Origin of the sequence: Burkholderia sola (assembly GCF_905400185.1) — a bacterium.
GTDB lineage: Bacteria > Pseudomonadota > Gammaproteobacteria > Burkholderiales > Burkholderiaceae > Burkholderia > Burkholderia sola.
The window spans coordinates 1-57,671 of record NZ_FR989676.1 but is presented as its reverse complement, the minus strand read 5'-3'; the positions used below and the strand labels follow the sequence as shown (position 1 = coordinate 57,671).

Annotated in this window: 48 protein-coding genes, 1 tRNA gene and 1 pseudogene (1 of these 50 running past the window's edge); 25 read left to right on the top strand and 25 right to left on the bottom strand. The window is 62.3% G+C overall.

What is annotated here, in order from left to right; genetic code table 11:
- The 3 genes from KR541_RS16760 to KR541_RS16750 form a co-directional block, all read right to left on the bottom strand.
- On the bottom strand, positions 1–284 hold the start of the coding sequence (locus tag KR541_RS16760) for a BPSS1780 family membrane protein (protein WP_175976762.1). It extends 526 nt beyond the left edge of the window; 284 of the gene's 810 nt are visible here — the first part of the coding sequence; it begins with the start codon at positions 282–284; its stop codon lies off the left edge, out of view.
- On the bottom strand, positions 275–1,273 hold the full coding sequence (locus KR541_RS16755; protein WP_050011351.1) for a homoserine kinase: 999 nt from the start codon (positions 1,271–1,273) through the stop codon (positions 275–277). The genes KR541_RS16760 and KR541_RS16755 overlap by 10 nt, the downstream gene beginning before the upstream one ends.
- Positions 1,274–1,372: 99 nt before the next feature.
- Positions 1,373–1,768 carry a hypothetical protein gene (locus KR541_RS16750; RefSeq protein ID WP_027782546.1) on the bottom strand — a complete coding sequence of 132 codons (396 nt, stop codon included), beginning with the start codon at positions 1,766–1,768 and terminating at the stop codon, positions 1,373–1,375.
- 129 nt (positions 1,769–1,897) lie between these two features.
- On the opposite strand from KR541_RS16750, the gene KR541_RS16745 reads away from it, so the two are divergent.
- Both KR541_RS16745 and KR541_RS16740 read left to right on the top strand, forming a co-directional pair.
- The gene (locus KR541_RS16745) at positions 1,898–3,424 is read left to right on the top strand and encodes an AMP nucleosidase (RefSeq protein WP_050011350.1); all 1,527 of its coding nucleotides are present in this window, start codon (positions 1,898–1,900) and stop codon (positions 3,422–3,424) included.
- A 281-nt stretch (positions 3,425–3,705) separates the two neighbouring features.
- Positions 3,706–3,903, top strand: coding sequence for a hypothetical protein (locus KR541_RS16740; RefSeq protein ID WP_124630551.1), 198 nt, complete (start codon positions 3,706–3,708; stop codon positions 3,901–3,903).
- A gap of 383 nt (positions 3,904–4,286) precedes the next feature.
- On the opposite strand, the gene KR541_RS16735 is transcribed toward KR541_RS16740, so the two are convergent.
- The 3 genes from KR541_RS16735 to KR541_RS16725 all read right to left on the bottom strand — a co-directional run bounded on the left by KR541_RS16735 (position 4,287) and on the right by KR541_RS16725 (position 6,502).
- Positions 4,287–5,258 (bottom strand): aldo/keto reductase, encoded by a 972-nt coding sequence (locus tag KR541_RS16735; protein ID WP_050011349.1) that lies wholly within the window; start codon positions 5,256–5,258, stop codon positions 4,287–4,289.
- Positions 5,259–5,284: 26 nt separating this feature from the next.
- Positions 5,285–6,088: an SDR family NAD(P)-dependent oxidoreductase gene (locus KR541_RS16730; RefSeq protein WP_124630550.1), complete on the bottom strand. Its 804-nt coding sequence runs from the start codon at positions 6,086–6,088 to the stop codon at positions 5,285–5,287.
- Positions 6,089–6,151: 63 nt separating this feature from the next.
- Positions 6,152–6,502 (bottom strand): cupin domain-containing protein, encoded by a 351-nt coding sequence (locus KR541_RS16725; protein ID WP_239468960.1) that lies wholly within the window; start codon positions 6,500–6,502, stop codon positions 6,152–6,154.
- Between the two features lie 271 nt (positions 6,503–6,773).
- Here KR541_RS16725 and KR541_RS16720 point away from each other — a divergent pair, with 271 nt between their 5' ends.
- Positions 6,774–7,706 carry a LysR family transcriptional regulator gene (locus tag KR541_RS16720; protein ID WP_050011346.1) on the top strand — a complete coding sequence of 311 codons (933 nt, stop codon included), beginning with the start codon at positions 6,774–6,776 and terminating at the stop codon, positions 7,704–7,706.
- Positions 7,707–7,966: 260 nt separating this feature from the next.
- Here the strand turns inward: KR541_RS16720 and KR541_RS16715 are convergent, their stop codons facing one another.
- From KR541_RS16715 to KR541_RS16700, 4 genes are all read right to left on the bottom strand, one after another.
- Positions 7,967–8,530, bottom strand: coding sequence for a tautomerase family protein (locus tag KR541_RS16715; RefSeq protein WP_089489136.1), 564 nt, complete (start codon positions 8,528–8,530; stop codon positions 7,967–7,969).
- A 149-nt stretch (positions 8,531–8,679) separates the two neighbouring features.
- Positions 8,680–9,672: a GlxA family transcriptional regulator gene (locus KR541_RS16710; protein WP_050011344.1), complete on the bottom strand. Its 993-nt coding sequence runs from the start codon at positions 9,670–9,672 to the stop codon at positions 8,680–8,682.
- A gap of 170 nt (positions 9,673–9,842) precedes the next feature.
- The gene (locus KR541_RS16705; protein WP_124593241.1) at positions 9,843–10,142 is read right to left on the bottom strand and encodes a hypothetical protein; all 300 of its coding nucleotides are present in this window, start codon (positions 10,140–10,142) and stop codon (positions 9,843–9,845) included.
- Between the two features lie 400 nt (positions 10,143–10,542).
- A complete protein-coding gene (locus KR541_RS16700; protein ID WP_050011342.1) occupies positions 10,543–11,301 on the bottom strand; it encodes an LOG family protein in 759 nt (252 codons plus the stop codon).
- Between the two features lies 1 nt (position 11,302).
- Here KR541_RS16700 and polA point away from each other — a divergent pair, with 1 nt between their 5' ends.
- From polA to KR541_RS16685, 3 genes are all read left to right on the top strand, one after another.
- Complete coding sequence (gene polA / locus KR541_RS16695) at positions 11,303–14,056, top strand: DNA polymerase I (protein ID WP_050011341.1); 2,754 nt, start codon at positions 11,303–11,305, stop codon at positions 14,054–14,056.
- A gap of 278 nt (positions 14,057–14,334) precedes the next feature.
- A complete protein-coding gene (locus KR541_RS16690; RefSeq protein ID WP_050011340.1) occupies positions 14,335–15,669 on the top strand; it encodes an NAD(P)/FAD-dependent oxidoreductase in 1,335 nt (444 codons plus the stop codon).
- A 301-nt stretch (positions 15,670–15,970) separates the two neighbouring features.
- The gene (locus KR541_RS16685) at positions 15,971–16,846 is read left to right on the top strand and encodes a dienelactone hydrolase family protein (RefSeq protein ID WP_050011339.1); all 876 of its coding nucleotides are present in this window, start codon (positions 15,971–15,973) and stop codon (positions 16,844–16,846) included.
- A gap of 54 nt (positions 16,847–16,900) precedes the next feature.
- Here the strand turns inward: KR541_RS16685 and KR541_RS16680 are convergent, their stop codons facing one another.
- Together KR541_RS16680 and KR541_RS16675 are read right to left on the bottom strand one after the other, a co-directional pair.
- On the bottom strand, positions 16,901–17,770 hold the full coding sequence (locus KR541_RS16680; RefSeq protein WP_050011338.1) for a sulfurtransferase: 870 nt from the start codon (positions 17,768–17,770) through the stop codon (positions 16,901–16,903).
- 117 nt (positions 17,771–17,887) lie between these two features.
- Positions 17,888–18,994 carry an aromatic ring-hydroxylating oxygenase subunit alpha gene (locus KR541_RS16675; RefSeq protein WP_050011337.1) on the bottom strand — a complete coding sequence of 369 codons (1,107 nt, stop codon included), beginning with the start codon at positions 18,992–18,994 and terminating at the stop codon, positions 17,888–17,890.
- A 269-nt stretch (positions 18,995–19,263) separates the two neighbouring features.
- On the opposite strand from KR541_RS16675, the gene KR541_RS16670 reads away from it, so the two are divergent.
- From KR541_RS16670 to folE2, 4 genes are all read left to right on the top strand, one after another.
- Positions 19,264–19,557: an exodeoxyribonuclease VII small subunit gene (locus KR541_RS16670; protein ID WP_006479428.1), complete on the top strand. Its 294-nt coding sequence runs from the start codon at positions 19,264–19,266 to the stop codon at positions 19,555–19,557.
- On the top strand, positions 19,554–20,438 hold the full coding sequence (locus KR541_RS16665; RefSeq protein ID WP_050011336.1) for a polyprenyl synthetase family protein: 885 nt from the start codon (positions 19,554–19,556) through the stop codon (positions 20,436–20,438). The genes KR541_RS16670 and KR541_RS16665 overlap by 4 nt, the downstream gene beginning before the upstream one ends.
- Positions 20,439–20,519: 81 nt before the next feature.
- Positions 20,520–22,424, top strand: a complete 1,905-nt coding sequence (dxs, locus tag KR541_RS16660; protein WP_050011335.1) for a 1-deoxy-D-xylulose-5-phosphate synthase — start codon at positions 20,520–20,522, stop codon at positions 22,422–22,424.
- A gap of 153 nt (positions 22,425–22,577) precedes the next feature.
- Entirely contained in the window at positions 22,578–23,387 is an 810-nt protein-coding gene (gene folE2, locus KR541_RS16655; protein WP_216089657.1) for a GTP cyclohydrolase FolE2, read from the top strand.
- Between the two features lie 89 nt (positions 23,388–23,476).
- Here folE2 and tsaD read toward each other — a convergent pair whose 3' ends face one another.
- Positions 23,477–24,517 (bottom strand): tRNA (adenosine(37)-N6)-threonylcarbamoyltransferase complex transferase subunit TsaD, encoded by a 1,041-nt coding sequence (gene tsaD / locus KR541_RS16650; RefSeq protein ID WP_050011333.1) that lies wholly within the window; start codon positions 24,515–24,517, stop codon positions 23,477–23,479.
- Between the two features lie 121 nt (positions 24,518–24,638).
- Here tsaD and KR541_RS16645 point away from each other — a divergent pair, with 121 nt between their 5' ends.
- From KR541_RS16645 to KR541_RS16620, 6 genes are all read left to right on the top strand, one after another.
- Complete coding sequence (locus KR541_RS16645) at positions 24,639–25,868, top strand: BaiN/RdsA family NAD(P)/FAD-dependent oxidoreductase (protein WP_256975831.1); 1,230 nt, start codon at positions 24,639–24,641, stop codon at positions 25,866–25,868.
- A gap of 105 nt (positions 25,869–25,973) precedes the next feature.
- Positions 25,974–26,186, top strand: a complete 213-nt coding sequence (gene rpsU / locus KR541_RS16640) for a 30S ribosomal protein S21 (protein WP_006479415.1) — start codon at positions 25,974–25,976, stop codon at positions 26,184–26,186.
- A 194-nt stretch (positions 26,187–26,380) separates the two neighbouring features.
- Entirely contained in the window at positions 26,381–26,827 is a 447-nt protein-coding gene (locus tag KR541_RS16635) for a GatB/YqeY domain-containing protein (protein ID WP_050011331.1), read from the top strand.
- A gap of 70 nt (positions 26,828–26,897) precedes the next feature.
- Positions 26,898–28,772 carry a DNA primase gene (dnaG, locus tag KR541_RS16630; protein WP_124553982.1) on the top strand — a complete coding sequence of 625 codons (1,875 nt, stop codon included), beginning with the start codon at positions 26,898–26,900 and terminating at the stop codon, positions 28,770–28,772.
- Positions 28,773–28,860: 88 nt separating this feature from the next.
- Positions 28,861–31,278, top strand: coding sequence for an RNA polymerase sigma factor RpoD (gene rpoD, locus KR541_RS16625; RefSeq protein WP_080334133.1), 2,418 nt, complete (start codon positions 28,861–28,863; stop codon positions 31,276–31,278).
- Between the two features lie 138 nt (positions 31,279–31,416).
- Positions 31,417–31,495, top strand: a tRNA-Ile gene (locus KR541_RS16620).
- A gap of 210 nt (positions 31,496–31,705) precedes the next feature.
- Here KR541_RS16620 and KR541_RS16615 read toward each other — a convergent pair.
- Genes KR541_RS16615 through KR541_RS16605 form a run of 3 tightly spaced genes read right to left on the bottom strand, consistent with a single transcriptional unit; the run spans position 31,706 to position 36,761 of the window.
- Entirely contained in the window at positions 31,706–33,004 is a 1,299-nt protein-coding gene (locus tag KR541_RS16615) for a TniQ family protein (RefSeq protein WP_216089656.1), read from the bottom strand.
- Complete coding sequence (locus KR541_RS16610) at positions 33,001–34,041, bottom strand: AAA family ATPase (RefSeq protein WP_216089655.1); 1,041 nt, start codon at positions 34,039–34,041, stop codon at positions 33,001–33,003. Before KR541_RS16610 ends, KR541_RS16615 begins: the two co-directional genes overlap by 4 nt.
- 8 nt (positions 34,042–34,049) lie before the next feature.
- Positions 34,050–36,761, bottom strand: a complete 2,712-nt coding sequence (locus KR541_RS16605; protein ID WP_216089654.1) for a DDE-type integrase/transposase/recombinase — start codon at positions 36,759–36,761, stop codon at positions 34,050–34,052.
- A 136-nt stretch (positions 36,762–36,897) separates the two neighbouring features.
- Here KR541_RS16605 and KR541_RS16600 point away from each other — a divergent pair, with 136 nt between their 5' ends.
- Complete coding sequence (locus KR541_RS16600; protein WP_216089653.1) at positions 36,898–37,158, top strand: DUF6471 domain-containing protein; 261 nt, start codon at positions 36,898–36,900, stop codon at positions 37,156–37,158.
- Between the two features lie 1,503 nt (positions 37,159–38,661).
- Here the strand turns inward: KR541_RS16600 and KR541_RS16595 are convergent.
- From KR541_RS16595 to KR541_RS16585, 3 genes are all read right to left on the bottom strand, one after another.
- On the bottom strand, positions 38,662–39,726 hold the full coding sequence (locus KR541_RS16595; RefSeq protein WP_216089652.1) for a COG3904 family protein: 1,065 nt from the start codon (positions 39,724–39,726) through the stop codon (positions 38,662–38,664).
- A 57-nt stretch (positions 39,727–39,783) separates the two neighbouring features.
- Positions 39,784–41,607: a hypothetical protein gene (locus KR541_RS16590; RefSeq protein WP_216089651.1), complete on the bottom strand. Its 1,824-nt coding sequence runs from the start codon at positions 41,605–41,607 to the stop codon at positions 39,784–39,786.
- Positions 41,608–41,682: 75 nt separating this feature from the next.
- Complete coding sequence (locus KR541_RS16585) at positions 41,683–42,030, bottom strand: helix-turn-helix domain-containing protein (RefSeq protein WP_216089650.1); 348 nt, start codon at positions 42,028–42,030, stop codon at positions 41,683–41,685.
- Between the two features lie 168 nt (positions 42,031–42,198).
- Here KR541_RS16585 and KR541_RS16580 point away from each other — a divergent pair, with 168 nt between their 5' ends.
- Genes KR541_RS16580 through KR541_RS16565 form a run of 4 tightly spaced genes read left to right on the top strand, consistent with a single transcriptional unit; the run spans position 42,199 to position 46,580 of the window.
- A complete protein-coding gene (locus KR541_RS16580; protein WP_216089649.1) occupies positions 42,199–43,296 on the top strand; it encodes a CBASS cGAMP-activated phospholipase in 1,098 nt (365 codons plus the stop codon).
- A complete protein-coding gene (locus KR541_RS16575) occupies positions 43,296–44,333 on the top strand; it encodes a cyclic GMP-AMP synthase DncV-like nucleotidyltransferase (protein ID WP_216089648.1) in 1,038 nt (345 codons plus the stop codon). The genes KR541_RS16580 and KR541_RS16575 overlap by 1 nt, the downstream gene beginning before the upstream one ends.
- Positions 44,326–46,116, top strand: coding sequence for a ThiF family adenylyltransferase (locus KR541_RS16570; protein ID WP_216089647.1), 1,791 nt, complete (start codon positions 44,326–44,328; stop codon positions 46,114–46,116). The genes KR541_RS16575 and KR541_RS16570 overlap by 8 nt, the downstream gene beginning before the upstream one ends.
- Positions 46,113–46,580 carry a Mov34/MPN/PAD-1 family protein gene (locus KR541_RS16565; protein WP_216089646.1) on the top strand — a complete coding sequence of 156 codons (468 nt, stop codon included), beginning with the start codon at positions 46,113–46,115 and terminating at the stop codon, positions 46,578–46,580. The genes KR541_RS16570 and KR541_RS16565 overlap by 4 nt, the downstream gene beginning before the upstream one ends.
- A gap of 159 nt (positions 46,581–46,739) precedes the next feature.
- On the opposite strand, the pseudogene KR541_RS36700 reads toward KR541_RS16565, so the two are convergent.
- Positions 46,740–47,277 (bottom strand): annotated as a pseudogene (locus KR541_RS36700) (transposase); the annotation flags it as partial.
- Between the two features lie 199 nt (positions 47,278–47,476).
- Here KR541_RS36700 and KR541_RS16550 point away from each other — a divergent pair.
- Positions 47,477–48,687, top strand: a protein-coding gene (locus KR541_RS16550; protein WP_141661769.1) for an IS3-like element ISBcen6 family transposase whose coding sequence is annotated in 2 segments (ribosomal slippage) — positions 47,477–47,792 and positions 47,792–48,687 — 1,212 coding nt in all. Because the reading frame shifts where the segments join, the coding sequence is not laid out codon by codon here.
- Positions 48,688–48,719: 32 nt separating this feature from the next.
- On the opposite strand, the gene KR541_RS16545 is transcribed toward KR541_RS16550, so the two are convergent.
- Entirely contained in the window at positions 48,720–50,972 is a 2,253-nt protein-coding gene (locus tag KR541_RS16545; RefSeq protein WP_216089644.1) for a type I restriction enzyme HsdR N-terminal domain-containing protein, read from the bottom strand.
- Between the two features lie 368 nt (positions 50,973–51,340).
- Here KR541_RS16545 and KR541_RS16540 point away from each other — a divergent pair, with 368 nt between their 5' ends.
- Positions 51,341–51,694, top strand: coding sequence for a hypothetical protein (locus KR541_RS16540; RefSeq protein WP_155754313.1), 354 nt, complete (start codon positions 51,341–51,343; stop codon positions 51,692–51,694).
- A 670-nt stretch (positions 51,695–52,364) separates the two neighbouring features.
- On the top strand, positions 52,365–53,156 hold the full coding sequence (locus KR541_RS16535) for an 8-oxoguanine DNA glycosylase (protein ID WP_216089643.1): 792 nt from the start codon (positions 52,365–52,367) through the stop codon (positions 53,154–53,156).
- Positions 53,157–53,171: 15 nt separating this feature from the next.
- Here KR541_RS16535 and KR541_RS16530 read toward each other — a convergent pair whose 3' ends face one another.
- Genes KR541_RS16530 through KR541_RS16520 form a run of 3 tightly spaced genes read right to left on the bottom strand, consistent with a single transcriptional unit; the run spans position 53,172 to position 55,613 of the window.
- Complete coding sequence (locus KR541_RS16530) at positions 53,172–53,834, bottom strand: nitroreductase family protein (protein WP_216089642.1); 663 nt, start codon at positions 53,832–53,834, stop codon at positions 53,172–53,174.
- Entirely contained in the window at positions 53,821–54,417 is a 597-nt protein-coding gene (locus KR541_RS16525) for a 7-cyano-7-deazaguanine synthase (RefSeq protein ID WP_060040214.1), read from the bottom strand. Before KR541_RS16525 ends, KR541_RS16530 begins: the two co-directional genes overlap by 14 nt.
- Entirely contained in the window at positions 54,414–55,613 is a 1,200-nt protein-coding gene (locus KR541_RS16520) for a PfkB family carbohydrate kinase (RefSeq protein ID WP_216089641.1), read from the bottom strand. Before KR541_RS16520 ends, KR541_RS16525 begins: the two co-directional genes overlap by 4 nt.
- A gap of 655 nt (positions 55,614–56,268) precedes the next feature.
- Between KR541_RS16520 and KR541_RS16515 the strand changes: the two genes are divergently transcribed.
- Positions 56,269–56,550 (top strand): hypothetical protein, encoded by a 282-nt coding sequence (locus tag KR541_RS16515; RefSeq protein WP_216089640.1) that lies wholly within the window; start codon positions 56,269–56,271, stop codon positions 56,548–56,550.
- Between the two features lie 636 nt (positions 56,551–57,186).
- Here KR541_RS16515 and KR541_RS16510 read toward each other — a convergent pair.
- The gene (locus KR541_RS16510) at positions 57,187–57,669 is read right to left on the bottom strand and encodes a hypothetical protein (protein WP_252996661.1); all 483 of its coding nucleotides are present in this window, start codon (positions 57,667–57,669) and stop codon (positions 57,187–57,189) included.
- Between the last annotated feature and the right edge of the window lie 2 nt (positions 57,670–57,671).

Here is a 57,671-nt window from a genome sequence, read left to right as displayed (position 1 = left end):
GTCGCGACGGTGCCGTACGAGCGAAAGCCGTCGACGAGGATCGTCGGCATCACGGTCTTGCCGGCCACCGTGTCGCGGCACGCGGCCATGAAGCCGACCGCGATGCCGGGAATGAATACCAGCGGCAGCGCGGAGCCGATCACGGGCACCATCGACACCAGCGTGATCGCGAGCAGATACGTGAAGAACAGCGTGATGAACGCGAGCGGATTCCGGCGGAACAGCCAGATGCCTTGACGGAACCAGACATAGCCCGTTTTCGCGGGCACTTCGATCAGTTGCATGCGGTTTGGATCTCGGGAAGCGCGGGCGTATGCGCGATACGCTCACGCAGGATGCGTTCGAAATGGCCGGGGTCGTGCGGCTTGAGCATCTCGGCCGCGCGCGGCAGGTAGAAGTCGTACAGGCGCGACACCCAGAAGCGGTACGCGCCCGCGCGCAGCATGTCGCTCCAGTGGCGGCGTTCCTCGGCCGTGAACGGCCGGACCGTCTGGTACGCGCGCAGCAGCGCATCGGCGCGCGCGACGTCGAGCACGCCGGTCGCGAGGTCGACGCACCAGTCGTTGACGGTGACCGCGACGTCGAACAGCCACTTGTCGCAGCCTGCGAAATAGAAGTCGAAGAAGCCGCCGAGCCGCACGTCGTGGCCGGTGCCGGGCGCCGCGTGCGCGAACAGCACGTTGTCGCGGAACAGGTCGCAATGGCATGGGCCGGCCGGCAGCGCCGCATAGTCGTCCGACGCGAAGAAGCCGGCCTGGTGCGCGAGCTCGCCTTCGAGCAGCGTGCGTTGCGCGTCCGTGATGAACGGCACGATCGCCGGCACGTTCTCCTGCCACCACGGCAGGCTGCGCAGGTTCGGCTGGCTGCGCGGATAGTCGCGGCCCGCGAGGTGCAGGCGCGCGAGCATCTGCCCGACCTCGATGCAGTGTTCGACTCCGGGCGCGAGTTCGGCCGCGCCGTCGAGTTTCGTGACGATCGCGGCCGGCTTGCCGTGCAGCTCGCCGAACAACGCGCCGTCGTCACGCGGGACCGGGTCCGGCACCGGCACGCCGTGGGCGGCCAGGTGGCGCATCAGGTCGAGGTAGAACGGCAACTGCTGCGCCGTGAGCTTTTCGAAGATCGTGAGGACGTATTCGCCGCGCGTCGTCGTCAGGAAGAAATTGCTGTTTTCGATACCGGACGGAATGCCGCGGAACGCAAGCACGTCGCCCAGTTCGTAGTGGCGCATCCATTGCGCGAGATCGGAGTCGGAAACAGCGGTGAAAACGGCCATGCGGGATGCGTCAGGTCAGGGTGTCGGCACGCGGGCGGCGTGCGGCGCGACAGCGGGTGAAGGGGCGGGGCGGCGCGGTCGGGGCGCGGCGCCTCGGAATCAGTAGCGCAGGTTCAGCGACGGCAGGCGCGTGATCGGGACGCCCGCGTCGTGCGGCTTCGGCGACGTGTCGGGCGTCGAGCTCATCTGGTAGCGCGTGCCGAAGTTCGACTTCACGTCGATCTCGACCGGCTTGCCGCGGTCGCGGTACTCGGTGACTTCGGTGCCGTTCTTGCTCTTTTCGTGGAAGCTCGGCGTGCGGCGGATGTCGGCGAAGTCGACTTTCGACGTGACTTCGGCGCCCGGCCGGTTGATCTTGCGGAGATCGGGCAGGCCGGCGGCTTCGTTGGCCTCGGCCCGGGCCTGCGCGTCGGCGTCAGGCGTGCCGCCGGCGGCATGAGCGACGCTGGCGGCGGCAAACGCGACGGCAGCGGCGACGAAAATGAGCGGCTTCATGATGAGTCTCCAGTGAACCTACCGATTTTAGCAAATACTGCGCGCCATCCGGCCCCGGCGTGCGCAGGGGCGGCCATAAGCGCGACCGGGTTCCGTGGTAATGTCGTCGGATCAGACGAGGTAATGACAATGAAGAACGATTTGAGCCGCCGGCACCGTGTGCTGTCGCCCGAAAGCCCGTCGATCGAGGCTTTCGACGATCCGATCGCTGCCGTCGCGCGGCTGTCCGCCATTTACGACACGAATACGGGCTTCTTGCGCGATGCATTTGCGCGCTATCGCCGCCACGAAGCGATTACCGAGCACGTGCGCGCGTGCTATCCGTTCGTGCGGATCCGCACCGACGTCAACACGCACGTCGATTCGCGCCGCTCGTACGGCTTCGTCGCGGGGCCGGGCGTATTCGAGACGACGGTCACGCGCCCCGATCTCTTCGCGAACTACTACCGCGAGCAACTGCGCCTGCTGGCGAAGAACCACCATGTCAAGATCGAGATCGGCGTGTCGTCGCAGCCGATTCCGATCCATTTCGCGTTTCCGGAAGGCATCCATCTCGAGGGCGAGCTCGATCGCGACCGCCTGCTCGCGATGCGCGACATCTTCGACACGCCCGACCTGTCGTATCTCGACGACCGCATCGTCAACGGCACGTTCGAGCCGGCGCCGGGCGAGCCGCATCCGCTCGCGCTGTTCACGGCCGCGCGCGTCGACTTCTCGCTGCATCGGCTGCGCCACTACACGGCGACGTCGCCCACGCATTTCCAGAACTACGTGCTCTACACGAACTACCAGTTCTACATCGACGAGTTCGTGAAGCTCGGCCGCACGATGATGACGGAAAGCGACGATCCCGAGGTGCGCGCGTACCGCAGCGAGTACAGCGCGTTCGTCGAGCCGGGCGACGTCGTCACGTACAACGCGAACCTCGGCGGCGAGCCGGCCGAGGGCACCGCGCCGCCGCGCCTGCCGCAGATGCCTGCGTATCACCTGAAGCGCGCGGACGGCAGCGGGATCACGATGGTCAACATCGGCGTCGGCCCGTCGAACGCGAAGACGATCACCGATCACATCGCGGTGCTGCGCCCGCACGCGTGGGTGATGCTCGGCCACTGCGCGGGGCTGCGCAACACGCAGCGCCTGGGCGACTACGTGCTCGCGCACGGCTACGTGCGGGAAGATCACGTGCTCGACGCCGACCTGCCGCTATGGGTGCCGATCCCGGCGCTGGCCGAAGTGCAGCTCGCGCTCGAGCGCGGCGTGGCCGAGGTCACGCGGCTCGAGGGCGTGGAACTGAAGCGCGTGATGCGCACGGGCACGGTCGCGAGCGTCGACAACCGCAACTGGGAGCTGCGCGACCATCGGGAGCCCGTGCAGCGGCTGTCGCAGAGCCGCGCGATCGCGCTCGACATGGAAAGCGCGACGATCGCCGCGAACGGTTTCCGCTTCCGCGTGCCGTACGGCACGCTGCTGTGCGTGTCGGACAAGCCGCTGCACGGCGAGCTGAAGCTGCCGGGTATGGCCGACACGTTCTATCGCGGACAGGTCGACCAGCATCTGCAGATCGGCGTGAAGGCGATGGAGATCCTGCGCACGAACGGGCTCGACAAGCTGCATAGCCGCAAGCTGCGGAGCTTCGCGGAAGTGGCGTTCCAGTAACGCGCATGACTGGCAGGCGGGGCGATGGGCTGCCGGGCTTTGCGGCGGCCGGCACGCGCCTGCCCTGCGTCACCCATCCGGTCGCCGGGACACTCGTCGTGGCCGCAATGTGGCCTTCGTACTCGGACGCGACCATTTTCTCCAATTTGGAAGTTGTCCTATAGTTTTGTCCTTGTCATCGAGAATATGCTCTCCTGCGTGGCGTTCTCCGACGCCCGCACGAAGGAACGGCGAACAGCCGATCCAATTGATTCCTATAATATTGAGAGTAGACATATCCGATGAAAATCAAAATCCTGCTGGCTTCCCTGATGCTCACTGCTTCGCTATCGGCCATGGCTCAAGCGGTGATCGGTCCATCCAAGCCGCAGCCGCCTTGCGAAAGAGAAGCGGTGCTCGGCCCGTCCGATCCTTGCAAACCTGTCGCAGTGGTCGGCCCGAGCAAACCCAAACCGTGTTGGTGCTACATCGTTGAGTAAGCCGTGAAACAGGCGCGCCCATCCTTGGGTGCGCCTCGTTCGCAGGTTGAAGAGCGACAGGGAAGGGAACGCGTCGATGGCGCGACGGAGCGGCCTCTACTGCGCAAGCCCGGGGAGACACCGGCAGCCTGGAGATTTCATCGTTCATCAGCCGTCGGCTTTTTCCCGTCATTGTGATCGCTCCGGTCTCCGTTCTGAGCGGCGCCATGAAGGCGTGCCCGGCACGGAGGATCGATTGAAGGCGGTGACGGTATTCGTCTGCGTCGCCGTCGGCGGCGTCAGTTGGGTGCGTTGAACTGCATGTGCTCCAGTGGCGCGGGCCGCACGTTCCGTTGTCTTCGCGCAGCGCACGCCTTCAACCGGGTCAGCTCCCCGCATCGCCGTTACCACTGCACCGGTTCGACCGTTCGATTGAACGCGACCTCGAGCAACGCGTTTTCAGCATCGTCGAGCGTCAGATCGAGCGCCGCGAGCGCATCGTCCAAGTGATGCGGCTTCGACAGCCCGACGATCGGCGCGGTGACGCCGGGCCGGTGCAGCGCCCACGCCAGGGCAATCCGCGCGGGCGGTAGCCCATGCGCCTGCGCCACCTGCCTGACCGCATCGACGGTCGCCGCGACCGCGTCGCGCCCGTCGTACCAGGACACCATTTGCCGGTCGGTTGCGGCCCGCGTCGTCGCCGCATCACGCGAGCCGGCCAGTAGCCCGCGGCCGAGCGGGGACCACGGCGTGTAGGCCATCCCTTCTGCGATGCAAAGCGGCAGCATGTCGCGCTCGTCGTCGCGGCAGATCAGGCTGTACTGGCTCTGCATCGACACGAATCGGGCGAGTCCGTGATGCCGTTGAAACGCGAGCATCTTCATGAATTGCCATGCATGCATCGACGACGCGCCGAGGTAGCGGACCTTGCCGCTCCTCACGAGGGTATCGAGCGCATCGAGCGTTTCTTCGATCGGCGTGTCCGGATCGAACCGGTGGATCACGTAGAGATCGACGTAATCCGTCCCGAGGCGCTGCAGCGACGCATCGATGCTGGCGAGCAGATGCTTGCGCGACAGCCCGCGCGCATTCGGCCCGTCGCCGGTCGGAAAGAACGCCTTGGTTGCGATCACCACGTCGTCGCGCGTCGCGAAATCGCGCAGCGCGCGCCCGAGAATGCGCTCGCTCTCGCCGCCCGAGTAGATGTCGGCCGTGTCGAAGAAATTCACCCCCGCATCGAGTGCCGTGCGAATGAAAGGGCGAGCCACCTCCTCGGTCGTGACCCACGGGCGCCATGACGGGTCGCCGTAGGTCATGCAGCCCAGGCACAGCGTCGACACCTTCAGCCCGGACGCTCCCAGTCTCACGTATTCCATCGGTTCTTCCTCCGTGGCAGTGCCGGTCAGCGCATGCCGCCGATCGTGTAGCCGCCGTCGACCAGGAGCGATTCGCCCGTCACGAAGCGCGCTTCGTCGCTGCAAAGCCAGACGGCCGCGTCGGCCACGTCTTCGGGCGTGCCGATCCGCCGGGCGGGCGTGAATGCGGCGAACGGGCGGAACATCTCGTCGTCGCCGAAACGGCGCGCCATCGGCGTATCGATGATGCCGGGGTTTACGTTGTTGATCCGGATGCGGTGCGGGCCGCCTTCGAGCGCGACCGCGCGCACCAGCGCATCGAGCGCGCCCTTGCTGGCCGAATAGGTCGACGAGCCGGCAAGCGCGCCTTTCGCGAGCCACGACGACGTATTGACGATCGCACCGCCGCCGTGCGCGAGCATTGCCTCCATTTCGTATTTGATCGACAGCCACGTACCCTTGAGATTGGTGGCGATCACCGTGTCGAAGTCGGCCTCGGTCTGTTCCACGATCGGCGCGAACGCCCCTTCCGTACCCGCATTGTTGAATGCCGCATGCAATGCGCCGTAGCGTCCGATCGTTGCGTCGACGAGCGCACGCACGCCATCGGCGGAGGCGACGTCGATGGTTATCGCGAAGGCTTCGCCGCCGCGCCCGGTAATCGCGCGCACGGTTTCGTCGAGCGGCGCCGCGCGCCGTCCGGCAACGACGACGCGGGCGCCTTCACGCGCGAATGCGAGCGCGGCCGCCCGGCCGATGCCGGTGCCGCCGCCGGTGACGAGCGCGACGCGTCCGTCGAGCCGGGGCCGCGTCGCGGCGGAAGAGGTTGACAGGCTCCGTGAATCGGACATGACGAGTTGCTCCATGCGAAGGGAAACGAGCCGGCCGACTGGCCGGGGGCAGGGTCGAGGTGCTTAGTCCTGGCGGTCGGGCACCGTCAGGGGCGCGCCAGGCGTACCGGCGTAGAACACGATCAGTTCGGCGCGCTCGTCGCCGGTCTCGCCGCGATGGGCGCCGTCGATCATTTCCGGCACCACGTCGCCGGGACCGAGCGCCAGCCGCTTGCCGTCGCTGCGGCGCACGGCGGTGAGGTGGCCCGACAGCACGTAGCCGATGTTGATCGACGGATGCGTATGCCACGGCAATACCGCGTGCGGCGGAATCGTGTAGCGTACGACCGTGATTTCCGGTTGTCCTGACGGATAGGTGCGATATCGCGAGCCGTCCCACGCATGCGTGGTTCGCAGCAGTACCGTCTCGGTCACGCGGCTGCCCGCGTCCGCTTCCTGTGCGATTGCTCGGGGCGAACCGGCGACGATCAATGCGGCCGCGAAGACGGTTCGCGAAACGACTGAAAATGAAAATGTGTTCATGGCGACGGGCCGTTTGGCCCCGGGTATCCAGACAGCGCCATTGTGCGAAGCAGGGTGCCGCGCGAATAGCACCTGACCGGTTGAAACCGATTCAACCGATCGGACAGGCGTTACGATGCCAGGGACGATCGCCCGGGCGTTCCGGGCTTGACGGGAGCTGCGAATGGATCGGTTGAAGGCGCTGACGGTATTCGTCCGTATCGCGGCCGCGGGCGGTATCAGCGCGGGCGCCCGCGAGCTGGGCATGACGCCGCAAGCGGCCAGCAAGCAGGTCGCGGCGCTGGAAGCGCTGTTGAACGTGCGGCTGCTCCAGCGCTCGACGCGCGGGATCGTGCTGACGCTCGAGGGTGAGCGTTTGCTTGCACAGTGCCGCGGCGCTGTCGGGGAACTGGAGAGCGCGCTGCGCATGCTCGACGACGATCGGGCGCACGCGGCCGGCACGATCCGTGTTGCGGCGCCGTATTCGCTGGCTCGGCGCTTTCTCGCGCCACTGCTCGGCGAATTCTGCGACCGGCAGCCGGGCGTCACGGCCGAGCTGATCGTCAGCGACGACATGGCCGACATCGTCGAGCAGCGGATCGACATCGCCGTGCGGACCGGCAATCTGCCCGACAGCGGGCTCGTTGCACGACGCATCGCCGATCTGCAATTGATCGTCTGCGCGGCGCCCGCGTATCTGCGTCGACACGGCGAGCCGCAGACGATCGACGCGCTGCGCGATCATCGTTGCACCGCGTTCCTGTATCCGCGCACCGGCAAGCCGTTTCCGTGGGAATTCCTGGTTGATGGTCGGGTCGACACACGACAGATCGCCCCGTTCATCGCGACCAACGACATCGATGCGGAACTCGACACGGTACTGAGCGGCGCCGCGATCGGCCAGTTCTTCGGCTATTCGGTTCACGCGCACATTCGCGAGGGGCGTCTCGTGCCGCTGCTGATCCGGCACGTGACCTGCCGTTACGGCCTGCACCTGTGCATGCCGCAGCGCATGCATCTGCCGCGGAGGAGCCGTTTGCTGATGGATTTCCTCGCCGCCCGGCTTGGCGCGCATCCGGATCTCGCACCGCTTTCGTTTGCGGAGGTGTCGGCATGACACACGCGTGATCGCGGGCGAGCCTCCGTGCGGCTGCGCGTCGTCGCTCCGCGCTCGCCCATCTTCAAGAGCCCCGGCTGGCAATGACAGTCGTCATGGTCGCGATCGGCGCGTTCGTCGGGCCGTGCGACGTCGTCACGGCCAATGCGAACCCTGGTGGCGAGTCGGGCGAGGTCGCCGCGCCGTTGCGTGCGCCGCAGATGCCCGCATCACCTGAAGCCGGGTTCGGGCATCGGGAGGCGGTACGCGCTCGCCGAGCATCAGTTCGCGAGCTCGGCGTTGCGAGCGAGCGACAGGTCTTGATGCGTCTCGCGCATCGCGGCGAGTGCGGCTTCGAGCATCGCGATCGCATCCGTGCGCCGCTTGATCGCCAGCCGCTGTTCTCCGAGCGCCCGCAGCGGTGCGCCGCCGAAATAGTCCATGATGTCGGGCAGGCGGCGCACGACGCCGCGGCTGCCCCAACAGCCGTCGTCGATTTCCGATGGAAAGACCCACACACGCGCCGCGATGGTGGCGATCGGCACGCCTTCCGCGCGAGCCACAGCGGCGGTCACGTCCGCAATCAGCCCAGCACGCGCGGCGTCCGTGTACTGCCCTTCCGGCACGGTCGGCACGATCCGATAGATCGGCGCGGGCGCGACCGCCCCGGCGCGATACACGGCCGCCGGCCGATGGACGAAGATCCATGTCACGTCCCGCACGCGCGGATTGTCGGGATCGAGTCCCTCGTGGCGGATCAGCGTGTCCATCAGTTCTTCCATCAGTTGTGCTTCGGCATCCGGTGCGAGCGCGCCTTCGGGAATGTATACGTCGATCATCGGCATGATGGTGTCCTGGTTCGGTGGAGAGGGTGCCGCTCCGAGGCGGGGCGACGTGAATCCAGTGTACGAACCTCATGCTGACGCGCAGAGTGGCGAAACTGCCATTCGACGATGCCATTTCCGCCATCGTTTCCGATGCCGGTTGCGCGAGGTTAGGGCGTGAAGCGACGGCGATATTCGCCGGGGGAGATGCCGGTCTCGCGCTTGAACAATTGCCGAAAGCCGCTGATGTCCGCGTAGCCGACGCGCTCGCAGACCGTGTCGATCGCGAGCTTCGTTTCCGCGAGCAGCCGCTTCGCGACTTCGATCCTGAGTGTCTGCAGATACCTGAGCGGCGGCGCGCCCACGGCGTCTCTGAAGCGGCGGTGGAGCGAGCGTTCGCTCATCGCGACGTGATCGCTCAGCCGGGCGAGGCTGAAGGGTTCCCGCAGGTGCTTTTCCATCCAGCGCTGGGCGCGCGCGATGGTTGGATCGTCGTGCCCGCGATGGCCCATCCGGTCGAGGTCGATGAACGAATCCTGCGAGACGCGGTTCATGTCGATCAGCATGAGCCTGGCGACCGACGCGGCAAGGCGCGCATTCGCCAGTTTGTCGATGAGTCGCAGCGCGAGATTCTGGTACGAGGTGACGGCGCCGCCGCACAGGATGCCGTCCTGCTCGGTCAGGATGTCCGACGCACGCAGCGCTACGTCCGGATAGCGTGCGCGGAAGCTCGATGCTTTCGACCAGTGCGTCGTGGCAAGGCGGCCGTCGAGCAGGCCGGCCTCCGCGAGCAGGAATGTGCCGGTGCAGTACGTCGCGATCAGCGTGCCGCGTGCGTGTTGCCGGCGCAGCGCGTCGAACAGTGGCGCGAGCGTTGCGGGCCGATCGAGCAGCCGCTCGAGATCCGCGACGAACGGGCTGGTCAGCCAGATCGCGTCGGCGGGACTGCTGCCGTCGATCGCGCCATCGACCGGGATGATCAGGCCGGAGGTCGTTCGCACCGGCCGTCCGCCGATCGATTCGACGCGCCAGCGAAACGGTGCGCTCGTGCGGCCCTGCGAAGTCGTCGAGGCGAGATGGTTGGCCGCCGCGAGCATGTCAGTCGGCGCGGCGACGCCGGATGCAAGGGCCTGATCGACGACCCAGATTCGGATGAGCGGCATGAGTGGCGGAAATGGCCTCGGAGAAGGGCGATACTACCACCCGGTGCCGAGCGATTTCGCGGGTCGTCAGGCCGTCGATTCATGCGGTCGGGCGCTCGACAATCAAAAGGCCGCCCGGCGCCGAAGCGCCCGGGCGGCCTTGCGTGCATCGAGCGACCGCGCCGTGCCGGTCAGCACTCGCCTTTCTTCGCGTGTCCCGGCGGGCAGTGATAGCCGCGGCGATCGTCACGGCCGCGATAGCGCTGGTGATCCTCCCACTCGCGGCGTTCCCAGTAGCGGCGGCCGTCCCAGTAGCGATCGCCATGCCAGCCAATGATGATCGCGGGCGCCGGGGCGACCACGACGGGCGCAGGCGCGACGACGACCGGTGCGGGCGTGCCGATGTTGACGTCGACGTTGACGGCGTGGGCGAGGCCGGACAGCGAAAGGCCGAGGCCGGCGAAGGCAAGGGCGATCAGCGAGCGTTGCATGTTCTTTTCCGTGAGGTCGTTATAAGAGGCCGGCGCGACACGATGGAAGCGAGGGGGACCGTTCCACCGGGGGGGAACGCCGGGCCGACACAATGCAGTGTGCTGGTACGCGACGAAAAAGGCGAGGCGTGTTTGTTACGGCGGATTGGCGGCCGGCAGGCGCATGGGAACGGATACCACGCCGAACCGTTTGACAATGGCGGGCTGCGGGCAGGGCGGGCCGCGCTGTGTCGCACGGCGCCGGCTGCGCGAATTTGACATTCGGCGGCGCGCGGCCGCGGCGCGGGATTAACAGCGCGTTACAAAGTGACACGCGGCAGGTGGCGGGATCGCCACGCGTGCCGTGCGGGAAGCCGTCCGCCGTCCGCCGGCCGTCGGGCCGGTGGACGTCACGGATGGATTACAGATAGAACATCCGGTCTTCTTCGGGGCGCGGCGGATGGCCGTCTTCGTCCGAACCTTCTTCCTCGCCGCTGTCCTCGTAGAACGCGAGCACCGCGTCGAGCACCTGGTCGGGGTCGTCGATCACCTGCATCAGATCCATGTCTTCCGGATTGATCAGGCCCATCGGAATCAGTTGATCGCGGAACCATTGCAGCAGCCCCTTCCAGAACTCGCTGCCGACGAGGATGATCGGCACGAGGCGCGATTTTTTCGTCTGGATCAGCGTGAGCACTTCGGACAGCTCGTCGAGCGTGCCGAAGCCGCCCGGCATCACGATCACCGCATCCGAATTCTTCACGAACGTGACCTTGCGCGTGAAGAAGTGGCGGAAGCGCAGCGAGATGTCCTGATAGTGGTTGCCGGCCTGCTCGTGCGGCAGCTCGATGTTCAGGCCGACCGACGGCGCCTTGCCGGCGTGCGCACCCTTGTTCGCGGCTTCCATGATGCCGGGGCCGCCGCCGGAGATCACCGCGAAGCCGGCGTCCGACAGCTTGCGCGCGATCTGCGCGGCGAGCTTGTAGTGCGGCGTGTCGGGTTTGAGGCGGGCAGAACCGTAGATGCTGACAGCCGGGCGGATCTCCGACAGGTACTCGGTCGCCTCGATAAACTCTGCCATAATCGTGAACATCTGCCACGATGCGCGCGCCTTCTTGGCCGTCGCGCGCTCTTGATCTGCGAGCGAACGCAGACTCGGAATCACTTTTCTCTTGTTCATAATGCCTGAAGAACGAAATCTGGAAGGTAAGACCCTGCTATTGGTTGACGGTTCGAGCTATCTGTATCGGGCTTACCATGCGATGCCTGATTTGCGTGGCCCTGGCGGGGAGCCGACCGGAGCGCTCTACGGAATCATCAACATGCTGCGCCGTATGCGCAAGGAAGTCAGTGCAGAGTATAGCGCTTGCGTGTTCGATGCAAAGGGCAAGACGTTCCGCGACGACCTTTATGCCGACTATAAGGCAAACCGTCCGTCGATGCCGCCCGACCTCGCGTTGCAGGTCGAGCCGATCCACGGCGCGGTGCGCGCGCTCGGCTGGCCGCTGCTGATGGTCGAAGGCGTCGAGGCCGACGACGTGATCGGCACGCTCGCGCGCGAAGCCGAACGGCACGGGATGAACGTGATCGTGTCGACGGGCGACAAGGATCTCGCGCAGCTCGTGACCGACCGCGTCACGCTCGTCAACACGATGACCAACGAGACGCTCGACCGCGACGGTGTGCTCGCGAAGTTCGGCGTGCCGCCCGAGCGCATCATCGACTACCTCGCGCTGATCGGCGACACCGTCGACAACGTGCCGGGCGTCGAGAAATGCGGGCCGAAGACGGCCGTGAAATGGCTGTCGCAATACGACAGCCTCGATGGCGTCATCGAACACGCGGCCGACATCAAGGGCGTGGTTGGCGACAACCTGCGCCGCGCGCTCGACTTCCTGCCGCTCGGCCGCAAGCTCGTGACGGTCGACACCGCGTGCGATCTCGCACCGCATCTCGACTCGATCGAAGCGTCGCTGAAGAGCGACGGCGAGGCGCGCGACCTGCTGCGCGACATCTTCGCGCGCTACGGCTTCAAGACCTGGCTGCGCGAAGTCGAGAGCGCACCGGCCGAAGGCGGCGGCGCCGACGCGCCGGAAGGCGAGCCGGCTCCGGTGATCGCAGCCGACGTCGTGCGCGAATACGACACGATCCAGACTTGGGAACAGTTCGATGCGTGGTTCGCGAAGATCGATGCGGCCGCGCTGACCGCGTTCGACACCGAGACGACCGCGCTCGATCCGATGCTCGCGCGGCTCGTCGGCCTGTCGTTCTCGATCGAGCCGGGCAAGGCGGCCTACCTGCCGGTCGCGCACCGCGGCCCCGACATGCCCGAGCAGCTTCCGCTCGACGAAGTACTCGCGCGCCTGAAGCCGTGGCTCGAATCGGCCGATCGCAAGAAGGTCGGCCAGCACCTGAAGTACGACGCACAGGTGCTCGCGAACTACGACATCGCGCTGAACGGCATCGAGCACGACACGCTGCTCGAATCGTACGTGCTCGAATCGCACCGCACGCACGACATGGACAGCCTCGCGCTGCGGCATCTCGGCGTCAAGACGATCAAGTACGAGGACGTGGCCGGCAAGGGCGCGAAGCAAATCGGTTTCGACGAAGTGGCGCTCGAGCAGGCCGCCGCGTATGCAGCCGAAGATGCGGACATCACGCTGCAGCTTCACCAGGCGCTGTATCCGCAGGTCGCGCGCGAGCCGGGCCTCGAGCGCGTGTACCGCGAGATCGAGATGCCGGTGTCGCTCGTGCTGCGCAAGATGGAGCGCACCGGCGTGCTGATCGACGACGTACTGCTGCAGGCGCAAAGCACCGAAATCGCGACGCGCCTGATCGAACTCGAGGGCGAGGCGTACGAACTGGCGGGCGGCGAATTCAATCTCGGCTCGCCGAAGCAGATCGGGCAGATCTTCTTCGAGAAGCTGCAGTTGCCGGTCGTGAAGAAGACGCCGAGCGGCGCGCCGTCGACCGACGAGGAAGTCCTGCAGAAGCTCGCCGAGGACTACCCGTTGCCGAAGCTGCTGCTCGAGCATCGCGGGCTGTCGAAGCTGAAGTCGACCTATACCGACAAGCTGCCGCGGATGGTGAACCCCAGCACCGGCCGCGTGCACACGAATTATGCGCAGGCAGTCGCGGTGACGGGCCGCCTTGCGTCGAACGACCCCAATCTTCAGAACATTCCGGTGCGCACGGCCGAAGGCCGGCGCATCCGCGAGGCGTTCATCGCGTCGCCGGGCCACCGGATCGTGTCGGCCGACTATTCGCAGATCGAACTGCGGATCATGGCGCACATCTCGGGCGACGCGTCGCTGCTGCGCGCGTTCTCGCAAGGCGAGGACATCCACCGCGCGACGGCCGCCGAGGTGTTCGGCGTGACGCCGCTGGAGGTCAATTCCGACCAGCGCCGGATTGCGAAGGTGATCAACTTCGGGCTCATCTACGGGATGAGCGCGTTCGGGCTCGCATCGAATCTCGGCATCACGCGCGACGCGGCGAAGCTCTATATCGACCGCTATTTCACGCGCTATCCGGGCGTCGCGCAGTACATGGAAGACACGCGCGCGATCGCGAAGGAGAAGGGCTACGTCGAAACCGTGTTCGGTCGCCGCCTGTGGCTGCCGGAGATCAACGGCGGCAACGGTCCGCGCCGCCAGGCGGCCGAGCGCGCGGCCATCAATGCACCGATGCAGGGCACGGCGGCCGACCTGATCAAGCTGTCGATGATCGCGGTGGACGACTGGCTCACGCGCGACCGGCTTGCGTCGCGGATGATCATGCAGGTGCACGATGAACTGGTGCTCGAGGTGCCCGACAGCGAGCTGTCGCTCGTGCGCGAGAAACTGCCGGAAATGATGTGCGGCGTCGCGAAGCTGAAGGTGCCGCTGGTCGCCGAAGTGGGCGCCGGCGCGAACTGGGAAGAGGCACACTGACGCACCCCGTGCGATTCCCCGCTTCCCGCGGCATATTGTTGCAGGGATGCCAAATATCGAGATGGTTTGCTTGTGGTCAACGCGCAAGCTCCCGGACAATGCATGTCAGTCATGTCATTGACGCGGGGCGGCGCGCCCCGCGTGCCGGATCGGTCGCATCGTAGTGCTTCGAACTGCACATCGATGATGTCCGAACCGGTTAATCCACCGGGCGGCGCGCGTGCATCGCGTTTGCTTCATCCGGCGGCAGCCGTTTCGACTCGCAAAGGGAGAATCAGATGCATCGGATCATCATCGTAGGCGGAGGCGCGGGCGGCCTGGAACTGGCGACGCGGCTCGGCGACCGTTACGGTGCGCGCGGCAATCGTCCCGCGCGTGCGCTCGTCACGCTCGTCGACCGCAATCCGACTCACATCTGGAAACCGCTGCTGCACGAGGTCGCGGCCGGCAGCATGGATCCGTTCACGCAGGAACTCGAATATGCGGCGCAGGCACGCTGGCACGGCTTCGAGTTCCAGCAGGGCGAGTTGACCGGGCTCGACCGCGCGGCGAAGCGCGTGACGCTGTCGCCGCTCAACGACAGCGACGGCGAGGAACTGTTGCCGGCGCGCGAGCTGGAATACGACACGCTCGTGATCGCGATCGGCAGCACGACCCACTTCTTTGGCGTGCAGGGCGCGCCGGAAAACGCGATCGCACTCGACACGGTCGGGGAGGCCGAACGCTTCCGCAAGCGGCTGATCGCGGCATGCATGCGCGCCGAGCACCAGGCACCGGCGCCCACCGTGCCCGGCGAGTCGGCCGAGCCGCGTATCCAGGTCGTGATCGTCGGCGGCGGCGCGACGGGCGTCGAGCTGTCCGCGGAGCTGCGCAATACCGCGCAGGTGCTGTCCGTGTACGGGCTGCACAAGCTCGATCCGCGCCATGACGTCGGCATCGTGCTGATCGAGTCGGGGCCGCGGATCCTGCCGGCACTGCAGGAGCGCGTGTCGACGGCGACGGCCGAACTGCTCGAAAAGCTCGGCGTGCGGCTGATGCTCGGCGAGCGCGTGACCGAGGTGGCGCCCGGGCTCGTGCATACCGCGAGCGGCAAGGCGGTGCGCGCGGACCTGACGGTCTGGGCGGCCGGCATCAAGGCGCCGTCCGTGCTGTCGCACCTCGACGGCCTTCAGGTCAACAAGCTCGGTCAGCTCGACGTGCGCCGCACACTGCAGACCTTCACCGACGACAACGTGTTCGCACTCGGCGATTGTGCGGCCTGTGCATGGCCGGGCAACGAACGCAACGTGCCGCCGCGCGCGCAGGCGGCGCACCAGCAGGCGAGTTTCCTGCTCAAGGCGATCGGTTGCCGGCTCGAAGGGCGCCCGCAGCCGGAGTTCACGTATCGCGATTTCGGTTCGCTCGTATCGCTCGGTCACTTCAGCGCGGTCGGCAACCTGATGGGCGGGCTGATCGGCGGCAACATGCTGATCGAAGGGCTGTTCGCACGCTTCATGTACATGTCGCTGTACCGGCTGCACATCGCGGCGCTGCACGGTTATCCGCGGATGATGCTCGACACGGTCGCGCACTGGCTGCGACGCACGACGCTGCCGCGCGTCAAGCTGCACTGATCGCGTCGTCGCGCGCGGAGCGGGCGGGGAATGCGCATGTCGTGCGTGTTCGCCGCCCGTTTTTCTTTTCGATTCGCGAGGATTCGGTCGCGCGCCGAAGCGCGAGACGTGCGGCCGCGCGTCGTAATCGAGTCTTACACATCCGACAGTTGACGCGACAACGGATTATTGGGCATCTTGTCCGGGTTTTCGTTTGCGGCGGGGTGCCAACCGCCGCGACTTCCGCGCCGCGCGCCGGTGCGATGCCCCGTCATGCCGTATCCGCGATCGTGACGGCGGCGCCCAATCGAGGAGTGCATTCATGTTGAAACCCGAAGTCGACAGCCTGGTCCCCCACGTCCCGTTTTCGCGCCGCAAGTTCATGCAGGCTGCGCTCGGCGGCACCTTCGCGGCGGCCGTGCTGCCTGTGTCGGCGCAGACGGTCACGACCGACAGCGCCGGGCTGGACGTCGACACCATCGAGATCCGCTCGGGCGATGCGAGTATTCCGGCGTATCGCGCCCAGCCGATCGACAAGACGAACCTGCCGGTCGTGATCGTGATCCACGAGATCTTCGGCGTCCACGCGCATATCGCCGACGTGTGCCGGCGCTTCGCGAAGCTCGGCTATCTCGCGATCGCGCCCGACCTGTTCGCCAGGCAGGGCAATGCGGCGAAGTATCCGACGATGAAGGAGCTGTACGACCACATCATCAGCAAGGTGCCGGACCGGCAGGTGACGGAGGATCTCGATGCGACCGCCGCATGGGCCGGCAAGAACGGCGGCGACCTGTCGCGTCTCGGCGTGACGGGGTTCTGCTGGGGTGGCCGCCAGGCATGGCTGTATGCGGAACACAATCCGCACGTGTTGGCCGCCGTCGCGTGGTACGGGTTCGTCGAAGGCAAGACCGACGAGATGACGCCGTTCAATCCGGTCGACCATGCGTCGTTGCTGAAGGTGCCGGTGCTCGGGCTGTATGGCGAGAAGGATCAGAACATCACGCAGGCGTCGCTCGCGGACATGCGCAAGGCGATCCAGGCGAGCGACTCGAAGCGCGCGCGCGAATCGGAGATCGTCGTGTATCCGGATGCCGGTCACGCGTTCTTCGCCGACTACCGGCCGAGTTACGTGAAGGGCGATGCCGAGGACGGCTGGAAGCGCGCGATCGAGTGGTTCCACAAGTACGGCGTGATGTAAGCGACGAGCGGCGGCAACGGCCGCCGCATCATCGTCGTCGCGCCGCGCGGGTGCTCAAGGATTCGGGCCGGTCGCGATCGGCCGCGACGGATCGGCGCTCCATTCGCTCCACGAGCCCGGGTACAGCGACGCGCCGTGCAGGCCGGCCACTTCCAGCGCCAGCGCGTTGTGGCATGCGGTGACGCCGGAGCCGCATTGCAGGATCACGCGGTTCGGCTCGGTGCCGGCCAGCACGGTGGTGAATGCCTCGCGCAATTCATGGCCGGTCTTGAAGCGGCCGTCGGCGGTCAGGTTGTCCTTGAAGAAGCGGTTGCGCGCGCCCGGAATGTGCCCGCCCACCCGATCGATCGTTTCGTTTTCGCCGCGATAGCGATCCGGTGCGCGGGCATCGATCACGACGCGCGCGGGCGACGACACGTTCGCGAGCACGGCCGCCGCATCGACGGTCGATTCGAGCGGCGTGGCCGAGCGGAAGTCGCCGGCGGCCGGGTGCGGCACGTCGGTCGTCAGCGGCTGGCCGGCCGCTTCCCAGGCCTGCAGGCCGCCATCGAGCACGGCGACCGAATCGTGGCCGAGCCAGCGCAGCAGCCACCACAGGCGCGCCGCATAGGCGCCGCCTTGCGCGTCGTACGCGACGACCTGCTGACCCTGCTTGAGGCCGCGGCTGGCGAGCAGCGTCGCGAGCGCGTCGCGGGTCGGCAGCGGATGGCGGCCGTTGGTGCCCGTCTTGCGGCCTGACAGGTCGCGATCGAGATGAAGATAGTGCGCGCCGGGGAGGTGACCGGCCGCGTAGGCGGCTTCGCCGGCGCCGGGATCGGCGAGATCGAAGCGGCAGTCGAACAGCGCGACGCTGCCGGGCGCCGCGGCCAGGCGCTCGGCGAGATTGGCGGCGGAGATGAGCGTGGTGTAATGAGTGTGTGGCATGACGACTCCCTGGAGTGCAAATGGCCTGACACTCCAAGTCTAAACAAAAAAAGACGGGCCGAAGCCCGTCTTTTCGTCTGCCGGATGCCGCGCGGCGTCAACGCGCCGCAGCCGCTGTCAGAGGCCGCCGAGGTGGCGGCGCAGGAACTCGTGGAAGTGCTGCATCCCGTCTTCCATCGGGCTCTGGTACGGGCCGACCTGCGACTCGCCGCGGGCCATCAGCGCACGGCGGCCCGCGTCCATCCGCATCGCGATCTCGTCGTCCTCGACGGCCGTTTCCATATAGGCGGCACGCTCGGCCTCGACGAATTCGCGTTCGAACAGCGCGATTTCCTCGGGGTAATAGAACTCGACGATGTTGGTCGTCTTCTGCGGCCCGCGCGGAATCAGCCACGACACGACCAGCACGTGCGGATACCACTCGATCATCAGGCCCGGGTAGTAGACCATCCAGATCGCGCCGAACTCCGGCGGCACGCCGTTGCGGAACTTCAGCACCTGCTCGTGCCATTTCTGGTAAGTCGTGCTGCCCGGTTTCGCGAGGGCGTTGTGCACGCCGACCGTCTGCACGCTGTACCAGTCGCCGAACTCCCATTTGAGATCGTCGCACGACACGAAGCTGCCGAGACCCGGGTGGAACGGGACGACGTGGTAATCCTCGAGGTAGACCTCGATGAACGTCTTCCAGTTGTAGTCGCACTCGTGCACTTCGACGTGATCGAACTGGTATTCGGCGAAGTCGAAGTGATGCTTCGTGCCGAGGTTCGCGAGATCGCGCGCGACGTTGCGGCCCTCGGCCTCGAACAGCAGCCCCTGCCAGTTCTGCAGTGGGCTCTTGCCGAGGTTCAGGCACGGCTTGTCGGGGAAGTGCGGCGCGCCGAGCAACTGGCCTTCGAGGTCGTACGTCCAGCGGTGCAGCGGACACACGATGTTCTGCGCATGGCCGCGCCCGTTGAGCATGATCGCCTGCCGGTGGCGGCACACGTTCGACAGCAGCTCGATCTGGTTCGTCTGGTTACGGACCAGCACGCGGCCTTCCTTCTCGGACGGCAGCGCAAAATAGTCTCCCGCCTCGGGCACCATCAACTCGTGCCCGACGTAACGAGGACCTTTCTTGAAGAGGGTTTCGATCTCGCGCTCGAGTAGCGCCTCATCGAAATATGCAGTGACTGGAAGCTGGCTGTGGGCCGACTTCAACTGAAGCGCATCGCTCAGATTGGACATTCCCACTCCCGGTGTTAGCGTGAAAGCAGTGAACAACCCAACCATCGAAAAATCGATTTAGGGAAACGGGCAATTATACCCGGTTCGCCCCGCAAGGCTAGGATTAAGTGCCTGATTTGTGTCAATTTTTTGTCGGGCGACCGTCCCAAGGCGCACACTGTGCGTCGTAGATGGGGCCGGAATTGTGCGCGGGCGCCCACGACGGCAGGTCGGAAAATTCTCTTTTGCCGTAGAATGTCCGACTTGTTTTGAAATTTGACACCTCGTCCATGGCGAAAACCGCATCCCCAGGCGCCACGCCGCCCGGCAACGGCACCGAACCGTTGCCGGACAATTACGAGATGGCGCTCGCGGAACTCGAGACGCTGGTTGCCCGGATGGAAGGCGGCGCGTTGAGCCTCGAGGATTCGCTGGCGGCGTATCGCCGCGGTGCGACCCTCGTTGCGTTTTGCCAACAGCAGCTCGAGAAAGTGGAGCAGCAGGTTCGCGTGCTCGACGGCGCGACGCTGAAGCCGCTTTCGTCCGGAACGGCCGCCACGGACGGCGAAGACGACGATCTATGACATTCGAACAATGGATGCGGTCCGTGCTTGACCGTGTCGAGGACGCACTCGGCCACTATCTGCCGGCTGAAACCGCGACGCCCGCGAAACTTCACGAGGCGATGCGCTATGCGGTCCTCGGTGGCGGCAAACGCGTTCGCCCGCTGCTGTGCCATGCAGCAGGCGAACTGACCGGCGCGACCGAAGCGGCGCGCAACGCGGCGGCGGCGGCGCTGGAGATGATCCACGTCTACTCGCTCGTGCACGACGACATGCCGTGCATGGACGACGACGCGCTGCGTCGCGGCAAGCCGACCGTGCACGTACAGTACGACGAACCGACGGCGCTGCTGGTCGGCGACGCGCTGCAGTCGCAGGCGTTCGTCGCGCTGACCGACGCCGATGCGCTGTCGCCGGTGCAGCAAGCGGCGCTGGTGCGCGAGCTGGCGCTCGCGAGCGGCTCGATCGGCATGGCCGGCGGGCAGGCGATCGACCTGGCGAGCGTCGGCCTGAAGCTGACGCGCGAACAGCTCGAGACGATGCACCGGATGAAGACGGGCGCTTTGCTGCGCGCGGCCGTGCGGATGGGCGCGCTGGCCGGCGAGACGCCGTCGGCGGAAACGATGGCCGCGCTGGATGTTTACGCGGGCGCCGTGGGTCTGGCCTTTCAGGTCGTCGACGACATTCTCGACGTCACGACCGATTCGGCGACGCTCGGCAAGACGGCCGGCAAGGACGCGGCGAACGACAAGCCGACCTATGTATCGATCCTCGGTCTCGAGGCGTCGCGCGAGCTGGCAGCGCAGCTGCGCGCCGAAGCGCACGACGCGCTGAAACCGTTCGGCGCACGCGCACAGCGTCTCGCCGAACTTGCCGACCTGGTAGTGAACCGGGTCAGCTGACGCGAAAGCCCGCCGCCGCGCACACGCTACGGTGCGTGCAAAAGAATGCGGGCGCGTTTGATTTCCTACAATGGAACGACGATGTACGACTTGCTGAAAACCATCGACGACCCGGCGGATTTGCGCCGCCTCGATCGTCGCCAACTGCAACCGCTCGCGGATGAACTGCGCGCGTTCGTGCTCGACAGCGTGTCGAAGACGGGCGGCCATTTGTCGTCCAACCTCGGGACGGTCGAGCTGACGATCGCGTTGCACTACGTGTTCAACACGCCGAACGATCGCATCGTCTGGGACGTGGGTCACCAGACCTACCCGCACAAGATCCTGACGGGCCGCCGCGACCAGATGCACTCGCTGCGTCAGCAGGACGGCATCTCGGGTTTCCCGCGCCGTTCGGAGTCGGAATACGACACGTTCGGCACCGCGCACTCGAGCACGTCGATCTCGGCCGCGCTCGGGATGGCGATCGGCAGCCAGCTGAATGGCGACGACCGCTTCTCGATCGCCGTGATCGGCGACGGCGCGATGACGGCCGGCATGGCGTTCGAGGCGATGAACAACGCGGGCGTGTCGGAAGATGCGAAAGTGCTCGTGATCCTGAACGACAACGACATGTCGATCTCGCCGCCGGTCGGCGCGCTGAATCGCCATCTCGCGCGCCTGATGTCGGGCCGCTTCTATGCGGCCGCGCGCGCGGGCGTCGAGCGCGTGCTGAGCGTGGCGCCGCCGGTGCTCGAACTCGCGCGCAAGCTCGAGGAGCACGCGAAGGGTATGGTCGTGCCGGCCACGCTGTTCGAGGAATTCGGCTTCAACTACATCGGCCCGATCGACGGTCACGATCTCGATTCGCTGATCCCGACGCTGCAGAACATCCGCGAGCTGCGCGGCCCGCAGTTCCTGCACGTGGTGACGAAGAAAGGCCAGGGCTACAAGCTCGCCGAAGCCGATCCCGTGCTCTATCACGGCCCCGGCAAGTTCAATCCGGCCGAAGGCATCAAGCCGTCGACCACGCCTGCGAAGAAGACGTACACGCAGGTGTTCGGCGAGTGGCTGTGCGACGAAGCCGAGCGCGATACGCGCGTGGTCGGCATCACGCCCGCGATGCGCGAAGGCTCGGGCATGGTCGAATTCGAGAAGCGCTTCAAGGATCGCTACTACGACGTCGGCATCGCCGAGCAGCATGCGGTGACGTTCGCCGGCGGTCTCGCGACCGAAGGGCTGAAGCCCGTCGTCGCGATCTACTCGACGTTCCTGCAACGTGCGTACGACCAGCTGATCCACGACGTCGCGCTGCAGAACCTGCCGGTCGTGTTCGCGATCGACCGCGCGGGCCTCGTCGGCGCGGACGGCGCGACGCATGCGGGCGCGTACGATCTCGCGTTCATGCGCTGCATCCCGAACATGACGATCATGGCCGCATCCGACGAGAACGAATGCCGCCAGATGCTGCACACGGCGCTGCAGCAGCCGAACCCGACCGCGGTGCGCTATCCGCGCGGCGCGGGCACGGGCGTGGCGACGGTGAAGGAATTCACCGAGATCCCGCTCGGCAAGGGCGAAGTGCGGCGCCGCACGTCGCAGCCGGAAGGCAAGCGCGTCGCGATCCTCGCGTTCGGCACGATGGTGGCGCCGTCGCTCGCCGCTGCCGAGGAGCTCGATGCAACGGTCGCGAACATGCGCTTCGTGAAGCCGATCGACGCGGCGCTCGTGCGCGAGCTCGCCGAAACGCACGACTACGTCGTCACGGTCGAGGAAGGCTGCGTGATGGGTGGCGCGGGCTCGGCCTGCGTCGAAGCCCTGATGGAGAGTGGGGTTATCCGACCCGTACTACAATTGGGCCTCCCTGACCTGTTCATCGATCATGGCGACCCCGCGAAGCTGCTGTCGCAATGCGGCCTCGACGGCGCGGGCATCGCGAAATCGATTCGCGAACGCTTTCTGAATCCGGCGGCCGATGTCGCCGGTCAGGCGAAGCGCGTCGCGTAAGCTGACGCCGCCCGCGGGCGGCGTCGGTGCGACTGGCGCAACCGGTCTTCATTGATGCGGAAAACATGGGCCTGCGGGCCCATGTTGCTTTTCCGGCCGCCGCATGATGCGGCGTGCGCGTCGTCGGACGCGCGGCTTACAAGGATTGAACAAATGAACCAGATGAATCCCGCCTTCGTGATGCCCGACGTGCAGAGCACGGTGGATATCCGTCAGATCCCGATTCAGCGCGTGGGCGTGAAGGCGGTTCGGCATCCGTTGACGGTGCGTACCGAAAGCGGCGACGTGCAACCGACGGTCGGTGTCTGGAACCTCGACGTCCGTCTGCCGGCCGATCAGAAGGGCACGCACATGTCGCGCTTCGTCGCGCTGCTCGAAGAGAATCGCGCGCCGCTGACGGTCGAGCGCTTCCGCGCGATGCTCGCATCGATGCTCGTGAAGCTCGAAGCCGAGGCCGGCCGCATCGAAGTCACGTTCCCGTACTTCGTGAACAAGACGGCGCCGGTGTCCGGCGTGCAGAGCCTGCTCGACTATGAAGTGACGCTCACGGGCGCAAGCCGCAACGGCGACACGCGCGTGTTCCTGAAGGTGCTCGTGCCGGTGACGAGCCTGTGCCCGTGCTCGAAGAAGATCTCGCAGTACGGCGCGCACAACCAGCGCTCGCACGTGACGATCGATGCGGAGCTGGCCGCCGATCTGCCGGTCGAGGCGCTGATCCGCATCGCGGAAGAGGAAGCGTCGTGCGAACTGTGGGGGCTGCTGAAGCGTCCGGACGAGAAGTTCGTCACCGAGCGTGCCTACGAGAACCCGAAGTTCGTCGAGGATCTCGTGCGTGACGTCGCGCAACGTCTCGATGCGGACGAGCGCGTGATCGCGTACGTGCTCGAAGCCGAGAACTTCGAGTCGATCCACAATCACAGCGCGTATGCGCTGATCGAACGCGACAAGCGGCACGCTGCATAACGTCGCGGCGTTTTGTCGCGCCCATGACGAAGGCCGCTCGGAACCGAGCGGCCTTTTCGTTTTCTGTCTGGGGCGTCGCGTGGCGCGATTCAGCTTGCGAGCGACGCGAGATCCCAGCGCGGCTTCACCGTGAATGCGTAATCGGCATTCGCCTGTTCAGGCCAGCGGCCGAGCCGCAGCGCGCCCGCGAGCGCGATCATCGCGCCGTTGTCGGTGCACAGTGCGAGATCGGGGTAGTGCACGTCGAAGCCGCGCTTGGCCGCGGCCGCCGACAGGGCCGCGCGCAACTGGCGGTTCGCGCCGACGCCGCCCGCGACCACGAGGCGCTTGAGCTTCGTCCGCTTCAGCGCGGCGAGCGACTTCGCGACGAGCACGTCGACGGCCGCATCGACGAAGCCGCGCGCAAGATCGGCCTTCGCGCGTTCGAGTGCTTCGCCGTCGAGCTTCGCCGCTTCGAATTTCTTCATCTGCGTGAGCACGGCCGTCTTCAGGCCGCTGAAGCTGAAGTCGAGATCGCCCGAATGCAGCATCGGGCGCGGCAGCACGACCGCGCCCGGCGTGCCCGTTTCGGCGAGCTTCGATACTTCGGGGCCGCCCGGGTAGCCGAGGCCGATCAGTTTCGCGGTCTTGTCGAACGCTTCGCCGGCCGCGTCGTCGAGCGTTTCGCCGAGCGTCTCGTACACGCCGACGTCGGTCACGCGCATCAACTGCGTGTGGCCGCCGGAAACCAGCAGCGCGACGAACGGGAACGGCGGCGGCGCGTCGACCAGCAACGGCGACAGCAGGTGGCCTTCGAGATGATGGATGCCGACGGTCGGCTTGTTCCACGCGAGCGCGAGCGCATTCGCGATGCTCGCGCCGACCAGCAGCGCGCCGGCGAGGCCGGGGCCTTGCGTGAACGCGATCGCGTCGATGTCGTCGCGGCGCGTGCCGCTTTGCGCCATCACTTCCTCGAGCAGCGGCAGCGCGCGGCGGATGTGGTCGCGCGATGCGAGCTCGGGCACGACGCCGCCGTATTCGCGGTGCATCGCGATCTGCGAATGGAGCGCGTGCGCGAGCAGGCCGCGCTGCGTGTCGTAGAGCGCGAGGCCGGTTTCGTCGCAGGAGCTTTCGATGCCGAGAACGAGCATGGGTGAGGGCAGGGCGCGCCGATTCGGACGCGCCGCGGGTAGGTCGACGTAACCTGAAATTATAGCAGGCGGGGGCTCGCCGCCGCCGCGGGCGGGCCGGGCCCGAGGCCGGGCAGGTACAATCCGCGCCATGGAAACTTATGACATCGCCGTGATCGGCGCGGGCGCCGCCGGCATGATGAGCGCCGCGGTCGCCGGGCAGCTCGGCCGCCGCGTCGTGCTGATCGATCACGCGCCGCGGCTCGCCGAAAAAATCCGCATCTCGGGCGGCGGCCGCTGCAACTTCACGAACCTGTACGCAGGGCCCGACAACTACCTGTCGTCGAATCCGCATTTCGCGCGCTCGGCGTTGGCGCGCTATACGCCGCGCGACTTCCTCGGGCTGCTCAAGCGCCATCACGTGACCTGGCACGAAAAGCACAAGGGCCAGCTCTTTTGCGACCACGGCAGCGACGCGATCATCGACGTGCTGAAGCACGAGTGCGACGCGGGCGGCATCGCGTGGCGCCGGCCCGTCGTCGTCGACGCGGTGCGCCATGCGCCGGCCGACGGCTTTACGCTCGACACGCAGCAGGCCGGCCCGATCGGCGCGCGCGCACTGATCGTCGCGACCGGCGGCCTGTCGATCCCGAAGATCGGCGCGACCGACTTCGGCTACCGGCTCGCGAAGCAGTTCGGCCACAAGCTCGTCGATACGCGGCCCGCGCTCGTGCCGCTGACGTTCGCGCCGCAGGACTGGGCGCCGTTCGCGCCGCTGTCCGGCGTATCGCTCGAAGTGCGCGTATCGACCGGCGACAAAAAGCGCGGCGGCGAATTCGTCGAGGACCTGCTGCTGACCCATCGCGGGCTGTCCGGGCCCGGCATCCTGCAGATCTCGAGCTACTGGCAGCCCGGCGATCCGATCCGCGTCGACCTGCTGCCGCAGCGCGACACGGTGGCCGACCTGCTCGACGCGAAACGCACGTCGAAGCGCCAGATCGGTTCGCTGCTCGCCGACTGGGTGCCGTCGCGCCTCGCGCATGCGTGGCTCGACACGCATCGCGTCGCGGCCGACGCGCGGCTCGCGGACCTGCCCGACAAGACGCTGCGCCAGATCGGCGACGCGCTGTCCGGCTGGACGCTGACGCCGAACGGCACCGAGGGCTACAAGAAGGCCGAAGTGACGAAGGGCGGAGTCGATACGCGCGAGCTGTCGTCGGCGACGATGATGAGCGCGCGCGTGCCCGGGCTGTTCTTCGTCGGCGAGGCGGTGGACGTGACGGGCTGGCTCGGCGGCTACAACTTCCAGTGGGCGTGGGCGTCCGGCACGGCGGCCGGGCAGGCCGCGGCCGAGTATGCGCGAGGCGCCTGACGCGCCGGCCGGCACGGTTCTGGCGGGGGTGGGGTCCGTGCCTTTGACCCATCGCTCTGCTATACTCGGTAGTCTTTCCCTGCAAACCTTTATTCGTGTCGGATCATGACGATCATTCGCGTTAAAGAGAACGAGCCGTTCGAAGTTGCAATGCGTCGCTTCAAGCGCACGATCGAGAAGAATGGTCTGTTGACCGAGCTTCGTGCGCGTGAGTTTTACGAGAAGCCGACCGCAGAACGCAAGCGCAAGAAGGCCGCTGCGGTGAAGCGTCATTACAAGCGTATTCGCAGCCAGACGCTGCCGAAGAAGCTGTACTGAACGATTGGGCGCCGCGCGGTTCACTGAGCGGCGCACCGGCGACTCCGTGTGATCGGGTCCGGTCGCGCAGCCGATCAGGCGGCGAGTCGCCGATGCCGGATTCGAGCAACCCGCTTGAGACACTGTCCCAAGCGGGTTTTTGTGTTGACGCCCATTTGCGGGCGTCGGTTTCACGTTTCCATCCCGGGTGAAAGATGAGTTTGAAAGAGCAGATCAGCGAAGACATGAAGGCCGCGATGCGCGCGAAGGAAAGCGAGCGCTTGGCAACGATTCGCCTGCTGATGGCCGCGATCAAGCAGCGCGAAGTCGATGACCGGGTCACGCTCGACGACGCGGGCATCACGGCCGTGATCGACAAGATGATCAAGCAGCGCAAGGATTCGATCAGCCAGTTCCAGGCGGCCGGCCGCGACGATCTGGTTGCGAAGGAGCAGGCCGAGCTGGCCGTGCTGGGCGGCTACATGCCCGCGCAACTGTCGGACGCCGAAGTGGCGGCCGAGGTCCAGGCGGCGGTCGCGCAAACCGGCGCAGCCGGCCCGCAGGACATGGGCAAGGTGATGGGCGTGCTGAAGGGCAAGCTCGCCGGCCGTGCCGACATGACGGCCGTTTCCGCGCAGGTCAAGGCCGCGCTCACGAAGTAAAACCCGTTCCCGGCGCGCCCAGCGATGCGTGCGCCGGGCGTCGTATTGTCTTTTTTCGCTCGATCCCACGGTGATTCCGCATTCGTTCCTGCAGGATTTGCTGAACCGCGTCGATATCGTCGACGTGGTGGGCCGGTACGTGCAGCTCAAGAAGGGCGGCGCCAACTTCATGGGGCTGTGCCCGTTCCATAACGAGAAGAGTCCGTCGTTTACCGTCAGCCCGACCAAGCAGTTCTATCACTGCTTCGGTTGCGGTGCGCACGGCACGGCGATCGGCTTCCTGATGGAACACGCGGGGCTCACGTTCCCGGAAGCCGTGCAGGAACTCGCGCAATCCGTCGGGCTGACCGTGCCGCACGAGCCGTCGATGCGCGGCGGTGGGGGCGGAGGCGGGGGCGGCGACTATCCGGCGCCCGTGTCGAAATCGGTGGCGACCGCGCTGTCCGACGCGATGACCGCGGCGTGCGACTACTACCGCAAGCAGTTGCGCGGCGCGACCGTCGCGATCCAGTACCTGAAGAACCGGGGCCTGACCGGCGAGATCGCCGCGCGCTTCGGTCTCGGCTATGCGCCGGACGGCTGGCAGAACCTCGAAGCCGCGTTCCCCGACTATCGCGACGAGTCGCTTGTCGAGGCGGGGCTCGTGATCGTCAGCGAGAAAACCGACGCGCAGGGTGTCGCGCGCCGCTACGACCGGTTCCGCGAGCGGATCATGTTCCCGATCCGCAACGTGAAGGGGCAGGTGATCGGTTTCGGCGGCCGCGTGCTCGGCAGCGGCGAGCCGAAGTACCTGAACTCGCCGGAAACGCCGCTGTTCAACAAGGGCAGCGAGCTGTACGGGCTGTTCGAGGCGCGGCTCGCGATTCGCGAGCGCAAGTACGTGCTGGTCGTCGAAGGCTACATGGACGTCGTCGCGCTCGCGCAGCTCGGCTTTCCGAACGCGGTCGCGACGCTCGGTACCGCGTGCACGCCGATTCACGTGCAGAAGCTGCTGCGACAGACCGACACCGTCATTTTCAGTTTCGACGGCGATTCGGCCGGGCGGCGCGCGGCCCGGCGCGCGCTCGAGGCCTGCCTGCCGCATGCGGGCGACAACCGGACGATCCGGTTCCTTTTTCTGCCGACCGAGCACGATCCGGACAGCTACGTGCGCGAGTTCGGCGCGGACGCGTTCTCCGAGCAGGTCGAACGCGCAATGCCGCTGTCGCAATTTCTGTTGAACGAAGCCATTGCCGGCAAGGCGCTCGATCAGCCGGAAGGCCGCGCGAAGGCCCTGTTCGATGCGAAGCCGCTGTTGCAGGCGCTGCCCGCGAACGCGTTGCGCGCGCAGATCATGCACATGTTCGCCGATCGCCTCGATATCCCGTTCGAGGAGGTCGCGGCGCTGTCGGACGTCGATACGCGTATCGCGGCGCCGCCGCGTCAGGCGCCCGCGCGCAGCGAGCGGCGTCGCGTGACGGACAGCGAAAAGCGCGCGCTGCGCACGCTGGTAATGCATCCGCGCATCGCATCGCAGCTCGACGACGAACAGATTGCGACCCTGCGCGCGCTGCCGCGCATCGGCGAATTGTTCGCGGAAGTTGTCGATCATGCGCGTGCGCTGGGCGACGGCGCGGAGTTCCGGCTGCTGTCTGATGTCCTGAGGACGTCCTCGAATGGGGCGACTTACGAGGAAATCTTCCGCGAAATTCTGGACTATGATGAAAACGTCCGCGATTTGCTGTTACAGAATCCGGAAGACGAGACGGTGCCCGAACGGCAGCGTGAGCAGGAGCGGATTGCGGGGGAGGAGCTGCAGGCAGCTGTGCTCAAGATGCGCTACGACGCCTGCTGCGACCGGCTGGACAGGCTGGCGCGGCAATCCACCTTCACCCCCGAGGAACTGGCCGAATTGACGGAATTGAACCAGCAGCGAACCGACATGAAGCGTCGGCTCGGGCTGTAGGCGGCCGGGGCGCTTAGAGAGGGCTCCCCAGCGTGCTATAATATAAGGTTTCCAGCGGTTTGTTTTCCAAGCAGAGGCGAGAATCGCGATGGCAAAGACGACAGGCGGAAAGAAAGCAACGGGCAAGGGCTCGACGGAGCCGACCAAAAAGGTCACAGCGGCCAAGTCTGCTTCTTCCACCAGGACAACGTCTTCAGCCACGTCAGCCCCTGCAGGAAAGAAAACCGCGGCCGGCACTGCTCAGGCTGCGCCGGCGCCGGCAGCCAGAACACGGGCTGCCGCCAGACCCGACTCCGGGCCGGCCAAGCCGGCGGCGAAGCGGGCAAGTGCGAAAAGCGCAAGGGACACGACTGCCGACGCGGACGAAACGGCAGTACGTACTACTCATGCACCCACGGTTCAACCGGCTGTCGTCCAGCAGCCGCGAGTCGATATAGCCGGTACGGCGAACTCCATGACCAAAAAGCTGAACGAAGTATCCGTCGAAGACGACGCAAATCAGAGCGACGAGCAGCCCGCAGCCGCGGCTGCACCGGGCAAGTCCAAGGTGCGCGATCGTCGCGCCAAGGAAAAGGCGCTGCTGAAGGAAGCGTTCGCGACGAGCACGCCGGGCACGGCCGAGGAGCTCGAAGAGCGCCGCGTGAAACTGCGCGCGCTGATCAAGCTCGGCAAGGAGCGCGGCTTCCTCACGTACGCCGAAATCAACGACCACCTGCCGGACAACTTCACCGAGACCGAAGCCCTCGAGGGCATCATCGGCACGTTCAACGACATGGGCGTGGCGGTTTACGAGCAGGCGCCGGACGCGGAGACGCTGCTCCTGAACGACAACGCGCCCGCCGCGTCGTCGGACGATGAAGTCGAGGAGGAAGCGGAAGTCGCGCTGTCCACCGTCGATTCGGAATTCGGCCGCACGACCGATCCGGTCCGGATGTACATGCGCGAGATGGGCACGGTCGAGCTGCTCACGCGCGAAGGCGAAATCGAGATCGCGAAGCGGATCGAGGACGGCCTGCGCCACATGGTGATGGCCATCTCCGCGTGCCCGACGACGATCGCCGACATCCTCGCGATGGCCGAACGCGTCGCGAACGAAGAGATCCGCGTCGACGAGCTCGTCGACGGCCTGCTCGATCCGAATGCTTCGGACTCCGCCGATACGGACGGCTTCTCCGCGAAGGAAGCGGAAGCCATCGAGAACGAGGATGAGGAAGCCGAAGAGGAAGAGGAAGAAGAGGAAGAGGAGGAAGACGACGGCGCCGCGCAGGCATCGGCGAACGCCGCCCAACTCGAAGCCCTCAAGCGTGCGTCGCTCGAGAAGTTCTCGCAGATCAGCGAGTGGTTCGACAAGATGCGCCGCGCGTTCGAGAAGGAAGGCTACAAGTCGAAGGCCTACCTGAAGGCGCAGGAAACGATCCAGACCGAACTGATGACGATCCGCTTCACCGCGCGTACCGTCGAGCGTCTGTGCGACACGCTGCGTGCGCAAGTGGACGAAGTGCGTCAGGTCGAGCGTCAGATCCTGCACATCGTCGTCGACAAGTGCGGCATGCCGCGTTCGGAATTCATCGCACGCTTCCCGGGCAACGAGACGGATCTCGACTGGGCGGAGAAGATCACCGCGGAAGGCCATTCGTACAGCGCGGTGCTGTCGCGTAACGTCCCGGCGATCCGCGAACAGCAGCAGCGCCTGCTCGACCTGCAGGCGCGCGTCGTGCTGCCGCTGAAGGACCTGAAGGAAACCAACCGCCAGATGGCGGCCGGCGAACTGAAGGCACGTCAGGCGAAGCGCGAAATGACCGAGGCGAACCTGCGTCTCGTGATCTCGATCGCGAAGAAGTACACGAACCGCGGCCTGCAGTTCCTCGACCTGATCCAGGAAGGCAACATCGGCCTGATGAAGGCAGTGGACAAGTTCGAATACCGTCGCGGCTACAAGTTCTCGACCTATGCGACGTGGTGGATCCGTCAGGCCATCACGCGCTCGATCGCGGACCAGGCGCGCACGATCCGTATTCCGGTTCACATGATCGAAACGATCAACAAGATGAACCGCATCTCGCGGCAGATCCTGCAGGAAACCGGTCTCGAGCCGGATCCGGCCACGCTCGCCGAGAAGATGGAGATGCCGGAAGACAAGATCCGCAAGATCATGAAGATCGCGAAGGAGCCGATCTCGATGGAAACGCCGATCGGCGACGACGACGATTCCCATCTCGGCGACTTCATCGAGGACACCAACACGGTCGCGCCGGCGGATGCCGCGCTGCATGCCAGCATGCGCGACGTCGTGAAGGACGTGCTCGATTCGCTGACGCCACGCGAGGCGAAGGTGCTGCGGATGCGTTTCGGTATCGAGATGAGCACCGATCACACGCTCGAGGAAGTCGGCAAGCAGTTCGACGTCACGCGCGAGCGGATCCGTCAGATCGAGGCCAAGGCGCTGCGCAAGCTGCGTCACCCGAGCCGTTCCGACAAGCTGAAGTCGTTCCTCGAAGGGAACTGATTTCCAGCGTCTCTGCCACGAACGCCGCCGGTGTCCGCATGATGCCGGTGGCGTTTGTTCCCTCTGTCGTCTTTGTTGTTACAATGCCGGCCCGGCCTCGTTGCCGGGGTGGCGTGTAGCACGCTTTGCTTCTCGTCTGGGCCCCTAGCTCATGCTTGGTTAGAGCAGCGAACTCATAATTCGTTGGTGCCGGGTTCGACTCCCGGGGGGCCCACCAGATTCGCTTCCACGGTTGTCCGGGGGAAGCTGTGCCGTTAAGCATAAAGTGGCCACCTGGACACGTTATGCTTGATTTCCCGATGGGACACGTTTTGCTTTATCGAGTAACGGTGCTAGGGTTAGAGGTTTTGCCCCGCGGAGCGCGGCGTAGATACGAAAAAGCCGGCGCATAGGCCGGCTTTTTCATTGCGGGATGGGGGCTGGTCGTTTAGCTTACGCCGAACGTCTCCTTGACCTCCTGTAGGACGTCTATGACACCTCGGATGCTGCCCAGGACCTCCTTCGGTACGCGGGCATCTAGCTCCCGCAGGTTGATTGCCTTGCCGTCGGCGAGGATATCCCTGCACGCGGCCTCGATGACGGTGCGAGCATTGTCGACGCTTCGTTCTTTTCGGCGTTGCATGTATTGCGTCCAGCGCTCGGCCAAAACGCGCGCCTCCTTGTTCGCGTGTTGATAAAGCAGTCGGGCGTCGACGTCGAGCCTGCGTGCGGCTTCGGACACGCTGATGATTGACGGTAGCTTGCTGAATGTCCGCAGTTCAGCCCGAACGTTATCCCAGTCGATTGCGCGAGCCGCCGCACGTTTTGTCTCGTCGGGAAACAGCAATGCGAGTTGATGGACTTCGGCCGAACAGGGAGCCCAATCAGTTAAATCGCCCGTGAGCAACTGCGGCAGCGCCAATCCTGTTTGCGAGGCGATGCGCAGATGCGCCGGCAATGCAGGGGCCCCCGCCTGCTTCAGCCAATAGTGAACCGTTGTCTTGCTCAGGCCCACACGCCGAGCGAAGAGCGCCCCTTTGCCGTTGTCTAGCCGGGTGACGAGCGTTTGTATTGCGTCCTGCATTGCGTGCCGGCTTGGCGGCGTCTCGAGGGACGCTTGCGCTTTCAGCATCGCACCGACCTGGGTGGCCTTCCAAAGTTCTTCTGCCGTGGCAGCAGGAGGCGGTTCTCCGTCTCCGAGGAAAGCGCCGCAGTGCGCGCACCAGCCGGGCACCACGTAAGCGGATTTGTGTCGCGCGTCGGGGCGGCCGCAATCCGGGCAGATATGCACCAATTCGGCCTTGTGTCTGGCGCATACGGTTACTGCACCCACGTCCCATGCGAGGCGGAAATACGGTGTCTTGCCGCTTTCCTTGTCTTCGGCGAAGCACGCTGGGCACCAGCGTGCCCGCGTCGCAGCGAGGCTCGTCTGTGCGATAACGTCACGCCATGGCAACAGCGTGAGTCTGTCCAGCCGCTCGACGCTCGTTAGGGCAGAGAGAGCGGCCGACCAGTTGCTTGCCGCGTCTCCGATGCCGCCAATGTTTCCCACGTGCCATTCGTGTTTCTCGGAAAGCTCCCAGCCAACGGTCCCGGCGACTTGCCTGCAAAGCGCTGCGACGGACACGCTATGCGATACGGCCAGCCGGCAGAAGTAGCTGAGCAGGCTCTCGACCTCAGGCGTGTCGAGGCCGATGGGCACCAGAGCGTGCAGCGTCGAGCGCGGATTCGAAATCGAATAGCTCATGCTGCGCTCCTTCTGCTGGTCGCTGCGTGCCGCCGCTGGGTGGGCATGATGCGGGTGAGGCCGGGATTGATGGCCTCCTCGCCCTCGAGGATTTCGGTGAGAATCCGGTCGCGCTGCGCCTCTGTGAGCAGCGCGCGCCGTAGCGCATCGGTTGACCAACGACCGTCGGCATCGGCCAGTCGGGAGGCTCGGACAAGCACGCTGCTCAGCGTGCCGATGCAACCGAGCGTGTTTTCATGAAGCGCCTCCGCGTAACGCGTCAACTCGCCGCCCCACAGCGCGGGCAGCATCTTTTCGAATGCCTGGATACAGGCGATGAATGCGCGAACGTCTTCGGGGCGGTCCTGCCGATAGCGTTCGAAATGGAGGACATGCGAGCGTCTGGCGAGTTGACCAGACAGCGACATAAGCCGGTAAAGGTCGTAGGAGCCGACCAACACCATCTGCGTGCCGCATTGGTTCACCAGGGACTTCAGCGTATCGAGCTGAATCTCCAGCTTTGAACTGCCGCGCGTCTGGTGAATGATGTGGGCAGCTTCGTCGATGACGAGGAATTGGACTTTCCGCTCGCGCAGCGAGCGCTCGACGGCCGTCCGTAATGCCGCGAGACTGTTGCCACTGGCACCGCGCGGCCGCACCATGCGTCCCGATTGGGCGTCGACGCCATAGGCTGCTTTCGGCGAGTCGAGGTCGTCACCGAGTTGGGAGAGAATCTGGCGATAGAAAAGTCTCCACGAGAAATCGTTCTCGCCAGAGGCCGGTGCTTCGACGAAGAGGGCCGGAATCGTGCCGGCGTTCGCCTCCATGTCCGCAGCGGCGCGTTCGACCGCCGCCTCGACCATGTACCTGGCCAGCGTGGTCTTGCCCGCTCCCGTCGGACCACAAACGAGGAGTGTGCTGTCCTGGCTGCCGGGGTAAATCAGGGTCTCCAGTTCAGACATGACCTGTGCAATGCGCGGGTGTCTGATGCGCTTACCGAGCAGAGCGCTCGCCGAATTTGGTACCGGCGAGAGCGGGGCGGAATGTTTTTGTTGCATGAATCACCTCAAAAAGTGTCAAGGTCAGGAATGTCGTCCCACGCCGCTGCCTCGGGCGGCGATTGGACCGGATTGTTTGTTGATGTCGTTGGTGACCTTGTCTCTGCCGGCGATTCGGCAGCACTGGATGTTTCCTCGATGAGGCTAAATCGATTTAGAGGAGCAACGGGGGCGATGCTCGCGAACTGCAAACTGTTATAAAGCGACTTGTTTTCCGCCTGGCGTTCGAGAGCAACAGCCATCGCGCCTTCTGGCGTGAAGGTGCGCATGAACTCCTTAAGGCGCTGCGCGTCCTGCTCGTCAGCGACCGATGTGCGGTAGCGTCGGTCGTATTCTTGGGTCAGTGCTTTCCTCTCGTTTTCGGTTAGCTGGCCAAGACCGCTCAAGCTCGGGCAGACGGCTTGAATCCATTGGTCCTTTATCCGTACATAGACGGACGATGCATCCCACGGGTCATACCTGACGGGAAGCCGTTGACCGGCGACTTGATAAGACCGGAATGCGGGGTGGTGATAGAGCCGCTCGTTCACCTTTACGCCGCGCTGCGGATGAATTTGTCGCAGTCCTTCCCGGTCGACCGGGGGGCATGTCGCAATCAGGAAGTCCCTGTTGAACTGGATATGCAGGTGCTCCCGCGAGCCGCTTTCACGAAGGCCACGCTGAAACGCCTCACGCGGCGATTCGCCGAGGACGGGGTGCTGTTGCTGGTCATAGAAATCCGTAGCCCAGTGTTCAATGCCGTAATACATTGGTTCGAGCGTCCACTCGGCGAGGTTCTTGGGTAGATGCGAACCGGACACCATGCGGACTTGCTTTGTGGCCTTCGTGTTGCCCGCGAGACCGTGTATGTAATCGACGTTCAGCCGGCCGAACATTCGTTCGAGCACTGCTCCGTGACGTGGGTTGCCGGACGGACGGAAACGCAGATGGCAACCCATTGCCTTGAGAAATGATTTGAATGCTGAAGACCGAAAGTCGCTGCCGTTATCGACGACCATAATTTCAGGCAGCCGATGAAAGCGACGTACCATGTCGCGGACCGCCATCATCACCGAGTGATATGAAGGCGGGTCATACGTTAGGAATATGCCCACGATGCGCCGGGTATACGCGTCCACGGCAAGCGATAACCACGGCCTGCCGAGGTTCTTGCCCGTGCGGCTGGAAATGAGTTCGATGTCCAGTTCGGTGTGGTCGATATGCACATACTGGAACGGTCGGCTACCGTGAATCGGCGTGTGATAGTGCAAGGCGTCCACGAAGGCATCTTTCTGGTATGCCAAGCGTTTGCCTTCGCGAACCCGAGTGTCATGGTTGGTCGTCTGCCCTTTGATGCGTGCAATCAAGGTTGGGTATGACGGCGCCGGCACATTTTCTTGTTCGCACATCACTAGCAGGTGCCGATGGCAGGTCTTGTAGTTAATTGCCTTGCTGGTTCGCCATTCTTTGTCAATGACCCGGTCCATCATGTCAATCTGCTCTTCACTCAGCCGAACCGTGTGGTTTCCGCGAGCACTGATGTGCGGAACCAAAGCCAGAATCTCATGGTCGCCATTCGCTCGAGCGACGGCCTGGCGAGCATTCCAGCGACGCAATGTCCTGGCGGAAACAGTCGCCACTGCCGATTCGGACTGGAGTAGCGTCTGGCGCCGAAGTGCTTCCGCGTACTCTTCTTCGGTATACCGGCTCAGACCGAGGTCGGCGGGCGGTGCTGCTTCGAGGACCCGGATGCGATTTTTGTCATGAGCCGCAAGGAGCCAGTCTCGCTGAAGCTCCATGGTGGTTTGGTCCTGCCTATTGCAGACCACGCTTTTTTCGCCGACTAGCGTGATGGTCAGTTCCTGGCCTTCGAATTCGAACCGCGTGCCGATGGCAATATGAAGTGCGAAGCGTTCGTAGCCGGGCGGCGTTGCGCGATGTGACTCGGCATAAAGGAACTCGCGAAGCGTTTTGTCCCGGTAGGTTCGGAAGCGTCGAGGATTGCGTAGGGACTCGTGGTCAAGGTCCGTCACAACGAGTTGGTCAGCGATGGCCTTGTTCACATGGTCGGCGCTGAACGCGTACGGCGGCTCGAGCAATTCGTAGAAGAAAAGCGCGCCATGTTCCTTCAGGCCGGCATCGAGACGAGCGAGAACATCTTCGGGACACGGTTCTGCCGCCGGGAGGTAATAGTCGGCGAGGTGCTGCAGGTTTTCGATGCGGCGCCGCGGAATCGCGGCGTCGCTGCGAATCCGGTACCGAATACCGCGTTCGGCGAGCTGCTCCTCGATTTGCGGCGAACACCAGTTCCCGTCAGGATGTCGCTGGTAGCGATAGGGGTACTTGTCGGCCAGCCGGGTCAGCTTTGCCTCAGACTTGCATTCCTCGAGCGTGATGCCGTCCTTGGAAATGACGAGAAAGTCCGGCGTGTGATGTATCGCACGGATTTCACCGGTGGAGTCGTCGACCAGGGTGAGCTGTAACTTGCACGGCTGCGGATAAAACTCCAGCACATGTTCGTCGTATTCGAACCCGATAGCGGCGGCGAACTCGATGCCGTAGCTCTCCGTGGCGATTTCGCGCGCCATCTTCCTGCTTGCCACATAGGTAATGACATTGCCTCCCCGGGAGGCAACATCGCGCACGGGCGCGTGGATGCGCGCCTCCTGGACCAGCTTGCGGCCCGGGAGCGGCGTGCCCAGATGGTCGAACAGGTCGGTCAGTTGTGCCTTGTTCAGCATTACGTCCTCACAAAAATTGCCTACAAAGGACGTGTAGTGCTGCGCGCATCCGACCGGTCATATACGACCGATTAAAGTGTGCGAGAATTCGCGCTTCCTTAAAAATCTGAGGCCAATTCAAGGCAAAGGTGCAACGATGGGCGAGATGCCGCTCAAAAGGACTGGGTCCCAAGCGGACCCGTACGGCTCGTGGGAGGAGACGGCGAAGGAGCTGATAGTGGAGAAGATGTACCGGCGGCGCCTGACCTATAAGGAGCTGGCGAGGCGGCTGGAGCAATACGGCATAGACGAGTCGCCGGACCAGATAAACCGGAAGGTCAACCGGAAGACGTTCTCGGCGGCGTTTCTGCTCGCGTGTCTGGCGGCGATGGATGTCAGGACCGTTCGGATTGCGTAGTGAGCGGGCGCTCGGGACACGAGCGTCCGTGTAGAACCTGCGCGGGTCCATCCATCGGAATCGCTTCGCCTGTCGCATGGCCGTCTCACATCGTACCCTCTCATAAAATGGGGAACGATGCCATGGACTAAAGGGCCATAGCACAGAGGTTGCGAATACTCAGGTCGGCGTTGCGCCGAACTTCCAAGCTAGTAGATTTGACTGTCGGGTTCAAGGTTTGTTGAGGGGCGATGTTCGGCGGGCGCTTGTCCTTGGCGGCGCATCGGAACAGCGACCGTGTCTTGTCCCCAAAAACTGTCGATAAACCCGTGGATAAGTGCTTGAGGACGCTGCTAAGCCATTGATGCTGCTATGTTTTGTGACGGTGACCTGCCAGTGAGCGCCGACGGACGATATACACATTCACCCGTCGGTGGCGGCGACGTTCATGAAAGACTTCGCGATTCGAATATTGTCGTCGACGACGGCAGCACGGCGGTGATGCGTGGGAACGAGGTCGGAGCGGCGTCCGCGCCAACGGCGGAGCCTCCTACGTCGAAGACGCCGCTTACTTGCAGTGCTTCAATTGCGTTGCCGGCAACAGAGCATACTCATGCGCACGAAAAGCGCTATACGGTTGTGCCACACGTCGGCCGAGCATGAGCCGCCCGACGACTGGGCCATCCCGTCCGACTGATGGGCTTCGGTGAGTGGCCGCTTGCGTGGACGGGGGCTGAAACCACCACTAGCACGCAGGGGATAGCCGAGACTAGGGGGATAGCGTCTGAGATATCGGCAACGGGATGGCGAAGCTAGCGTCCCGCAGGACGCGTAGAGGCTGGCGGGCGAGGCGGCTCCGTACCGGTGACAAGTTGGGCGGAGAGGCTGAGTGGAAGGTTTTCCCGGGCGTAGATGCCGTAGGGAGGCCTGGGCTCAGCCTCACCACCCGGAGACTCAAACCAATGGGAATGCTCGGGGCTGAGCCTTTTGGGGGATGGAATCGAATGTCGATATGACACGGAATCTGGCGAAGTCAGTGACGGTAGCTGGCGTCTCCGCATACATGACCGGGTTGTGCTGAATTGCATTAATTTCGGTTACGAATCCTCGATTCAGTTTCGGTTACGTGACTCTTTCCGGCCGCTGAGCCTTACCTCGCAAGGTGTAACCACAATTGATGTCCAAGGGGCGCTGGAGCATTTTCCAGCGCCCCCTTGTTTGCGCATGGCACCGCGATTTCGCCTTCGTGAGGCGCCAACTCCTAGAAACCGCCCTCGATGCCGATTTCTAACTGTTTCGTCCTCTTTGGTCTGCACCGGACCTTCTTTCACTACCACAGGGGCGAATTCGACGCTTGGCTCTGGCACGAGTTGCAGCATCGGTTCACGTGCGATTGAACCTCGAAGTTGAAGCACGCTTGGCCGAGCAGCGGTTATCGCAGAGCGTCATGGTGGCAGGAGCCCGGGTACCTGGCGAGGCTTACGCGCGGGCTCGGCGTGATGAGCATCGTTTCGAAACCGACAACTATTGGCCCGTTTGCGGATAGAGGTTGCAGTTATTGACGAAATCCCGGATTTGGCCCCGGACTGCCCGGATGTCTGCGGCCCCCGTGCTCCCTACCGCTCCGTCCGCAGCCACCCAGGAGGTGATGGTGTTCGAGACCAGCAGCTTCCGGATTTCAGCCGGCGAGAGAACGCGCTGCACCCAGACTGTCGACTGAACTACACTCAGGCCATCGGCTGAGCCACCCTTGCGCCTGGTTTGAATCGTCTGGTCGTCGAACGTGAAAAAAGACTGGGTCGCCCATTCGTATTTTCCTTTGGCATCCTGAGGGCTGGTCACGATACCGCCCATCATTTCCAGCTTGCCACCCGCACAATCGATGATGAAACGGGCGCTGTAGCTCGTGTATTTCTGCTCAATCCGCAGATACGTCGCGCCGCGGGCCTGTTTCAATTCGGCAGTCGTTGGCTGCACTCCCTCGTTCGAAAAGTGAAGCCTGCTGGCATCGGCTGCAGTCAGCCAGAGAATGTCATTGGGACGGACCGAGGCTGACGCCGAAAAAGCCAGCGCATCAACCCCCATTCGTTGTAGGTAAGCGACCAGCAAGCCGCTTACTTCCTGGCTGACTTCACCGCCAACGTCGTTCTGCGAGGAAAACTGATGGATGCCGAGACGCGTGTTTCCGCCCGAGTAATAGCGTCCGAGTCCGCCTGCAAACGCGTAGGCACACGCGCTCGCGCAGAAGCCGCGCGAGACCATCTCGCCACCGGCATAGGTTGCGATTCCCGTGTCGAATCCGAGCTTCCTGATGGTGTCACCAAGCGACATGCCGCCCATGAGTGAGCCGCCCGGTGAATTGAACAGCACCATCCCACTCTCGATGTGATTCACGCGAACAAATTGCTCCAACTCGCGCGCACTGGTTGCCGTAATTTCTCCGTCTGCGTAGATTGGTGTGCGCTCCCCGTGAAGGCCCATCCATACAATGATGGCTCCGGGGTTGTGCTTCGGAGCTGAGAACGTCATCGCATTTGCCGTATTACTTGCGACACTGAAAAACAGCAAGATTATCCGTAGTAATTTCATGGTCTCATGCCCCGACTTTCCATCGAATATTCGTCTCAACGACAGTGATTCTTTTCCCTAACGCGTCCTCTTCGTGGACGGTGAGGAGCGACGGTGTATATTTCGGATGGCCGATTCTGGGCGTCGCAATCGTCGATTTAGCTTGATTAGTTTGTTTGGCTGCGAACCCGTTGCTGAACTCGTGCTCGACTTCGGCTCAGGAAGCAGAATCGTCCACCATGCTATCGGGGGGATTGAATCGCCGATGTTGGCTTCATACTCACGCAACCGTGCCAGGCCCGGAAACTCGTCAATCGCGCGGGCTATGAGGCGGCGCGCAGAATCCTCATCACCAGCAAGCCTATACAACTCAGCGATGGTGAGCGCCCCCGCTGCACCGAGAACGGTACCAACATTCAGTTTTTTGCCTCCATATCTACGTCGAATATATGTGTCGAATATCGCTTCGCAGCTTTCCGCGCTCCAAGGCGGCAAATGACCTCCATAGACGTACAGAAAGAATCCTTCGGGGCATTCCGTGTCCAACTCGCTAATGAAATTGTCCATGCACTTCCGATAATGATGCCTTTCCTCTTTTGGCAGGAAGTGAGAGAACAAAAAGTGAAGCGCAATTAGTGGCCGTCGTTGCTCAGGTTTTGCCAGTGACGGCAACAGCACCTCAATTTTTTTTGTGACGCCGCGGATGTCCGTGACTGGCGAAGCACTCAGCAGCGCCTGCTCGACTTGCTCTAAGAATCCATTCAAATACAAATAAGCAGACTGGACGGAATATCCCTCCGCATTATGTATCCACATACTTGGTGCAAGCGGCGCCCGCAATAGATTAGGGAAGTCGTCCATGTATGCGACTTCCTCGGATTCTGTCGTCGGGGCGCGAGAAATAAACTCGAGAATTACAGTGCGCGCAACGCGTGCTAGCCCCTCAAACGTCAAAAAAGGCATGCCATCCACGGCCATCAAATCGGTCAATGCCATCGGCGATGCCAGCAGTCGCGGTATCGACTTCAGTGCGTGGACATAACCGGAACGGACGTTATACGCATTCTTCAGCGCAACTTCCAAGTCCCCCTTACCTACTGGCGCTACTCGCCCCTCGGCTTCGCCCCGAAAAAAATCGGGACCAAGATGAGCCAAGGTAAATTCGCGAAACCTTCGGCTGATAGCAACATGTTCTGCCCCAAGGATTGCTTCGCGAACAGCGAGCGCGACATCAGTTGGCACCCCTTCGAGAGCGCGGTCAACAGGCTGTCGTTTCTTCTGGTCGTAATCGTCCCACTCAGGGCTAAAATCATCGAACTCCTGCGCGAGCGATTCGATAGCGGCAACCAGTAGGGCATACGCAAGGTCTAGGTCATCGGCCAGACGATGAGTTGCCGTCACGTACCGTCGAATCGCTTTCATTGCGCCAGAAAACGATTTGCGCTCGAGCTTGAGCAGGTCGTCCAAGAAGGTGGAGAGACGCGGGCCGGCCTGGACGTCGTATGGCAATGACATATCAAACATTTTTGATATGTATTGCTTGGGAAGTTTGGGAATACCCAATGGCGGCCGTTGGGCCGTGAGCAGGCGCATCGCCAAGTCGTGGTCTGGCGTCAACAGGCGCTGCAGGGAAAACGAAGATACAGCGGCAAAATCATGAATGAATGCATCTGGGCCGACTGACAGAATTACGCCTGCTGCGCGAACGTTCGGCTGGCGCTCGATAACCTCGCATACGAAGGTTTCGATGTCTCCCCAGCGCGCCGCTGGTGATAAATTCCCGGCCGGTGTCGCAATGCAATCGCCCGGCAATATATGGAAGTTCGAATACAGCACGCCTCGATGAATCGTGTCATGCGTTTCGTTAGTGCTGAAGAACTTGCCGGTGCTGATTTGTAGCATTGTTTTATCCGTGGACTAGTGCCTGCGCCACGAATTCTTGGTGCACTCGTGACTCTGGTTGTTGCACGTAACAAATTAGCGGTCCAAATCATTTTCCCCATCGAGTTTGACCTTCCGACGTACGCGAGGTGGCGTCAGTCGAGACAAGGGCGTCTGCCGCTCCGGCAACGTTGGCTGTGGCAACGCGACCTGCAGGCCCCGCAAGCGCTGACACGCACGTAGCGCCGCTACCAATGTCTCGATGGTGCCCGAACCGTCCCGCTCGAATCGCTGGTAGGTCCTCAATGGAATGCCGGCCGCCCCAGCAAACTCCAACTGCGACTTGTTCTGCCTGATGCGCTCAGCACGGACACGGTCGCCGATTGCTCGAGTTATCTCGAAGTTGTCCATGCTATCGAAACCAGATATTTCATAGATTTTCATAACTATAATCTGTGGATAACGTTTGCCAAAAATAATAACACGCCAAATATGGCGTGCAAAATGTGGCTAATTGACAGTCGGAGTTTCTTAAGCTTAAAGTTGCTAGGTCAAAACTACCGGCGTCGATAGCCGACAACGACAAAAATGCCTGAGAGCAAACCTTACCGAGTGCTTTCGCTCGACGGCGGTGGCGTGCGCGGTCTGTACACCGCAGTTCTTCTTTCAGAACTGTCGCGCCGCTTCGCTGCGCAGGACCGTGCGGACCCGGCGCCCGACTTCGACCTGGGTGCCCAGTTCGACATGATTGTCGGGACGAGCACCGGCGCGATTCTCGCAGTTGCTCTGGCGGCAGGCGTCTCCCTTACCGAGGTCGCGCGGTTGTTTCGCGACGAGGCCGCGGGTATCTTCCAGCATCCGGTCCCCGAAGGTGGTATCAGATTGGTGAGCTGGATTTTGAGGCATCTGCGCAAGCCCGCGAACGCACCTGAGGCACTCTGGGTGGCGCTCTCCGAGGTGCTTAAAAACGAGACGGTCAAGCAGATGTACGAGCGTCGCGGCATTGCACTTTGCATCCCAACCGTCAACGTCGAAACGAACAAGGCTTGGGTGTTCAAGACGCCGCACGACCTCAAGGAAAACCGCTTGCATCGTGACGATAACTACAAACTAGTCGACGTTTGTATGGCGTCGGCTGCGGCGCCAATTGTCTTTCCGCTGAAATCCGTCACAAAGCCGGAAGACGAGGCACAGGTGAACTGGTTCACCGACGGCGGCTTGTGGGCGAACAATCCATCGCTCGTCGCGTTGACCGAGGCGCTCACGATGGCCGAAGCGGAGCGGCCGATTGAGTTGATGGCGGTCAGTACTTGTCCGCCTTTCAAGGGTAAGACGCTTCGTTATCGGGATGGGAGTCGTGGACTCCTCGGCTGGAAAGGCGGCCTTGGCATTGTGGAGGTTGCGCTCGACGCGCAATCCTTCGCATACCACTACGTCACGAAGGCCGTTGCGGACACAGCGAATCGGCCCGTCCGCTATGTTCGCCTGATTGACCCCGATGTCCCCACCGGCCAGGCAAAGCATCTGAGTCTCGACAACCCCAGCCGGCAATCGCTGGAGTTACTGACCAAGCTCGCGCACGACGCGGCGGACCTAAACATCTCTGCTGCTACCGCGCAGCAGAATCCTGAACAGCCGCTCATACGCGAGTTCTTCCGCGGTATTCAGCCACTTGTCGCATCGAACGCAGTCCCATCTGGAGAAAGTTAATGGCGAATGTTAACAAACAACTTCTTGCCTTCTTTAAGTCTGAGGTTGCGCTCACCGAGGCGACGAAAACGGATATGCGTAACCGCCGACGTAGCTGCGAAGAACGGCTGGAGCGCGGATTGGAACGGAACGAAGACCCGGAAGTCGACAGGTTCGTCAAGCAAGGGTCATACGCGATGCACACGATGGTCCAGTCTAACTCCATCACGTCGGACATCGACAATGGTGTCGTCTTTCACGAAGACAAGCTTGTTGGCGACCGCGGCGGCAAGTTCAGTGCTTATGACGCTAAGTGCATGGTGCGCGACGCGTTGAACTACGACAAGGCATTCGAGCGTGAGCCCGAAGTGCTCAAGAACTGCGTCCGGGTTTTTTACAAGGACGGCTTCACTATCGACATGCCCGTCTATCGAGAAATCGGCAACGGTGACGACGCCAAGTATGAACTCGCGGCGGCTGACTGGAAGCATTCCGACCCGGAGGCGGTTACCGAATGGTTTCAAAACAACGTGACGCAGAAGAGCCCGGATACGGTTGATGGGCGCCAGATGCGCCGCATGGTGCGCTTGCTGAAGGCATGGTCGAAGAGCCGCGCGTCGTGGTCGTTGCCCAGCGGCTTCGTGCTGTCGATTCTCACCAACGAGGTCTATCCGCATGGTGGCTATCCGGACCGTGAAGACCTGGCACTGTTTCAGACGGTGCAAAAGATGAGAAATCGACTGCACTGGAACCTGACCGTAAGCCGGCCTGTCCCCGAGTACGAAAACGTGACGAAGTCGAATTCCGACGCCAACATGGTGAGTCTGCGTGACAAGCTTAACGAAGCAGTAGACCGTCTGGCTCCCCTTGCCGACGCCTATGCAGCGGACCTTGAAGCGCTCAAGGCGCTGAAGTGGTTCTTCTGCACGGAATACTTCGATGAAGAGATTGAATCGCTCGAGGAAGCCGCGAAAGCAAGTGCGAAGTTCGTTTCGACAGAGTCGCGTCAACCCTCCGGGCCGGTTGTGAAGTCGGGCGGCGAAGGGCGCTATGCCTGAGAGCGCGGTTGCGATGGAGCTTCCGGAGTCGGTCCGGGCGCCGACGTTCGTGAGTCTCGTCGAATGTTGGCCTGGCACATCGGAACTCACCGAGGCCGCACTGACGCGCCTATACCCCAACCGGCGGTTCACTCTGGGATGGCGGATTCCGGCGTCAGAATTGGGGCTACCGGAACCACTCATCGTTGCTCTGGAGCGGGAAGGAGCTTTCCGGGTGCCGCGCATTGCGGTCGAACGACGCCCGGTGCCGTGCGAGATGCCTCATCTCGAGAGCGATGGTGTGTTCTGTTTGCTGCCGTCGTCTATGCCGATTAGGCTGCCTGTCACGGGGGAGTTGGCGGTTTATCTCGTGAAGGAAGCCGTCAAAGTCTATTCGGATGCGTTGACCGGTGCTAACCGGAAAGACTATCTCGACGAGTTCGGTACGTACTGGACTCTGGACTGCGCTGCAGGGAGTAGCGTCTACGTCTGGCTTGGCGATTTTGTGCAGACGCGCACGGTCTACGCCGTAAACGCGGCGACGAGCGTGATGGTCGCCGACTCTGCCGAGTGCGTTGAAGACTGGATGAAGAAACTGGGGCATCAGGTCAAGCGTCAGAGCATCCGCAAAGCAACGTTCGTGCGCTTGAAGAAGCCGCTCTATCCGGAGGACTATCCGTCGAACTCTGCCGAGCTTCTCCGCCTCCTGTTCCATCGATGCCCGGACGCAGTGGAGATGGTCTTGACGTCAGTTCGCCTCGGCGAAGACGTCGTGGTTGTATGGTGTTTTGAGCATGACGGTCAGCCGGTGATGGGCGCGACCATCACGCGGGTCCAACATCAATTCCCCCACCCTCACAATCGCGGCCAGACCTTCTTGTCTGGGCGCAACCGCGTGAGGGTTCCGGCGAACGTCCTGACGAACAGGCTGTCGCAAGCCAGGTTTCCGAGTAAGCGGGCATCTGTTGTCCGAGTTGACAGCGACTTTCTTGTCCGACGCACAGCGGGAGACGTCGCTGATGCGGTGAAGAACCTCAATGTGGTCGTGGTGGGTTGTGGCGCGTTAGGCGCGACGGTGGCGATGCTTCTAGCACAGGCCGGCGTGCGAAAAATGAGCCTCATTGACGGAGACACCCTCACTTACCAGAACATCGGCAGGCACATATTGGGCGCGCATTACATCGGGCGAAACAAGGCGGAGGCGTTGCGCGACGAAATCAATGCGAGATACGTGGACTATTCAATTCTCGCATTTGCGTCGAAATGGCAGCTCGCGCGGGAACGCAACGTAAGGCTTTTCGAGAAGGCCGACCTCGTTATCAGCGCGACTGGTGACTGGATTTCCGAGGCTGAACTGAACGCTCTGCTCGAGGCCGCGGAAGTTCCACCGACCATCTTCGCATGGCTCGAACGATATGGGGTTGCAGGTCACGCCACTTTCGTGTCGGCTGACGCATCGCTGCAATGGGCGCTGAACGAGTATGGTGAAGCGATGTGCCAGGTAGCAAAGGTACCGGGCGACACTCCGCGAGAGGCGGCATGTGGTGCGTTCTATCAACCATTTTCGGCGGCAGCCTCAGCTGAGGTTGCCGCGATGACTGTCAGTCTGGTCATTGCAGCGGCGACGAGCGAGGTCACGACGGGGCAAACATGGACGTGGGTTGGACAGTACGAAAATCTGTTGAAGACGGGCGCCGAAATTAAGCCTTTCTGGCGCCCGCTGGTCTTCGACGGCCCAGGCTTCCAGAAGGTGTACCGCCATCAACTCGTGCCGCCATCGAATGAGGCTGTTAGCCAGCAATGAGTACGCATTATCTGACAGCCTTCGGGCGCGTCGAGCTGAGTGACGACGTGCTGGATACGCTTTACCGTAATCGCCAGTTGAAGTCCACGTCAAGCGAAGCGGGTGGGCAACTGTTCGCGCGCTTTGATACGGACACAATGGTCATTTTGCGAGCGACTGAGCCGACGGCAAGGTCGCGGCGCGGAAGGACGTTCTTTTGGCCTTCCCGACCCGACGAGCAGAAGGAAATAAAAGCGCTGTTTGCCGAAGGACTGCACTACGTGGGCGACTGGCACTCTCATCCCGAGCCCTTTCCAGAGCCATCGTCGGCAGATATCGCCAAAATGGAAGGCATATACAGCGAATCGCAGCACGAGTTGAACTGCATGATGATGCTCATTGTGGGTACGAGCGAGGCCGCCGCCGGGATTTGGTTGGGTAGCATCTCGGATGACGGCGTACAGCCTGCCAGGCTAGTCGACTGAGTCCAGCGTGCCCTCCCTGCGGCTGACGCGCCCGTTATTCGAACACGCTCGAGTGCAGAGGCGGAGAGACGTACCCTCGATGCTTGCCGGCAACTACAGTCGCGCACTGAGAAGGTGCTGCAGCGCATGCGGGTGCTGCAACACGTCGCCGAGACGTGAGGCAACCAGCGCTTGAAGTTCGGTGACGAGCGGCATGTCGTCCAGTGCGGGCGTCTTGCGCCGGTCGCCCCATTCAGCGGGGCGCTTCAATTTGACCGCGAGATTCGAGCGCGACACACCCAGGACTTCACAGACCGTCTTCAACGGTCGTCCCCCGGCAGCAATGGTGAGCGCGCAATCAATTTTTTTGCTCGACCGTACTCCACTGCTTCACGGAGAATTTCCACTTCCATCGTCTTTTTGCCCAGCAGCCGCTGGAGTTCTCGAATCTGCTTCATCGCTTCGGCCAGGTACGATGCCGGAACCACCTGTTCGCCGGCACTGACCGCCGACAGGCTTCCATCCTGATAGAGCTTGCGCCAGGCAAAGACTTGGTTGGCACTCACTTGATGGCGACGGGCAACACCGGAAACCGTGGCACCAGGCTCGAAAGTCTCGCGCACTATTGCGAGCCTCTCCCCGGAACGCCGGCGGGGCTGCTCAGGTTGGTCAGAACTTAAACCGACTCTACGTTGTTATTAGGCTTAAACTTAGGCAGAAAACCACCTCATAATTTACGCGTTATTTCGTGTCCGGTATTCATTGGAGCCGACCCAAAACGCTTTTTTCTATCCAAATATAGTCCCGCAGCAAGTGCTATCAGTGGAGTAGCCCCCTGAAACGCCGGACACAGTCACCCACTTACAATAACGGGTAGGCATAGGACTGTGTTTTTGACTAACACTAGGCAGGAAGTGATGGAAGTGTTGACGGGCCCGGAGCGTCGGCGGCGCTGGACGGCGGAGCAGAAGCTGGCGATGGTTCGCGAGAGTTTCGAGCCGGGGAAATCGGTTTCGATGGTCGCGCGCCAGCACGGCGTGAATCCGAACCAACTGTTCCACTGGCGCAAGCTGTACCAGGATGGGAGCCTGTCAGCGGTCAAGGCCGGCGAGGAAGTAGTCCCGGCCTCGGAACTGGCCGATGCACTCAAGCAGATTCGTGAGCTGCAACGGATGCTCGGCAAGAAGACCATGGAGAACGAGATTCTCCGCGAAGCAGTCGAGTATGGCCGGGCAAAAAAATGGATAGCGCACTCGCCCTCGCTGCCGGAGGACGACCAGTGAAACTGGTTTGTGAAGTTCTCGGCGTGTCGCGCTCGAACGTATCGGCACGACTGTCGCGTCCGGCGACGTGGCGCGATGGCCGTCAATCGAGGCAGAGTGACGACGCGGCCGCGGTCGAGGAGATCCGCCGGGTCATTGGCGATTTGCCCAGCTATGGCTATCGCCGGGTTTGGGGCATCTTGCGCAACGAGCGCGTTGCAGTCGGACTGGCGCCGTTTAATGCCAAGCGAATCTATCGCGTCATGCGCACACATGGGCTGCTGATGCAGCGCCGACCGATTCCACCTCGGCCCCAACGTCGACACGACGGCAAGGTAGCCGTCGAGCGCAGCAATCAGCGATGGTGCTCGGACGGCTTCGAGTTCCGCTGCGACAACGGCGAGCCGCTGCGCGTAACGTTCGCGCTGGATTGCTGTGACCGTGAGGCGATGAGCTGGGCGGCTACGACGGCAGGCCACAGCGGCGACATCGTGCGCGACGTGATGCTGGCTGCAGTGGAAAATCGGTTTGGCATCGAGTTGCATACGCCGTCCGAAATCGAGTGGCTGAGCGACAACGGTTCGGGCTACACGGCCGACGACACGCGTCGGTTCGCAGTGGCCATCGGCCTGAAGCCATTGACCACGCCGGTATGCAGCCCGCAAAGTAACGGGATGGCCGAAAGCTTCGTGAAGACGATGAAACGCGACTACGTCGCCTTCATGCCGAAGCCGGACGCAGCGACTGCTGCACGCAACTTGGCCATCGCGTTCGAGCATTACAACGAGAAGCATCCCCATAGCGCGCTGAAATACCGCTCGCCTCGCGAGTTCCGGCGCTCGATGGATTCAGCAACCTTAGTGTGAGGCTGTGTCCGGTATTACAGGGTCAACTCCAATCAGTGCCCATCGTAATACTCCCCGAGAGCCGGAATAATTAACTCATTAAGTGCCTCTTCCGCCCATCTCGAGTTTTCGGCAGATGCCAGAGGCCGCATATGCATTAGCGCAGTCCTTGTTCTATAAAGCTGAGCAATGTTATTCTCGGATGCGACACGCTCAACCCATGTGCCACGCCAATCCGTATGAGCAAGTAAGCACCTGAACAATGTTAGGGTTATGGGTTCGATTACACCGTAGTTTGGACAGACAACCACCGTGTCGTCGAAATGATGCGTCATAATCATGTTAGTCTTGTCGCCCCGACGCAACGGCACGGGCACCTTCGAAAGCTCAAATAGGATAGCGGGCATTGCATCCACCGGGCCACCATCCGTATCGACCTCTGTATGCATTCCGGCAATATGGCTTAGAATGAGAGGCTCAACAGCATTCACCACGCAAACGGTATCGTCGGTAGATAACTCCGGGGATACACTCGGTTCAGTAGCGCGCATTCGATTAAAAAGCGCCGAGAAAAGCCGATGAATCTCGACGGAATCCGGGCTTGCTACGCGTGCATCTATCAGTGCCTGCGCACAAATGACATCACCCAGAGGTAGCAACACCGCCAAGCCCGAGAACCAGCCCACTGCATCCTCCAAGTCAACTGAACAGCGCGTTAGCAACTCAGCGCCGATGCTAGCGGCTAGTTCAGATGCAACAAGCTCGGGTAGCAGAACCGTTAACGCAGGCGCGTTCGACACAATCTGCTCTTTAATTACACTGCGCACCATCAGGTCATTGACGCCAGATTCCCCCAGGTGGGCTATCGCGGTATTTCGCGGTATCACGAAGCTCGTGGCTGTATCGGATAGGGCAGCCGGAGCATCGAGTGCAACGTGGGCATCCTCCAGAATCGCTTTCGCAAGGGAGTTTACGGCAGACCGAAGTTGAACGTGGTCATCGAATCTGTCGCGCGTGTGACGAATCAAGTCGAGGCTTGCCATCGATGGGAGTTCAACGTACGTCCCACCATCCACGGCTCGAGCAGTGGGTGGAACCTGGCCGACCATTGTTCTCAGGAACCAGGGCATGCGATATTCTTGCGCAAATCTTGCACCATTCATCAGGCCAACCGAATGTTCTGAAAGGTGCCGTTCGGCATCTTCAAATTCTTCGTCAGAAAGAGGTAGTAGGTCAACGAGCTTTGCCAGTTTTCCGATTCGAGACTTAGAGACGCCATTTTCAGAAAATCGGAGATGCATCCCCACGGAGGTGGTCATCGTAGCAACCACTGAAATATGCTTGCCAAACCCTGCGCCGACAATCTCTACAATTTCTCTCGTAACCTGTGTATCGCGCGATAAATCATCGACTAAAAGAACAAGTCGGTGACCTTGTGATGCATGTGAGAGATTGCGCAGCCAGTCCCTTGCCTCGCTTGCCGTTATCGGCCATTCTAGGTAAGTTGTAAGGACATCTGCGATGCGCTGGAATATACCGCCGCCTCCTTCGCTTGCAACAAATAGGCAAACCCTCTCATCGGTATCGACTTGACCGACAAGCTCCCGCAGCACGTTGCTTCGACCGGAGAGCGGTGCACCTTGCAACAGTATGAGCCGTGCTCCCATCGATAGATGATTGTGGATTTGTTTCGTCGCAGTCCGCGGCACAATAAAACTTTCGACGAACGGTTGCTCCCAATCTTGCCACCCTCCGGTTGCATCCTCGAGCGCTTCCGCTGTTGCCTGTTCGATTGCAGTGGCCCATACGCTCGAGGCGGGACCCAACAAGGTTTGGATGGCTCTTTTCAGGTTGTCAGCGGCAACTTTGCCAGCGACTGCAATCAGCTCCTTGAACTTGCGCTCCTCCACGGTGTCCCCTGGAAGCAACTCGCCAGTCATGCTGTCATAGACCTGTGTATTTCCACTTCCGTTGGTAACAATTACCAAAGGAGGCCGCGCGGGAAAGAGCCGGGCATATGACAATCCTTGTTCGGCGTCGGCTTTTGTTAATGTCAGCCCTTCCTTCTTGAGTTCAACAACGGCGATTGGCTCGCCATCCTCCGTGCTGACAAGAATATCAGTTCGCCCCTCGATACGTGAAACTTCTTTTCCGTCTATTTCGAATTTTCGATGACCAATCTGAAAGGAAAATTTTGTCTGATGCTCTAGCTTAATGTTCCACGGAAAGAGCCGTTGAAGAATTGGGCGCAATTTGGCCTCAAGAGTCGCCTCATTTTCCGTTTTTGTAAGTTTTTTGAAAGACATAGCTCAACCAAACTTTGAGTAAATTGGTTCGTACCGTTTTGTCGAATCTGTACAAGAGTCACTGATTCTGAAGCCGCCAGTGGGCTGCTTCCCCTACGAGGCCGAGCACGAGTCAACTGCGGAGCTCCGAAGTACGACGCTCACGAAAGTCTCCACGCATGACGACAGTACAGTTATCGACCCGACATCGAAAAACTTAAGCTCCGCATGCTGCGCACGAGGAGAACCTACTATAGTCAGGCTTAACCCTATTGGTCGCGGATTCCTATTGCTGTCGTTCAGTACCTTGACGACGGGAGCGAAGTCCGGAAAAACGTGCACTTGCAGTAGAATTGCTAGACCACGGAGACCACACCAAGGATAATCAAATGGCATCAAAGGTACGCACATACGCGGTACATACGCGAAATGGCCACGGCAATAGTATTGAACGGATGGTGGGGCAAAGCAAAAAGGCTCTAGAACTGGAGATTGATAAGCGACAGCTCTATTCGCCGGATGTCAAGATAGAGGGCATCGTCCCAATAGGATGGGCTACCGTCGAAGCGGCGCCAACCGAGGACAATGACGGCGTGGAGTTTCACGTTGGGACCGGCGACCAAAAGTTCATCGTTCGACGTAACGAGCCTGGCTTCACCCATATAGTGCGACAGTGTCCTGAGCAGGTAAGAAACGTTGAGGACTACATCGACGAGTTGAATGCGCCTTACGACAATCAGTAGCGCACCCTGAGGGCGCCGCCTCCCATGTCTCGGTGCCCGAATACGGGGTTAGCACGCTCCCATACTTACTATTTCTTGAGGTATAGCCCAGTCAGGCAATTGTGAGCCGTCGGTGTGAGGACCGCGCTTTCCGTCTATGGGCTCGACTTTTCCGCGACTGGGTGCCGGGTGTACGCCTGGTCGAAGCGGAGCATGCTGCCAAGGCAGTGGAATGGGCGAGCAAAGCGTTTGGCACTCCATCACGCCCGTCAGTGCGATAGTGGGGCTCGCCTTCTATTTCATCAAGAGCCTTGGCGAACAGGCGCGACTCGAGCTTCGGACCATGCTACGCGAACAATTCGCCAACGCGGCCTGATGATGCTGGATGTTCGCCACTGTGCTTACGCCCTGTCGGACCCGCTATACTGCGGGACGTGACAAAAAATTGGGGCTCGAATCAACTGCTGGCGAAAGTTTGTGCTGCGACCGTCTGCCGCACGAGCGTCGTTTCCCGCGGCCCCATGGCTCTCGTTAGGCCACGAACGGAAATCCGAGAATCGAAATACTTCCTTCCTATACTCGTAGGCAGCGACCCGCCTATCGAGTCGCGGAAGGACTGATGTATGATGCGACGCCCCGCGGATGTACTCCAGCTGCGCACGAAAAAATTACCAGACAAGCACCGGTCCAGATGCAAACCATGTACGCCCACATCGCAGGTGAACTCCGCGAACTGACCCTACCATCAGTGAACGAAGAAGTGCTCCCTGGCATCTGTTGGGGGGCGTTCGATGAGCTGATGACTCCGGCCTACTGGCGCGGTCAAGCTTGGCAACACACGGAATCCGGTACCTTCTGCGACTTTCGCCTTGGCCGCTCGCTTGAGGAGGAGGTTGCTGCGTGTCTGCTCGGAGGCTGGGGGATGCCGGCCGAGCTGGCCTTGGCTGCGTATTCACGCGTTCGAGAGCGAAACCTTCTACGAGGGGGCATCACTGCGCAAGAGCTCGAAGAAGCGTTGAGCGAGCCGTTCATCTTCCAAGGTCGGGAGCGCAAATACAGATTTGTTCGACAGAAGGCACGGTATCTGAGCGGCTGCCTTGAGCAACTGGCCGGCTTCGTTCCGCCCGAAGACGACATCGCTTTCCGGGACCGGTTGAAGGAGCTGCCGGGCATCGGCCTCAAGACGGCTTCGTGGATAGTTCGCAACCTTCGCCCGCAGAGCCAGGTTGCGATTCTGGACATTCATATTCTTCGAGTTGGCCAATACCTTGGCCTGTTCCCGGAGGACTGGCAGCCAGGGACGCACTATCGACAACTTGAAGCGCGTTTCATCGCCTTCGCGCGCGCAATCGATGTCTCTGCAGCCACGCTCGACGGTCTCATGTGGGACCACATGCGTCGCATGTCAGCCATTATGCGAAAGACGCGTGCGCAGGCCGAGCAACTCGAGCTCTTCGCAGACGATAGCGTCAGCATTCACTAATCGAAGCCGTGCCGGTCAGTCTTGTACTGGCAATCCAATTGCTGCAGCACCGACCGCAAGAAGTTGCTCCCCCGACGGAAGGGCTGAAACAACTTCGTTGCCGAGTATGCCCAGCGGGCAGAAGCCGAGCCTGAACAGCTCGGCTACAAGCGCAAGCGTCTGAAGCGTGGCACCAGCGTCGCGCCAAACAAGCGTCTCGCTATGCGCGTACGCGCTCATCGGACGAGCCATGTCTGCAACGAGCGTGACGAACGCCCCGTTCGCACTGGGAAGCATCTGTTGGCATTTGCTGACCCACGCGTCGCGCACCTCGGGGGGGAATGTGAGCTTCTCAAGCATGCCCGAATCGGCATTGACGCGAAAAACGGCCGACTCGGCGAATAGCAACACCGAGATTGGATGGATTGCGCCGGCCGATAGTGTTGGACGACGGCTTCGTCGCAACGGGTCACCTTCTTTCCAGAACCGGGGCGTTAGTGCGAAAAGCAGCGCGCCAACCGTCAGCTCCAGCGGAGCTGGCGAGAGTATGCGAGTGGAGCGGCGTTGCTCGAACACGTCGACGAACGTCCTTCCTGCCGGAGCGCTGAATGGTTCGCACTGCATGCTCGATTCAACCGGCCAGGTGTAATCCAAGTGCGGACCATCACCCAGCGGTTGCGGGTCTTCAGTACGGGTCAAACCCGAGCTCCTCTAGTGTCTCGTAATGCTTTCTGCAGCCGCGGCACATCCCGCAAGCTTCATTGGCTACGTGACAGGAGTGAGCCCACGCGAGCAAGTCGGTTGGAACGCTGGACGTTTTGATGAGCTCCGCGCCACTCAACTTGATAGCGGGAGCTTCAAGCGTTATCCCGCCTTCCTGACATTGCAGTACCGCACTCATGGCTGCGATGAACTCAGGCTTCCCATCCGCGTGGATGCCATCGGTCCGAAGCGAACCTATCAGGAGCTTATTCACATTGAGCGTGACAGCCTTCATTGCAGCCAGAGTAACCAGCATCTGGTTGCGAAAGGGCCACCACTCCGATACAGGAGCGAGCGTCGCGGGCGCCAAGCCCGCCATATCGCCGCTACCCATTGCGCTCAAGTCGGCATCAATTACGTGGTGCTCGATGTTCAGCGCTTCACACACTGCAGCGGCCGCACGCACCTCTGCCTGGGCTGCTCGCTGGCCGTACGCCACTGTGATACCGACTTCCGGACGCACCCAGTAAGCGATGGCGACCGAGTCCATCCCCCCGGACAGAAGAAGTGCGGTCCTCATGCTTTCCACGCCGTGTGATGCAGCGCCGTCACAAAGTCGAAGAACATGCTGCAGTCCGAGCCAACAACCATTTTCAGGTCTTCCTCGTTAACTGCCTGTGCTAGCGCATATACGGGGATGCCCTTCGCGCGAGCATATCCGACTTCGAAGACGGTGCCTGCGTCGAGACCATCGAGAATCGCCAAGACTCGGTCGCATGAGTTCAAAGCTTCGATGTCCTTCGGCCCCACCTCGCGAGCAGGACCTCGACCAACATCATGAACCGGGGAGAACACATCAAGGCCGAGCTCAGCCAGGCAGCGTCGCGCCTCATCCACGAGCCACCGTTGTCCAAGGTTGAAAAACGGGCTGGCCAGATAGACCTTCCCGGAAACCGTGGACGAAGGCGTGCGCTGAGCCTCTGACAGTTCCTGAGCTGGGACTGCAGGCAATCCCATCGTTTCCGCGTATAGCGAAACGGCACGCGAAGCAAGTTCGGCCGCGGTAGCGGGGCCGACGCGGTGTACCGCCCATTGCGCGGCAAAGATGGCAGCAAACACGTCACCCGAGCCAATGGTCCATACCATTTCGCTACGGTAAGCGGGGATATGCACCTCTGCACCGTCGGTGGTGTACACGTATGCACCGGCCGGCCCCGACTTGACCACAACAACTTCAGCGCCGCGCCGCAATAGTGTCGCTGCAGCCGTCTTCGGGTTCGAGTCCCCAGCCATCGCGGTAATCTCGCTTCGGTTGGCGACAATCGCGAGATGCTCGGCTTGGCTGCCGTTATCCCAAAACGGTTCCGGATGAAATGCGGATTGTGGGTCGTAGACGCACCATTTCGCGTTCACCCTCCCTGAGCCCTCCAGCATCCCGAAACGCAGCACTGCATCGGCGCTCACTTCGATTGGCTCGTGCACATGAATACGCGCGAGAGCCGGCCGAATTACAGGTGTCGACATGCAATGCACGTATTCAAACGAAATACCAGCCCGAGCAGCGGTTATTACCACGTCGAACCTGTACAGCGTTGCCGCTGTCTTGAATTCAGTTTCGACGTCCGGGTGCGCATAGGTGTGCAGCGTCACCTTGTCGACGTGACTGACGAGCGCGGTCGCCGCTCGTCCACCAGAGCCAAAGATTTGGTCCCATACGGGCCAGATGCAGTGTTCGTGATAGACGCCGCCAACGACAGTAATTTCGCTTTGAGTCATGCCAGTCGCACCCGCACTTGGCAGGAGCCACCTTGGATACCCAATACCTCTGCGACGTACCGACGGCCGCTCTGAATGCATTCGATAATCTGAAGCATGGAGCGCGAAGTAATAGACCCGACGATTTGCCCGGAGTTGTCCTGCACGACGAGTCGTTGGGGTGGCCCTGCCATAAACACCACGTTGAGCAGGCTGCCCGGTCCCACGTTACGCAATGCAGCCGGGGACACCGAATTGAGGGACGTCACTTCGTCGATGACACATGGGTCGCCTGCCACGACGCCTCCGCCTCCACCACCTTTCGGCTCCGGCACTGGTGCTTTCGGTTCCGGCCGCCAATCACCACCACCACCACCGCCTCCAGACATACGTCCCCCGCATTATTGGTGTGTAACGTTAAACGCCTATCGGGAATACCCGCATATAAATCGTTTTACATGCCGACGCCGGCTTATTAATGTCAAAAGCCAACATCGCTTCCGAAGCCTCTCGATAGGTGCGTGGACATCAATTCTAAACGGAGTCACTCAATAGTCAAAAAAAGTTTTCCAATGATGTCTTTATTGACTGACATCAACACTATTGGCACGCAACAGTAATAGACGCAAATAATGCTCGGGGACTTGTTATCGACACCCGGAAGTGTTTGGGCACGATGAGCTTCGCGGTGCCGTCGGACTTCATCAGTGAGTGCCGGTTATCGGGCTTTGGCGAGCCGTGCGCGACATTGTTCCAACTCCCTGGCGAGCGTAACTATTTCCGTTTGCATTTGCGCTGCTCGCCGGAGAAGCTGTCCCACCTTGTACCAGTACTCGTAGCCCAAATCGCCGTCGTCCATGGCCAGTTCATGGATTTTTTGCAGGGCAATCCTGAGGTCAATCTGATTATCGGCATACATCTCGCACTCTCCATCGACGTTACACCCAGCCTGGACTGACGGCATGCTTGATAACCCGCAGTTGCGGAAGCCTTCCGGGCCGATTGTGAGTCCCGCGCTTCAAACCTAGTCCGCCCGATGCGGTGGCTCATTCCCGTTTTATGGTCACAGGTGCTGCTTATACTCGAATGCAGGGACGTACACGCCATCCGCCGAGCGCAATGCCGCCGGGTGGTGAGGGCCGCCCCGTCCGACGACGGGCTTCGGTGGTGGGGTCCTTGCCGCTCACGCTGGCGAGGTGCTGACCGCCAGGGCGTGGGGGACATCGAGCACTGGGGGGATGCCGTGAGAAGCTCGACGCGCTGGCGAAGATAGAGGCGCGAGGCGAAATGTCTGTCGGGCGAGGCCGGCTCCATACCGAAGCGGGGTGGCGGTGGCTGAGTGAAGGCGCATCCCGGGCAGACCTGCCAGGGAGGGCTGGGCTCAGCCTCACCACCCGAAGCTGAAGAAATATGCATCTGTTTTTGGGCTGAGCCCGAATGGCACACTTGGTCGAAACTGCAATACGCATGATTCCGCCGCTTATCGAAGTGCATTACCAGTATGCTCGACCAAGCGTGCGGTCTCCTTTGATGCATTGCTCTTGATACAGAAAGGTACCCACGCGGGCATGCTAGTGAGCCACGATGATGCGCATCAGCGCCGGTTCTTTTTCGATATGCGAGTTGCACGGTCCGCTCCTAATATGGTGCGAGCGATGGACAGATTCGCGTTCGTGAGGTGTTGTGGCTCTACGGTGTATCCATAGAGCTGATGTAGCGCGACGGCCACACCGCACGAACGCGAATAGCCACCCTCACAATGAACGACCACCGAAGCTATTTCACCTGGTAGCGCTTCAATGAATGAACGAATCTCCTGAGCCTGCGCTTCGGTAAAGGCATCGACGAGCCTGCTCCTCGCCCGGTGTGACAGCTCCGGGTTCAGGAAGTCCACATCAGCGAAGCTCAGGCGCAGCACATGAGCAAAGTTGCCAATGTTGGCGGGAGGGCGCTCTGGCGCCGTAATTGAGATGACGGCAATCGACGAAAGCTGCGGAAGCTTTTCGGCATCTAAACGCGACAACGCGAACACCTGGCGCGTTCCGTTGCTTGGTGGCCTGTACAGCTTCCCAACGATGT

What these genes read in the sequence shown, in the direction of transcription:
- KR541_RS16755 (WP_050011351.1), bottom strand. Translation starts at nt 1,273, where the DNA reads ATGGCCGTTTTCACCGCTGTTTCCGACTCCGATCTCGCGCAATGGATG.
- KR541_RS16750 (WP_027782546.1), bottom strand. Translation starts at nt 1,768, where the DNA reads ATGAAGCCGCTCATTTTCGTCGCCGCTGCCGTCGCGTTTGCCGCCGCC.
- KR541_RS16745 (WP_050011350.1), top strand. Translation starts at nt 1,898, where the DNA reads ATGAAGAACGATTTGAGCCGCCGGCACCGTGTGCTGTCGCCCGAAAGC.
- KR541_RS16740 (WP_124630551.1), top strand. Translation starts at nt 3,706, where the DNA reads ATGAAAATCAAAATCCTGCTGGCTTCCCTGATGCTCACTGCTTCGCTA.
- KR541_RS16735 (WP_050011349.1), bottom strand. Translation starts at nt 5,258, where the DNA reads ATGGAATACGTGAGACTGGGAGCGTCCGGGCTGAAGGTGTCGACGCTG.
- KR541_RS16730 (WP_124630550.1), bottom strand. Translation starts at nt 6,088, where the DNA reads ATGTCCGATTCACGGAGCCTGTCAACCTCTTCCGCCGCGACGCGGCCC.
- KR541_RS16720 (WP_050011346.1), top strand. Translation starts at nt 6,774, where the DNA reads ATGGATCGGTTGAAGGCGCTGACGGTATTCGTCCGTATCGCGGCCGCG.
- KR541_RS16715 (WP_089489136.1), bottom strand. Translation starts at nt 8,530, where the DNA reads ATGCCGATGATCGACGTATACATTCCCGAAGGCGCGCTCGCACCGGAT.
- KR541_RS16710 (WP_050011344.1), bottom strand. Translation starts at nt 9,672, where the DNA reads ATGCCGCTCATCCGAATCTGGGTCGTCGATCAGGCCCTTGCATCCGGC.
- KR541_RS16705 (WP_124593241.1), bottom strand. Translation starts at nt 10,142, where the DNA reads ATGCAACGCTCGCTGATCGCCCTTGCCTTCGCCGGCCTCGGCCTTTCG.
- KR541_RS16700 (WP_050011342.1), bottom strand. Translation starts at nt 11,301, where the DNA reads ATGAACAAGAGAAAAGTGATTCCGAGTCTGCGTTCGCTCGCAGATCAA.
- polA (WP_050011341.1), top strand. Translation starts at nt 11,303, where the DNA reads ATGCCTGAAGAACGAAATCTGGAAGGTAAGACCCTGCTATTGGTTGAC.
- KR541_RS16690 (WP_050011340.1), top strand. Translation starts at nt 14,335, where the DNA reads ATGCATCGGATCATCATCGTAGGCGGAGGCGCGGGCGGCCTGGAACTG.
- KR541_RS16685 (WP_050011339.1), top strand. Translation starts at nt 15,971, where the DNA reads ATGTTGAAACCCGAAGTCGACAGCCTGGTCCCCCACGTCCCGTTTTCG.
- KR541_RS16680 (WP_050011338.1), bottom strand. Translation starts at nt 17,770, where the DNA reads ATGCCACACACTCATTACACCACGCTCATCTCCGCCGCCAATCTCGCC.
- KR541_RS16675 (WP_050011337.1), bottom strand. Translation starts at nt 18,994, where the DNA reads ATGTCCAATCTGAGCGATGCGCTTCAGTTGAAGTCGGCCCACAGCCAG.
- KR541_RS16670 (WP_006479428.1), top strand. Translation starts at nt 19,264, where the DNA reads ATGGCGAAAACCGCATCCCCAGGCGCCACGCCGCCCGGCAACGGCACC.
- KR541_RS16665 (WP_050011336.1), top strand. Translation starts at nt 19,554, where the DNA reads ATGACATTCGAACAATGGATGCGGTCCGTGCTTGACCGTGTCGAGGAC.
- dxs (WP_050011335.1), top strand. Translation starts at nt 20,520, where the DNA reads ATGTACGACTTGCTGAAAACCATCGACGACCCGGCGGATTTGCGCCGC.
- folE2 (WP_216089657.1), top strand. Translation starts at nt 22,578, where the DNA reads ATGAACCAGATGAATCCCGCCTTCGTGATGCCCGACGTGCAGAGCACG.
- tsaD (WP_050011333.1), bottom strand. Translation starts at nt 24,517, where the DNA reads ATGCTCGTTCTCGGCATCGAAAGCTCCTGCGACGAAACCGGCCTCGCG.
- rpsU (WP_006479415.1), top strand. Translation starts at nt 25,974, where the DNA reads ATGACGATCATTCGCGTTAAAGAGAACGAGCCGTTCGAAGTTGCAATG.
- KR541_RS16635 (WP_050011331.1), top strand. Translation starts at nt 26,381, where the DNA reads ATGAGTTTGAAAGAGCAGATCAGCGAAGACATGAAGGCCGCGATGCGC.
- rpoD (WP_080334133.1), top strand. Translation starts at nt 28,861, where the DNA reads ATGGCAAAGACGACAGGCGGAAAGAAAGCAACGGGCAAGGGCTCGACG.
- KR541_RS16615 (WP_216089656.1), bottom strand. Translation starts at nt 33,004, where the DNA reads ATGAGCTATTCGATTTCGAATCCGCGCTCGACGCTGCACGCTCTGGTG.
- KR541_RS16610 (WP_216089655.1), bottom strand. Translation starts at nt 34,041, where the DNA reads ATGCAACAAAAACATTCCGCCCCGCTCTCGCCGGTACCAAATTCGGCG.
- KR541_RS16605 (WP_216089654.1), bottom strand. Translation starts at nt 36,761, where the DNA reads ATGCTGAACAAGGCACAACTGACCGACCTGTTCGACCATCTGGGCACG.
- KR541_RS16600 (WP_216089653.1), top strand. Translation starts at nt 36,898, where the DNA reads ATGGGCGAGATGCCGCTCAAAAGGACTGGGTCCCAAGCGGACCCGTAC.
- KR541_RS16595 (WP_216089652.1), bottom strand. Translation starts at nt 39,726, where the DNA reads ATGAAATTACTACGGATAATCTTGCTGTTTTTCAGTGTCGCAAGTAAT.
- KR541_RS16590 (WP_216089651.1), bottom strand. Translation starts at nt 41,607, where the DNA reads ATGCTACAAATCAGCACCGGCAAGTTCTTCAGCACTAACGAAACGCAT.
- KR541_RS16585 (WP_216089650.1), bottom strand. Translation starts at nt 42,030, where the DNA reads ATGAAAATCTATGAAATATCTGGTTTCGATAGCATGGACAACTTCGAG.
- KR541_RS16575 (WP_216089648.1), top strand. Translation starts at nt 43,296, where the DNA reads ATGGCGAATGTTAACAAACAACTTCTTGCCTTCTTTAAGTCTGAGGTT.
- KR541_RS16570 (WP_216089647.1), top strand. Translation starts at nt 44,326, where the DNA reads ATGCCTGAGAGCGCGGTTGCGATGGAGCTTCCGGAGTCGGTCCGGGCG.
- KR541_RS16565 (WP_216089646.1), top strand. Translation starts at nt 46,113, where the DNA reads ATGAGTACGCATTATCTGACAGCCTTCGGGCGCGTCGAGCTGAGTGAC.
- KR541_RS16545 (WP_216089644.1), bottom strand. Translation starts at nt 50,972, where the DNA reads ATGTCTTTCAAAAAACTTACAAAAACGGAAAATGAGGCGACTCTTGAG.
- KR541_RS16540 (WP_155754313.1), top strand. Translation starts at nt 51,341, where the DNA reads ATGGCATCAAAGGTACGCACATACGCGGTACATACGCGAAATGGCCAC.
- KR541_RS16535 (WP_216089643.1), top strand. Translation starts at nt 52,365, where the DNA reads ATGCAAACCATGTACGCCCACATCGCAGGTGAACTCCGCGAACTGACC.
- KR541_RS16525 (WP_060040214.1), bottom strand. Translation starts at nt 54,417, where the DNA reads ATGAGGACCGCACTTCTTCTGTCCGGGGGGATGGACTCGGTCGCCATC.
- KR541_RS16520 (WP_216089641.1), bottom strand. Translation starts at nt 55,613, where the DNA reads ATGACTCAAAGCGAAATTACTGTCGTTGGCGGCGTCTATCACGAACAC.
- KR541_RS16515 (WP_216089640.1), top strand. Translation starts at nt 56,269, where the DNA reads ATGAGCTTCGCGGTGCCGTCGGACTTCATCAGTGAGTGCCGGTTATCG.